Raw genomic sequence first — 57,671 nt, 5'->3', positions numbered from 1 at the left:
CGGCGCGGCGGACGGGTCGAGCTTCCATCGGGCGAACAGGCCATGCTCAACCGCCACGGTGGCGTCGATCTGGTCCCGGAACACCGCGCCCACATAGTCTTGGTCGAGGTTCCGCGCGCCCGCCTGGGCTCTGGTGGCGTCGATGACCTGCTGTTCGCGTCGCACATCTTCGATCGGCCCACCGGTGCGGAACTTGTTGGCCGCCACCGGATCAGCGGTCTGCAGACGTTGCGCGGCGGCGTCGACCAGTGGCTGTAGTGGGCTGGAGCCCTCGGCTCGGGCGGGCACAGCGCACAGCACCGCGACGAGCACGCCGGCGGCTGCCATCCGCGCCGTCGTCACAGCCGGGCGAAGCATTCGTCGGACTCGTCGTCGGGAATGGAGGCGTTCTGACTGGAGAACTTGCCGACCACCCCGGCGTCGGTCACCGCGACGCTGTCCGCGCGGATACCCAGCGGGTAAGCGTCGTTCAGCTTAGTCGTCAGCCCGGTCAGCGCTGTCTGCACGGTGTCCTTCGCGAAGGGGCCACTGACGTCGGTGACCTCGAGCTCCAGGTTGCCGTCGTCGACCACCGGTTTGGCGGTCACGTTGGTGTCCCCCACCGCCTGCAAGGTGATGGTGCCCGCGGCGGGATCTGTACTGACATCGGTGACCAATGCCCCCACGCCCGGCAGGTTCTCCGCCACCGTGTCCTTGATCCCGGCGGTCGTCCAGCTCAAGGTGGCGGTCAACGAGCCGATGGTGCCTTTCGAGTGGTCGGACTTCTGCAGCCGGATGTCCGACAGGGCGACGTCGGCGGTCATGCCCTGGGCCGCCTGCACCCGCTTACCCCCGGTCTCGACCGAGATGTTGGTGTAGTGCCCGGTCATGTGCTGCCACAGGAACGGCGGCTTGACCCCGAAGGACACTGACGCGGTGTCCTCGACGACGCATTCGGCCACCGCGACGAGCACTGACCCGGCCTTGTGTCGTGCGTACAGTTCGGCACCCGTCAGGCCGATGACCCCGAGCGCGACGGCGATGACGGCGATCAGGACCATCGCCTGCGGGCTGCGCCATCGCGAAGAAGGCTTCGCCGGCTTTTCCGGCGTGGCCGGTGCAGCCGCCGCCACCGGACGGGGCTTCGACATCTTCTCGGTCGGGGCCTCAGGCGGCTGGTAACGCGCCCTGATCTGTTCGGTCGCGGGCTCGGGCGGTTGACGACGCGCCCGAATCTGTTCGGTGGGTGCGTCACCCCGTCCTGGACGGGGCAACCGTCGGGTGGCCGGGTCGGGCGGCGGCATGGGACCCCGGCCCTGCCTGGATTGCCGTCCGGGTTCGCCGGGGCGTTGCGGCGGTGTCGGCATCTGGGTCATTCTGCCGCAATTGCGCCCCGCTCAGCGGGCGGCCACGCCTGTGGGTTCGCTCCTCATTCCGGCGTGGCCGCGAGGCCCGGTGCCGCGGTGTCGGGCTGTTGTTGTAGGCCGGCCGGATTCGCGGTGGCCGCCGCGGCGATCGACAGCCCCGCGATCACCAGGCACAGCACCGTGTAGACCAGGCTGCCGATGGGATCGCCGTCGGCGGTGACGCCGTCGACGGCGCCGAAGTAGGCCGGCAGTGCCGTCACCCACAAGACCGTCATGACCGCCAGGTACACCGCGGCATAACGCAGGATCAACGGGTTGGCGTAGCGCACGGTAGCCGGATCGCGGTCCTTGCGCAGGGTCGACCATTGGCGCAGCAGCACCGGGATCGCCACGACGCTGAGCACGACGAGTTCAGCCGCATAGATGACGCCGCCGACGGTTGTGCTGCCCGAGATCGTGGCACCGAGCGTGGCCGGCAGGGGCAGCACCGCGGTGCCGATCGAGGCCAGCACGCCGACGACGATGGTGCGGCCCACGATCTGCATCCCGCTGAACGTCTTGCCGTCCTGAACGTGGCGGCCGACGAACAATTGCACGCAGAACGCCAGCGACATCGGCCACAGCGCGGCGAACACCACCACGCTGGGCAGCGGCACCGAGTCGAAGAAGGGCTGGTTCATCGGATGATCCAGCGTCCACTCCCACCACCGCAGTTGGGGGCCGAGGTGGTCGAAGATCTCGTAGAACGCGTGATGGACGAATCCGACGCAGATGGCGCCGACGAACACCCCGTGGCGGCGGAAGACCCCGAGAGTCCGGACGATCTCGTAGGCGACCGTGGCCATCATCGGGTAGATGGCCACGATGTACAGCGGCAGCCGGCCCCACAGAAAGTCCACGGTGAACACGTTGTGGGCGAACATCGTGTCGACGTGTTCGGCGATCCCGAAGGCACCCGGGAAATACAGGGGCGGTTCGATGATCAGCAGGTAGGCGATGGCGCCGAACCACAGCACCAGGTTGGTCGGATCGTTGTGCCGGCGCAACCGCATGATCGCGTACACCAGGGCCAGCACCGCACCGACGATCACGGTGATCTCCAGCACCGGGAGCGTCCAGTTCTCCAGCCCGAACGGGTTGCGGAACTCGGCCACGCCTCCGGCGGTGTCACACGAAAACCCCAGGCGCTCAGCCAAACCCGAGAAAGTCGGGGTGCACAGGTCAGACACCGGCGGCACTCGCCTTCTCCTCGGCAGCGTCACCGGCGGTGTACCACTGCGTCACGTCGTAGCCCTCCTCGTAACGCTGGAACCATTCGTCGGCCAACACCGGCAGGTTCTCGTGTGCCGGGTTGTGACCCGGGATCTGGCTGCGCACGACACCGACCAGAGCAGTCAGCATCTCGCGTACCGGCAGGTGGGAGAACGCGTTCTCCACCGGTCCGTCGTAAGGGGTCTTGGTGAACGGAAGTTTCTGCAGCAGAGCCTTTTTCCGGGCCTGCATGCCGAACATCGACATCGCGTCGATCTGGCGTTCCTCCAACGGCACGTGCTTGTTGAAGCCTTCGGTGGCGATCTTGAGGACCGCCCACACGTGCTTGAACACCGACGGGGCGACGCGCATGCGGTACCAGGGATCGTCGACCACCGCGTCGTAGATGATCAGCGCCGAGCTGCGGTGCTCGACCTCTTCGACGAAGTGCCACAGGAACAGTGAGGCCACCCGGTCGTCCCCCGGAGCGAACAGGGTGTCGTCGTGGTCGAGCATCAACTTGAAGACCGGCGTGAAGGTGGCCTCCAGATCGGCGGTGTAGGCCAGGCGGTACTTCAGCGGCGTGGTGGCGGTCAGGTCGTCGAATGCCTTGACCACCTCGTCGAGGGTTCCCTTGAGCGCCGGGTAGGTCTTGAGCAACCCCTTGGCGTGCTGGCGGTGGGCCATCGAATGCTGGCCTTCCTGCCGGGTGAAGGCCTGGGCCTCCTCGGCCACCGCCGGATCGGTGATGAACGGCATGGCCTCGGTGATCATCTGGCCGATCATCTTCTCGAAGGCGATGGCCAGGAAGGACACCGCGTTGGCCATCGACGAGAACGCCGGGTTGGTCTCGTTCCACAGGAACGGGACGCGGTGGTCCGCGAACGCGAACCTCATTTTCCGCACGATCAGATCCGTCATCGCCTGCCACCTCGCTTGTCTCGATTACATGCACAGCGACTGCCTGCCGATCAGAGACCAATCATACAAACAACGCTTCGTTTGTATGATTACTACACGGCAACGTGGCCCGTCAATGGCGGGGTGGCGATATCCTGCAGGGGTGTTGCCGGCCAGAATCTCCGACCGTGGCGCGTAGGCGCGGGTGGGACGGGCGGCCGCCCGGCAGCGACGAGGAAGCCTCCGAACGGATCGTGGCCGCCGCGGTGCAGTTGATCTCCGAGACCGGCACCGGGATCAGCATCGCCGACGTCGCGGCCTCCCTCGGCGTCATCCGCCAGACCGTGTATCGCTACTTCCCCACCGCCGAGTCCCTGATGCACGCCGCCGCGATCGCCACGGTCGACGGATTTCTCGACCGGCTCGCCGACAGCGTTCGTGGCATCAGCGACCCGGCCGAGGCGATGACCGAAGGCGTCATGTTCACCTTGGAGGAGGTCGCCCGCGTACCGCATCTGCGCATCATGCTGTCGGGGCCGCAGGCCGCAACCAGTTCGGTCAACGTCGCCTCGGATGAGGGCCAGGCTTTCGGTATGCGGATGATCACCCGCTTCGACGTCGACTGGGAGAAGTACGGCTACGACGAATCCTCACTGCGCGAGCTCGTCGAGTTCACGCTGCGCACCATGCTGTCCTTCTTCGTCGCGCCCAACGAACCCGGCCGAAGCCGGGACGACCTGCGGCGCTTCCTCAGACGCTGGCTGGGTGGGGCGATTCTGGCTCAGCCGACCGATGAGTCGCGATGACGTCACCGAACACCGCGGGGATCAGCCGATTGAAGATGTCGGCGCGCTCCCATTGCAGGAAGTGACCCGCCCCCGGAACCACCAGCGGCCCAATGCGATTGGGAAATGCCCGCTCACATTTCGGCACGAAATCCTCACCGACGACGTGATCGTCGGGGCCGTAGAGCACCAGGGTGGGCACCTCGACCGCCCCCATCAACGGAATGTCGGACATCGCACGGCCATAAGCCAGCTGATATGACGCCCAACCGGCCCGCAACCGTGCCTCGTCGGCATACGGCTCGGTCATGAAATCCACGTCGGCCTGACTGAATGCGTAGGGCGAACCCCACAACCGGTTGCTGTACATCGCCGCCACCCACTGCCGACGCGCCTCGGCCGTCGGCAGCATCGCGGCGAGATCGTCGGGGAACGCGCCCTGCATCCAGCGGTAGTCACCGGTCGGGTCGGCCGCGCCACCCACCGTGGCCGGGTGCTGCGAGCGGATACCCGAATAATCCACGGCCATCGGCGGAACCGTGTTGAACACGCAGAAACGCGTGACGAATCCGGGAAACCGGTGGATCAGATCGGTGCTGACCACCGCGCCGACGTCACTGGCCGCGATCAGACACGTCTCGTGCCCGAGCTGGTCATGAACCAGGGCATGGAGGTCGCGCGAATAGGTGACGATGTCGTGCTGATCATCGGCCGGGATCGAGCTGTCCCCCATGCCGCGCAGGTCCGGCACGATGACCTCAAACCCGGCTGCGGCCAGCGCCTCGATGTTGCGCCACCAGATCCGCTTGGTCTCCGGATATCCGTGGACCAGTACCAGGGGTACGCCGCCGACACCTTCACGAACGAACGCCAGTGACACATCGTCGGCGACCGGGGCAGTGTGGATGGTGAACGCGTCAGCGGGCGGCGCGGGAGGCTGGGCCGGGCGCTGACGCGGATCGTAACGGAAATCCGCCATGGCGAAATACCCTACCGGTCAACGTGTCCCGCGAACGAGACGGCCCGGACGCGCACCGGTGTCGACGCCGCCGCGCCGGGTCACGGTGCCGCTGACGATCGTGGCGTCGTAGCCACTGGCGCCCTGCACCAATCGGTTTCCGCCGGCCGGCAGGTCGTAGGCCATCTTCGGCGCATGCAACGTCAGGGCGTCCATGTCGATCACGTTGAGATCGGCTTTCTTGCCCTCGGCGATCACGCCGCGGTCGGTCATGCCGAACAGTTGCGCGGTGTCGTTGGCCTGCTTGCGGATCACGTATTCCAACGACAGCTTCTCCCCGCGGTACCGATCGCGGGCCCAGTGGGTCAACAGGAATGTCGGATACGAGGCGTCACAGATCATGCTGCAGTGCGCACCGCCGTCGGACAGGCCCAGCACGCCGGCCGGGTGGGTCAGCATCTCCCGGATCGCGTCGTGGTTACCGTTGGCGTAGTTGAACATCGGATACATCAGCATCGCGCCGGCATCCGCCTCGAGCATCAGGTCGTACATCGCGGCCAGCGGATCCACGCCTCGCTGCTTGGCGATCGCGGCCACCGTGCGCTCCTCGGTCGGTTCGTAATCCGGTGGCTCCCCAAGGTGATACAGCCGGTCGGCGACGTTCTGCGCCAGCATGAACATGCCGTCGAACAACTTGTCCGGGTCGATCGGCAGATCGTCCTCGGACAGGATCGCGGCCCGCACCGCCGGATCGGCGAGTCGCTCGGCCAGCTCCGCACGGCTGCATTCGGCCTTCAGCCGCCGGAAGGTCGGCCGATGCGTGAAGGCGTGGTGGCCCGGGAATCCCAGCAGCATGCCGAACGGCCGCGCCGCGACCTGCGGGAAAAGCCGACTGCCGGCCTGATGCGCGGCCGCTGACAGCTCCAGCTGCTCGCGCCACAGGTTCGGGTCGGCGTCGACCTGGATCAACGCGAAGCTCAGAGCGCAGTCGATTTCCTCACCGAGCCGGCGCATCCACTCCAGCTCGGTCTTTGGCGCGACGATGTCCTCGCCCGCCGCACCCTGTGGGGCCAACTCGAAGACCGCGGCCCCACCGGCCGCAGCGGCCCGCCCCAGCGCGAAGAGCTCGTCTTCGGCCGCAAAGGTGCCCGGGACGGGCTCCCCGTCCATTGCGCGGTGCGCCAGCGTCCGGGAAGACGAAAATCCCAGTGCCCCAGCCTCGATCGCTTCCTGCACCAGGGCGGCCATGGCCTTGATGTCGTCCGGTTTCGCCGGCTCGTTGCGGGCACCACGCTCCCCCATGGCGTACGCGCGGACTGCGCCGTGGGCGATCTGGGTTCCCATGTCGACGGAGAGCTCACGTTTGCCGATCACGTCCAGGTACTCACCGAAGGTCTCCCAACCCCAGGTGATGCCCTCGGTCAACGCGGTGCCGGGGATGTCCTCGACACCCTCCATCAGCGAGATCAGCCATTCTTCGCGACCGGGGCGCACCGGCGCGAAGCCGACGCCGCAGTTGCCGGCCACCACCGTGGTGACGCCGTGGTTGCTGGACGGTTCCAACACGTCGTCCCAGCTGACCTGACCGTCGTAGTGGGTGTGGATGTCGACGAACCCCGGTGCGACGATTTTTCCGGCGGCGTCGATGGTTTCGGCTGCCTCGCCGGACAACCCGGGATCGTTCGGTCCGCGCCGATGCACCGCGACGATCCTGCCGTCCTTGATCCCGACGTCGGCGGTGAATCGGTCTGCACCGGTGCCGTCGACGACCGTGCCACCGGTGATCTTGAGATCGAACACGTTTTGCTCCCTTGAGAACGTCCGGGCCGCTACGGTGGCAATGTAACACCGTTACAGAACCCCGTGCCGGGTTTTCGATCTTTCCGCGGGAGGCACTCCATGACGCTGAGTTCCACACATCCCGGCAACGCACGAAAGGCGGATGCCATCGGTGAGCCGCCCGCGCGGCCGACCCTGGTCCCGGCCGAGCGCTACTACTCCCCGGCCTTCGCCCGACTCGAAGTCGAGCGCATGTGGCCGCGGGTGTGGCAGGCTGCGTGCACGCTCGATCATGTGGCCGAGCCGGGCGACTACTTCGAATACCGTTGCGGCCCCTACTCGGTGCTGATCATCCATGGTGACGACGGGGTACTGCGCGCATTCCAGAACGCCTGCCGGCACCGCGGCAACACCCTGTGTACGGGCAGCGGTTCCGCCCTGCGGGAACTGAAATGTGGCTACCACGGCTGGACCTGGGACCTGACCGGCGCCCTGCGACGCATCCCGAACCGCAAGGGTTTCGGGTCGGTGCACATGTCCGAGTTCCCGCTGGTGCCGGTACAGGTGGACACCTGGGAGCGGTTGGTCTTCGTCAATCTCGATACCGCGACGATGCCGCTCGCGGACTACCTGGAGGCTGTTCCCGAGGACATCGCCTGGTGCGGCCTCGGCGACTTCCGTTGCTACGCAACCATGACCATCGATGTCGAGGCGAACTGGAAGACGATCGCCGACGGATACAGCGAGACCTACCACGTCCAAACCCTGCACCCCGAACTGCACCGGTGCATGGACGACGTCTATGCGCCCCAGACCATCTGGGGCCACACCGGTAAATCGGAGTCGCTCTACGGGGTGCCGAGCCCGCGGCTGGCGGGTGCACTGAGCGATCAGGACGTCTGGGATGCCTATGTGGCCACCCAGGGTCCACTCATGGGCGTGGCCGAAGGCACCCCGTTCCCACACGACGAACAGGCCTCGGGCCAATCGGTGGCCGACGTGATCGCCGCCAAGATCAGGCAATTCGCGGCAAGCCGCGGCGTCGACATCGGTTGGGCCGACACCGACCAGGTCATGCGGCTCCACCAGTACAACGTGTTCCCCAACATGACCCTGCTCGCCAGCGCCGACCACCTCACCGTGATGACCGCACTGCCCGGAACCGATCCCGACCGTGGACACCTCGTGATGACGCTGATGGCCCGCATGCCACCGGATTCACCGCGGACCAAGCCCACCGATGTCCGGATGAGCGCCGAGCAGGCACACCCCGGCCTGGTGATGAGTCAGGACATCGCCGTGCTGACCGGATTGCAACGCGGCATGCACCAACCCGGGTTCACCCATCTGGTGCTCTCCGGCGAGGAGCGTCGAATCATCAACATGCACCGCAATCTCGAGCGCTACCTCGATCTGCCCGCCACCGAGCACATCACCGACGCTGCGACACCCTCGTGAACGGTAAGCCGCGGTCAATCGATGCCGACGTCGTCCTCGACGCGGCCGCCCGCCTCATCGAATCCGATGGCGTCGAGGCGTTCTCGATGCGTGCTCTCGCCGAACGCATCGGTGTGGCCGTCACCTCGATCTACTGGCATGTCGGCGGTCGGGATGCGCTGTTCGACAGCCTGGTGGACAGCCTGCTGACCGAAATGGCCGGCCTGCCGATGGACGGCGCCACCCCCTCGGATCGGATTGCCGCCCTGGCGCGCAACCAACGCAGCCTGCTGATCCAGCGTCAACATCTGCTGGCGATCGCCCACGAGCGGGACCGCACCCCGATGTTGTTCCTGCCGGTCCAGCAGCGGCTTGCGGCCGAACTCGCCGAGGCCGGTGTCACCGGCACCCAGGCGGCGCTGGTCTTGCGGGCCGTGCAGGTGCACGTGATTTCCTCTGCGGTGATGCAGTTCTCGGCCGTGCGCGGGCCGCTGCACCAGGAGGAGGACCCGTCGTTGTGGACGGCCGCCTGGCCCGACCAGGAACTGGTCGCGGCCTTACAGTCGCCCACCGATTACGACGCAGTGTTCGAGTACGGACTCGACGCGTTGTTGGCGCCGCTGGCGCAGTCCGATGCCGGGCCTCGTCGGGTCAGGGCAGCACGGTCTTCATCAACATGACGTTGTAGGCCGACCACAGCGACAGGTTGTAATAGAGCTCCCGGCCCGTGGACCACGGATGCAGATACGGCGCATAGATGCCGCCGGGGATCTGCGACGAGGGCACGACCAGTTGCTCCGGGCCCCACGGGCCCTGGGGAGCCGGCGCCGTCCGCATCACCACGTCGTTGGCCCCGTTGCCGTACAGCACCAGGTACTGCTTGAGATACGTGTTGTATTGGGCCGACATTTCGCTGACCGGCCCGGGAATCACCGGTGTGGCGGCCGCTGGATTGCCGGGCACCCAGGCGTTGTTGGTGGCATTGAAGTACTCGTACTTGGTCAGGTCGGGGATGAACGCCGGCGACACTCGCGCGATGTAGGCCGAGCCGCCGCGGCCGTTGGGAGTACCGAACGTGTATATGTACGGATCGCCCGGGCCCGGCTTGAGGAACGCGCCCATCTGGAAGTTCTCGTTGCCGCCCGCGGGCGTACGGATGGTCCCGGGGTACACACCCCAGTTCTCACCGTTGTCCGGCGACATCGCGATCGCCGAGAAATTGGTGGACCACGCGCCCGGGCTGTCCCAGTTCCGGATCGACATGAAATTCAGATACTGGTTGCGGCCCACGGCAATACCTGCCGTGGGGATGACACCGGTCTCCTCCGGGGCGCGGCCGATGCTGTTGATGATCTGCTTGGAGATGCCCTGTCGCCACACCGGTGAACCCGAATACTTGTTGGCCACCTGACCATCCGGCACCGCGATCGTCCGCGCCAGTGACCCGTCCTGGCTGCGGAACAACACGTTGTACCGCCACTGCTTGCCGGGGATGCCGCAGTAGCCGTTGGTGTCGCCGAAGGCCATCAACACCTGCCGGTTCACCGGATCCCCGTTGTCCCACATGATTCCGAGATCCGTCCCGGTGATGGCGAAACGCTTGATCGTCTCGTTGGGACTGTCGGGTCCGGTGACCCACCCGACGATGGAGGTGCCCGGCGGCGGCCCGGGTGTCGGTACGGCCGCCGCGGGGGCCGGTGCCGGCTGTGGTGCCGCCGGCACCGGGGCCGGCTGGGCTGCGTTGGGGACCGGTTGTGTGCCACCGGGATTCGGCCTGGGCACGACGGCCGCTTTCTGCCTGACCTGTCCGGAGTTCGGGATCAGCGCCTTGAGGATCGCCAGCGGCAGCTGTCCGAGCTTGGGCGTCGGCGCCTGGTCATTGGCCCCGACCGGCTTGTGACCGATCGGCCGGTTGAAGGGCGCGATCCGCGAGGGCTTGGGAATCTGGAACGCCTGGTTCGGAAGCGGTTGCGCCGCAGCGGCAGCGCCTTCGCACGGTTCGGCCGATGCGCTCGGCGCTACGCCGACCGCGACCACGAGTCCGATTGCGGCCGCCGCTGCCATCGTCGAAGCACCTCGAGGACGTCGCGACATGTCACACCTTCCCAATACAGGGACGTCGACATGACGTCACAGTTGGCTGAAGTGACGTTAGTGATCAATGTTGTCGATGTGACCAGTGATGCATTGATAGGTACCGTCCCGTGACCGTGTCGCAACCGAGCTCGGCGTGTTGGCTGTTGTCCTATTTGTTGAACGTAGTCACTGCGCGGACGGACGTTCGTCGCTACGGTGGGTTGTGGTGGAACTATCGAAACGAACGAGAGGGATCACCATGGCCGGAACATATGATCCGAAAAAGGGCGGCAAGTTCGAGCCGACCACCAAGGCCAAACCGCCGCCACCGCCTCGCCCCGGCGGCAACAAGAAGTAGTTTTTCAGCCACTGCCCACGTAGGAGCCCAGCGCTCACGCGTGGGCAGTGGTGTTTCCGAGCGCGGCCAGCCGCCGCTTCGATGCCGCCGACTGGATCACCTGTGGCCACCAGAACCACCGGCCCAGCAACGCCGCGATCGCCGGCGTCATGAACGACCGCACGATCAACGTGTCGAACAGCAGACCGAGTGCGATGGTGGTGCCGACCTGGGCCATCACCTTGAGATCACTGAAGGCGAACGAGGCCATGGTGAAGGCGAACACCAGACCCGCCGAGGTCACCACCGAGCCGGTGCCCGCCATCGCTCGGATGATCCCGGTCTTCAGCCCACCGGGCAGCTCTTCTTTGAACCGGGAGACCAGCAGCAGGTTGTAGTCGGAACCGACGGCCAGCAGCAGGATGACCGACATGGCCAGCACCATCCAGTGCAGTTCCAAGCCGAGCAGGTGCTGCCACAGCAGCACCGACAAGCCGAACGACGCGCCCAGGGACAGCAGCACCGTGCCGACGATCACCGCGGCCGCCACCACACTCCGGGTGATCAGCAGCATGATGATGAAAATGAGTGACACCGCCGCGATTCCGGCGATCACCAGATCGTAGAACGATCCGTCTTTCATGTCCTTGTAGGTGGCCGCGGTGCCGGCCAGGTAGATCTTCGAGCCTTCCAACGGTGTGCCCTTGAGCGCCTCCTTGGCGGCCAGCTTGATCGGGTCCACGTGGGCGACGCCCTCGGGTGTCGCGGGATCGCCCTCGTGACTGATGATGAACCGCACCGACTTTCCGTCCGGTGAGATGAAATTCTTCATCCCCCGCTTGAAGTCCTTGTTCTCGAAGGCTTCCGGTGGAAGATAGAACGAATCGTCATTGCGGGCCTCATCGAAGGCCTTGCCCATGGCCGTCGAATTCTCCTGCATCGCGGCCATCTGATCCTGCTGCCCGGCCTGGGTGGCCCGCTGCGTGAGCATCAACGTCTTCATCGTGCGCATGGTCTCGATCTGCTGCGGCATGAGCGTGACCAGCTGCGGCATCAGAGTATCGAGCCGCTCCAGCTCGGGCACCAACTGCTGGACGTCGTCGGTCAACGCGTCGATGCCGTCGAGGGTGTCGAAGATGGAACGGAGCGACCAGCACAGTGGAATGTCGGCGCAGTGCGGCTCCCAGTAGAAGTAGTTGCGCAGCGGCCGTAGGAAATCGTCGAAATTACCGATGTTCTCCCGCAGTTCGGCGATGTCGAGCGTCATCGTCTTGGTCTTGGTCACCATGGAGTGCGTGATGTCGGCCATCTGCTGCGTCAGCCGCGACATCTCCTCCATGGTGTCGATGGTCTTCTGCATCTCGTCGGCCTGAACCAGCATGTCGGCCATCCGGTCCTGCATGTACTTGCGGTTCATGGTGTTGGTCGTGCCCTGCCGGCTCAACAGGAACGGGATCGACGTGTGCTCGATCGGGCGCCCGTTGGGGCGGGTGATCGCCTGCACCCGAGACACTCCGGGCACCCGCACGATGCCCTTGGCGATCTTGTCGATGACCAGGAAGTCCGCCGGGTTGCGCAGATCGTGGTCGGTCTCGACCATCAGCAGTTCGGGATTCATCCGCGCAGCGCTGAAATGACGTTCGGCGGCGACGTATCCGACGTTGGCCGGCAGGTCCGAGGGTAGATACTTGCGGGCGTCGTAATTGGTCTTGTACCCCGGCAGGGTGAGCAGACCGACGAGCGCCAGACCCAACGTCGCGACCAGGATCGGTCCCGGCCAGCGGACCACGGCGATCCCGACGCGGCGCCAACCCCGCGATCGGATACTGCGTTTCGGTTCGAACCGTCCGAACCGGCTGCCGATCACGATCACCGCCGGGCCCATCGTCAGGGCAGCGACGACGGCGACGAACGTGCCGACCGCGCACGGCACGCCCATGGTCTGGAAGTACGGCAACCGGGTGAAGCTGAGGCACAGCATCGCGCCGGCGATCGTCATGCCCGAGCCGAGCACCACATGGGAGGTACCGCTGAACATGGTGTAGTAGGCGGTTTCTCGATCTTCACCGGCACCGCGGGCCTCTTGATACCGGCCGATCACGAAGATGGCGTAGTCGGTTCCGGCGGCGATCACCATCAGGGTCAGAAGGTTCACCGCAAAGGTCGACAACCCGATGATCCCGTTGTGCGCCAAGAATGCCACGATCCCGCGGGCGGCACCGAGCTCGAGGAACACCATCAGCAGGATCAGGATCATGGTGGCGATCGACCGGTAGACGATCAGCAGCATCACCGCGATCACCACGAGCGTGATGGCGGTGACCCGCGCGACGCTCTTGTCGCCGGCATGGTGTTGATCCGATACCAGCGGCGCCCCACCGGTGACGAACACGCTGACACCCGGTGGAGGCGAGGACTGTGCGACGATGTCGCGAACCGCGGCCACCGATTCATTGGCCAGCGTTTCGCCCTGATTGCCCCGCAGGTGCACCTGGACGTAGGCCGACTTGCCGTCGTTGCTCTGCGCCCCCGACGCGGTCAGCGGATCGCCCCAGAAGTCGGCGACGTGCTGGACATGGGCGGTGTCAGCCTCGAGCTTGTCGACGATGCCGTCGTAATAGTGGTGGGCGTCGTCGCCGAGGGGTTGTTCGCCCTCCAGGACCACCATCGCGCTGCTGTCGGAATCGAACTCCTGGAAGTCGCTGCCGATCTTGCGCATCGCGATCATGGCCGGCGCGTCTTGGGCGCTCAGGCCGACGGTGTTCTCCTCGCCGACCTTCTCCAGCGGCGGCACCAGGACGTTGGTCAGGACGGTCAGGACCACCCAGCCGAGCAGGATGGGCACGGCCAGCATGCGGACGGCCCGGGCGATGCCCGAGCCCGTCGTGCCCTTGCCGTGGGCGCTCATCGTCCGCTCGCCGCGGCCAGACGTCCGGCGTCTGGATTCGGTGCCGTGGTCCGCACAACCGCCCCTTCGATCAGGCCACTGTCGCCCTCTGGGACAGGTCGCAGACGATACAAAAACACCGTCGCGCGTAATATACGTAGCCCGTCAAAATGTCGCTGTCAATCATCGATTCCGGCGCCGATTGACAGCATCTTCACAGCTAGACCGCGATCGCTCCCATGGCCAGGTCATCAGCGCCCACACCGCCATCACGACCGCGATCTCGGCCAACAGGTACACCGGCCAGGGGCCGAACACGTCCAGCACCGAGGCGGTGGGCGGCTTGTGGTTGAGATAGCCGTAGTTGGTGCCGGCGATCGCGTTGAAGGTGAACGTGAACGCCATCCACCCGAGGGTCAGCGCGACGGCGAAGCGGTAGTCACGCCAGCGCGGGCATCTGCCGCGCCCCCAGGTGAGGTAGATCGCCGCCCACACCACGAGCACATGCAGCGTGAAGAACGTGACGAAGAGGTGGTGCGGAAAGTCCGGGGCGCCTTCGCGCGGTGTGCCGATGTCCGGGGTGAGCAAGGCTTGCGAGCTCAGCACGAGACCCCAGTAGTAGGTGAGCACGAATGCCCAATGCCGCTGCGACCACAAGGCATAGGCGGCGGCGAGCTCGGCGAGGTCGCACAACTGCAGCGGAATCGAGGTGTCGATATCGGGCACGATCAGCTTGTAGGCCAACGCCACTGCGAACGCCGCGACGAGCAGTCCGGCCAGTACACGGCTGAAAACCCGGGCCTGCGCCTCGTTCTGACGCCGGCCGATCATGACCAGAAGCACTGCCCCGAGGACGAACACCGCCAGCACGACCAGATGCGACGGGCCGTAGGCCGTGAACTCACGCTGTGCGGTCAACAGTCGATCACCTCCCCGGTTTCGCACCCGCGGGACCCGTCATCCATGATGGCAGGTGGCGTTCAGGCGGGCCGGTCAGGCGCGCAAACTTCGTCAACCTGGCTCTGGACCTGCTCGGACCGCCCTATACTCCTGCCGGACCTTGCGGTTGGCGGGAGTCGAAAATGGTCAGGCGCGCGGCGGCAACGGCTTTGGAGCAACGCTGGAAGGGCGCAGCTTTTCGCGGGCTGCTGCTGCAGTTGGCCCTGCGGATCCTGTTGGCGGCGTTCATCTTCTTCGCGTTGTTCCTGCAACCGCCCGAAACCTACCGCTGGCCCTACGCACTGCTGTGGATCGGCTACCTGGTGGCGATCGCCGGTTGGGGCTTCTGGGCGCTGCAGCGGAGCAGTCGCGCGGGCGCCGAAGCCCGGCGCTGGGTGGCACTGCTCATGCTGTGCGCGGATGTCGCTGTGGTGTCGGCACTTTCGGTGGAATCCGGGCTCAGCTCCCCCAATACCTGGACCTCCGACGTGCTTCACTACGGGTTGTTTCTGATCCCGCTGATCGCGGCGGCACAACTCGATCCGTTCGTCAGCGCGGTGATCGCCGTCCCCACCGTGGCCGCCTACGTCGTGGTGCTCTGGGTGAACCAGGAGGCCAACGGAGACGAGCCCTGGGGATCTATTCTCACCACCACCGCCCTGTTGTTCGGGTTGGCCGCCGGGTCGGTCACGCTGTCGTGGATCCAACAGTCGAAAGAGCAGACGATCGCCCGGTTGGCCCAGGAGCGTAGCCACCTGCTCGAAGAGATCGTCACGCTGGAAAAGCGTGAGAGACAAACGCTCTCGGAGCGACTGCACGACGGAGCCCTGCAGTATGTGCTGGCGTCCCGCCGGGAGATGGAAGAGGTGCGCGAAGGATCCGCCGAATCGATGGACCGCGTGGACATGGCGCTCGGTGAGTGCTCGCGACTGCTTCGCGACGTGGTCCGTGAACTGCACCCCGAGGTGCTTGCCCGCGCCGGTCTGCGGGCGGCCATCACCTCACTGGCCGATGGCATTGCCGCACGCACCAACCTCGCTGTCCACCTGGACTTCGACAACTGGCCCGAGGATCTGCGGACTGACGCCGATCACCTGCTCTACAGCGCGGCGCGCGAGTTTTCGACCAATGCGATCAAGCACGCCAAGGCCGACAACCTGCGGTTCACCCTGGCCCGGTCCGACGCGCGCGCCACATTATGCGTCGCCGACGACGGCGTGGGCATCCAACCCGAGCGCCTCGCGCTGAGCCTCGAAACCGGTCACATCGGATTCGCGTCGATCCGCGCCAAGGTGTTGGCGCTCGGTGGTGTGCTCGACGTGCACGATGCCCGCGGCACCGAGATCGCGATCACGCTTCCGTCGCCGGCAGCGGTGTGAAACCGCTCAGACCAAGCCGACTTCCGAGGCCGGCGAGCTGGGAACCGACGTCGACGGAGCAAGTCCGGGTGGCTGCTGACCGTAGCCCGGCGTCGCGGGACTGTAGCCCGGCTGCGGGCCGTGCAGGGATGTGCTGGGGTCATAGCCCGGGGTGGGGCCGTATCCCGGCGTCGGACCATAGCCCGGAAGCGTCGGACCGTACCCGTAATCCGGAAGCGCCGGCCCGTATCCGGGCACCGACTGACCCGAACCGGCCAGCAGCTTGGCTGCCGCGAACGCCGCCGCCTGCGTGGTGTACACGGGGACGTAACCCTCGGTGTGTCCGCTCCATTCGTTGCCCTGGCCCTCGTGACAGATCGGGTCCATGGGGTTGCACAGGTCGATCGCCTTGGAACCGAACAGGGCGCTCTGGGTTGCTATCGACTGCTTGGTGCGGGTGCCGACGTCGCCGAAGGTGGTGATCGCCGCGACGTTGTCCGCGTATTCCGCCGGTAGCCCGTCGCCCCATTTGATTCCGCCGAGCGGGTTGCCGGCCACGATGTTGATCACGCTCGCGCCCTGCGAATAGCCGCCGAGCACGATCTGGGTGTCGGGGCACGACGACAGCGTGGACTTGATGTGGGAAATCGCGTCCTTGGCGCCATCACCGCCGTGCAGCTGCAGCTTGGAGGCCTTGTAGTTCACCCCGTAGGTGTTGATGGTCATGCCCGCGGTCTGCTTGCGGAGCGAATCGACGAAGGCATCGCCGACGCGGCCCATACCGGGCGGCTCATCGGTGCCGCGAGCGAAGACCACCTCGGCGTCGGCACAGTCGGCGGCAGACGCCACCGGCGGTGCGGTGAGAGCGACGAGCGGAACGCCCGCGGTGAGAAGTGCAGCAGCGCCAAGCCCGACCCAGCGACCACCTGACCGCGCACTGCCCCGGGGGCTAGCGATGCGGCGAGAAAACATTCCTCAATCTAACCTGTGCCCAGGGCAGATGGTTCCGGTGTGCCCGATTGGTCCACCCGGGCACCGGCCACCGACCACCGCTGACTGACGTAGTCGACTACGCTACCGGCCCCTCCCGCGGCAAACCCACCATGAGAATCCGAGGCAATCACCGAGGAGGACATCGTGGCTCACGACAGTATTCGCGAATTGGTACAGCCCCTGTCGCGTGCGGCAAAGGAAGCTCACCTGTGTTCCGTGCAAACGGAATCGCGGGTCGGGGCCATGGATTTCACCGGCAGCGGTGATGCGCCTGCGCTGTTTCGTGAGAACGAACTGCTGATCGGTGCCGAACACGTCGACGCAATCAACGAATTGACGGCCAAGTTCGGCGCAACGGCGATCCGGCCGCGACCGTTGCCGCGCCGTCCGCGCGAACTAGGTCGAACCGCGCGTAACCACGGGCTGGTCGAACCACCGCCGGACAGCGTTCGAGTGGTGTTCTCGGAGCCACCGCGAATCCGCGACGCGGCGGCGATATTCGAGCGGGCGGTGAGTCGATCCACCGATGCACCGCTGCCGCACTTCTCGTCGGAGATGGCCGCGTCGGTGGCGGCGCTTGTCGCGAGCATCGACGTACCCAGAGAATCCGTCGGACTCAACCATCTGGTGAAGCCCGCCCGACTGAACATGTTCTCCACGACGGAAGCTTCCGTCACCGAGTGGGGGCAGAGCGACCCGCAACTATGGCCGGCGTTCAGTGGCCGCGCGCGGATCGTAGACGCGTGGCAACTCGTCGACTCCTACCGTGCCGGCAACGGAGGCACGGCCTTGACGACGCTGGCCGTCATGGACCAAGGCTTCTGGTTCGACGCCGCAGGTCAGCCGCTGCGGCATCCCGGGCAGACCGGCTCCGATTTCGACCGCGGAGTCTTCACGTACAACATCGACCGGGACGACCGCGACATCAGCGAAAGCAGCACCAATCACGACTGGCACGGCAACGGCGCGGCCAGCCTCGCCGCGGCGACTGTCAACAACCAGCAGGGCGCGGCAGGAGCCGGCGGCACAGTCGCATTCCCGGTCTTGATGAGGCACGGCGGAGACATTTTCTCGATAATGCGCGGCATCAAGATCTGCGGATATTGGGGTATCGATGTGGTGAACATGAGCTTCGGTACACCACCGCAGACCATCTGGGATACCTTCCCGGATGCCGACTGGGTCAACGCCTTCCAATACGCCGTCGACCGCGACGTCGTGATCGTCGTCGCAGCCGGCAACAGTGGATATCGCCTTCCGGACAAGTGGGTCCGTCCGGCGACCCGCACACCTGGCGTCATCACGGTCGGCGCCCTCGGCCCGGACAACGTCACGCCCAGGGCGGACTCCAATTACGGCCCGTCGGTGACAATCTGGGCTCCCGGCACCCAGCTTCCGGTGATGCCGGATGCCGACAACGCATTCGGCCGTCGCATGTCCGGGACCTCGGCCGCGGCGCCCCTGGTCGCCGGCACCGCGGCGATGCTGCGCGCCATCGACCCGTTGATCTCCAACGCGGACGTCGAACCACTACTGCAACGGACCAGTTGGGCAGGCGAACCCGGCTTTCTCGGAATGACCAGTAGAGGACTCGACGCGTTCGCCGCGGTGAACGAGGTACTTCAAGGCGTACTCCCCGATCCGGTCGACGCCGGCGACAGCATCGCCACCGCTCGACCGCTGCAGACCGACATCATGGGCGGCGTGCGGATCCCACGTCCGGACCGGCTCGCCATCAGCAAGCAGAACGGCGACGCCGACTACTGGTCGTTCAAGACCTCCGACTACTCGGAGCTGAGGATTCAAGTGATCTGGTATCACAAGATCGCAAACCTCTATGTCGAGGTTCTCGATACATCAGGGCGCGAGATCGAAGGCCTGACAACGGTTTATCCGCAGGACGGGGTTTTCTTCGCGGCGGGCAACGTTCCCCAGGGCGATTACATCATCAAGGTGAAGAGCTACGGGGGCGTCACCGCGTATTCACTGATCGCCGGACCGTGGCTGACGCCGCTGCAGCCCGACAAGTTCGAGCCCAACAACTCGTTCGACTCGGCGACCGAACTCCGCTTCCGCAAGCCGCCACTGGACATCGGGCAGGAACACGGACCCGGCACGTTCCATCTGACACTGCACCGGTACGAGTCACTGGCAGCTGTCTTCCCGTATGGGAGCAAGTGGAAGATCGACACCGATTTCTTCAAGTTCTGGGCTCCGGCACACGAGGGTAAGGCAATCCCGTTCATCTTCATGAACTCCGACAAGCCCGTGACCCTCACGCTGTTCGACGAACAGCGCAACATACTCCATCAGTGGAGTCCGGACACCTACCACGACATCCGGCCGCCCGAACAGGCGACGAGCTTCCTCAAGGTATCCGGCGACGAGCAGACCCGGTACAGCTTGACGGTGGCCATGATGGCCGACCCGCGATTCCGGCCCGCCGATTTCCCGTCGTACGAGGTGATGCCGGAGTGGTGGCTGAACCCGGACGCGATCAAGTTCGTGAATCCGGAGGTGCGGTACGCGGTGGAGCTGACCACTCAGCCGGCCGAAGCCGGTGTCGCCGTTGGCGAATCCATCGCCATCGCGAACCCGTCGCTCGAAGAGCTACCGGTGACCGCGGAACTGCTCGACCTCAGCGGAAACGTCGTCGCCAAGGGCGAGCACACGACTGGCCGCGTGGAAATCGACACGCGCGGAGTTGCACCCGGGTTGTACGCGCTGCGGCTGACCCGGCCTGAGGAAACACCGGTCACCGGACTGCGGTTCGTCGCACCCTCACGGTGAGCTGCCCGAGACAGAAAACAGGCCAGGGACAGAGTCCCTGGCCTGTTTTCTACTGGTGGAGCTGCCGGGAATTGAACCCGGGTCCTACGGCATGTCCTCGAGGCTTCTCCGTGCGCAGTTCGCTGTGCCTCTACTCGAATCTCTCAGTCACGCGAACAAGCTGAGATGACGATCCCAGTCGCTGTTTGATGTCCCCACGGATTCCGCGACCGAACCCGTGGGTGGGTCCCTCTAGCTGATGCCAGGGTCCGGGCCGAGGGCGCTCCCGGTCTGACAGACACGCAGTCGCTTAGGCAGCGAGTGCGTAGTCGCGCTGATTGGAATCGGCGCTTAATTGGTTGCAACGACGCTTACGGTGGTCTCTTGCCTGCACCGGCACGCTTCCCTTGATTCGATGCGCGAAGTCGAAACCGATCAGCCCCTCGCATCCCCACCGACTTTCGGCAGGACAGTCAATAGTACCGGATCCTTCAACCCCGCCCAACGTTGGAATATTCCGCGTCCTGACGCACCGCATCTGCCCACCGCACGCTGATATCGCTCAGCGGGGTCGCACGTCCGAACAGGTGCCCCTGCGCCAGCTGACAGCCTGCGGCCAGGATGGTGCCGGCTTGCAGGGTCGACTCGATGCCCTCGGCAATGACGCTGAAGCCCAGATCGCTACACAAGCCGATGACGGACCGGTACAGCGTCAAATCCCGCTCGGGCTCGGCATCCACGGCCAGGCTGCGGTCCAGTTTGACGATCTGCACCGGCAGGGCGTGCAGATAGGTCAGCGAGTTGTATCCCGCGCCAAAATCGTCGAGGGCGACCTTCACCCCGATGGCGTTGAGCCGTTCGATCTGCGCTGCGGCGGCGGTCAGGTCGAGAATCGGTAGCGTTTCGGTGATTTCGACGACCAGGCGGTGCCCCGGCAATCGATGACGCTCCAGGACGCGTCGTACCTGCTCGTCGAAACCGGTGTTGCCCAACCGCGCAGCCCCGATGTTGACGTGAAGGTCGACCTGCAGGCCCGAGGCGACCACCTCCTGACATGCCAGGTCCAGCACCATGGCGTCGAACGTCGCGCCCAGCCCCGCGCCCTCGGCCATGGCCACGAAGGTCTCCGGCGAAATCTGCAAGCCGTTTGGAGCAGTCCAGCGCGCCAGCGCCTCGACGGCGACGAGCGTCCCGTCGGTGAGGTCGACCACGGGTTGATAGGCGAGGCTGAAACCGTCGGGGACGCCGGCGGCCGCCCGCAACACGGTCGGGAAGTCGACCTGTGTATCCGATTCGGGTTGGTAGACGACGGCAGTGTTCTTACCGAGGCGTTTGCCCGCATACATCGAAATGTCGGCCTGACGCAACACGTCGTCCGAGGTTTGCTCGGGCCCACCGGCTCCCGAGGGCACGAGACCCATACTCGCCTTGACCCGTACCGACGACCCGTGCACCGGGAACGGGTCACGCAACGCCACCCGCAGGCGGTCTGCCGCCACCTCAGGGTTGCCGCTCTCCCCCTCGATGAGGACCGCGAACTCGTCGCCTCCGATCCTGGCCAGTGTGTCGGCATCGCTGATGCAGCGCTTGAGACGGTCCCCGACGGTGCACAACAACTCGTCGCCGGCCGCGTGGCCGAACCGGTCGTTGACCTCCTTGAAGTCGTCGAGGTCGATGAAGATCAGCACGAACTGCCCGCGCTTCATCGCCTCATCGAGTCGCTCCCGGAACAGCAGACGATTGGGCAGACCCGTCAAGGCATCGTGATACACCTGGTGGCCGAGGCGGCGCTGCGCCCGGTAGAGCTGTTGGGTCAGCAGGTGCTGCGAGCGCATGGCCAGGATCTGTCGAACGGTGACCAGCAGCACCATCGCCACGGTCGCCCACACCACAAACGGATCCAGCGGTTGACCGATCATGACGTGATAGGCGAACAGCACCGCGATGCCGAGAAATCCGATGTAGGGCAAAACCAGCCTGGCCCAGTCGATTCCGCGGTCCGTGTCGTCGCCCACCTCCGGCGGCGTCTGCTCCAGCATCGCGAACGCGATGATCACCGGACCGACGACCAATCCGATCCCGCCCCACAGGTCACCGCCGGCGGCGCCCACGGACCGGAAATACGCGACGATTCGGTCTGAGGCCGCCATCGTGATGAGGCCGCCGGCCAGCAGCAGATAGTTCGTCCGGTAAGGCCGGCCGGGCTCATAGACCATCGCGACCACGACGGCCGCGGCCACCAGCAGCACTTCGGCGACCGCAAAGATGACATCGAGTGTGGGAACGCCGGACCGCGGCAGCGAGGCGGTCGAATGTGTCCCGAAATCGCCCATGGCCGCCAGGATCAGAAAGGATGCCCCGGCGACGGTGCCGTCGAGCAGATTCGTGGCGAATGTGCGTCGCAGCGGATCCTCCCGAGGTGTGGGCAGGCCGCCGCTGGAATACACCAGCAGTCCCAACGACGCGGTGATCAACGCGGGGAGAACCAGGTAACTGACCTTCATCGCGGAGGGCACCGGCCCAGCGCCATGGGTCCACCACAGAACCTGGCCGACGAGCCACATCAGCACCGCGGCGACGTAGAGCAACCGCCACCAGCGGGCCGCGCCCGACATCCGCGCCGCGACCACGACACCGCAGACCACCGCCACGAGCCCGGTGCACAGTTGCAGGACCGCCTCGCCGCGGTACGCCATCCCGGGCCCCCACAACGCCAACGCGTTGACCCCGGCGGCGACCAGGACTCCGACAACGAGTACCGGACGCCATGTCGGCAGGTGTGATGCCACCCGCCACCTCCCTGTGCGCCCATACGACCAAACCCGTCAGGCAGGTATAGCCCCTCGATGACGGGCGCTAACCAGCCGCAGCCATTTCAGCAGCTGCGAACCGGACTCACATGCCTTTGGCGCGGCGGCCGAGCTCGCGGATGATCTCCCGATCGGCGTCACGTTTGGCCAGATCCTGGCGTTTGTCGTGGGCCTGTTTACCGCGGGCCAGCGCCAGCTCCACCTTGACCCGGCCGTCGGAGAAATACATCGACAGCGGCACCAGGGTCAGGTTGCCGTCGCGGATCTTGCCGATCAGATTGTCGATCTCGCGGCGGTGCAACAGCAGTTTGCGGTTGCGTCGCGGGGCGTGGTTGGTCCAGGTGCCGTGGTGATACTCCGCGATGTGGACGTTGCGCAGCCAGATCTCGCCGTCATCGACGGTGGCGAACGCGTCGGCCAGGGAGGCCTGGCCTTCGCGCAGGCTCTTGACCTCGGTGCCCATCAGCGCGATGCCGGCCTCATAGGTGTCGAGAATGGTGTAGTTGTGCCGCGCCTTGCGGTTGCTGGCCACAATCTGCTTGTTGCCGGCGGGGCTGGACTTCTTGGTCGCCACTAGCTCACGACTACCTTCGTATGTAGAGCCGCAGTGTCACGTACGCAGTGATACCGGACATCGCCAAGCCGAGGAACAACATCCACGGCGCACTGAAGTAGAGCACGTCGGCATAGTCCACCCGGGCGATCAAGTTCGATTGATAGAACTGGTCGAGCGCTTTGTCCAGGAACACCGCGCGCACCACGATCAGTCCCACGATCGCGATCACCACACCGATCAGCGCCGCGATCATCGCCTCGACCAGGAACGGCAGCTGCGTGTACCAGCGGGTCGCACCGACGAGACGCATGATGCCAATTTCTGTGCGCCGCGTATACGCGGCCACTTGAACCATGTTCGCGATCAACAGGACCGCGCCGATCGCCTGCACCAGCGCCACCGCGAACGCGACGCTACTGAGCCCGTCGAGCACGGCGAACAACCGGTCGATCAGATCCTTCTGATTGAGCACGTTGAGCACACCGGGTTGGCCGATCATCGCCTTGTCGAACGCCTCGTGCTGTTCGGGGTCGTTGAGCTTGACGATGAACGACGCCGGGAAGGCGTCCTTGCCCGCGACATCCTTGTACTGCGGGAACTTCTTGATCGCGTCGTCGTAGGCCTGCTCGCGGTTGAGGAAGCGCAGTGACCGCACATCGTCGCGGTCGTCGATCTTGCGGTACAGCGCCTTACAGGCATCGCCGTCACACGTCGGATCGTTGGCCGAGATGTCGTCGGTCAGGAACACCTGGCTCTCGACGCGATCGAGATAAATGTCCCGGGACTGATCGGCCAACCGAACGACCAGCAGACCGCCACCGAACAACCCGATCGAGATCGCGGTAGTCAGGATCATCGCCACCGTCATCGTGACGTTGCGGCGAAGCCCGGTCAGAACTTCATTGACAAGAAAGCCGAAGCGCACTTAGCGATCCATTCCGTAGACGCCGCGCTGCTCATCACGGATCAGCCGGCCGAGTTCGAGTTCGACGACCCGCTGACGCATGGAGTCGACGATGTGATGGTCGTGGGTGGCCATCAGCACCGTGGTTCCGGTGCGGTTGATCCGTTCCAGCAGATCCATGATGTCCTTGCTGGTTTCGGGATCGAGGTTTCCGGTGGGCTCGTCGGCGATCAGGACGAGGGGCCGGTTGACGAAGGCCCGCGCGATGGCGACGCGCTGCTGCTCACCGCCGGACAGCTCGCTGGGCAATCGGTTGGCCTTGCCGGACAACCCGACCATCTCCAGCACGTCGGGGACCACGCGGTTGATCACCTCGCCGCGCTTGCCGATCACCTCAAGGGCGAACGCCACGTTCTCGAACACCGTCTTCTGCTGCAGCAGCCGGAAATCCTGGAAGACGCAGCCGATGACCTGGCGCAGGCTCGGGACGTGACGACCGGCGAGCTTGTTGACGTGGAACTTGGACACCCGGATATCGCCCGACGTGGGCGTCTCGGCGGCCAGCAACAGCCGCATGAACGTCGACTTACCCGAACCCGACGGGCCGATCAGGAAGACGAACTCACCCTTGTCGATTTTCAACGAGACGTCGTCGAGCGCGGGGCGCGCCGAAGACTTGTAGTGCTTCGTCACGTGGTCGAGGGTGATCATCACGGCACGCCAGTGTAGCGGGGCGAAAACATCCGGCAGGTCACGCTATCGCGGCAATGTCGGCGCCATCGGTTCCTGGCCCGGTTGCAGCTGATCGGTCGGCGGGGCCGGCGCAGGCTCCGGCGCGATCGGCAACGTGATCGGCGGAAGCAGTCCGGGGCCGTCCGGGTCGAACACCGTTGACCGGGGCGCTCCCGGCGACGGTGTCGTCGTCGTGGGACTCGTCGGTGTCGTGGCCTCGGTCTCCGGGGTCTCGGTCGGCGTCGTGGTCGTCGGGGTGGTCGAGGTGGTGGTCTCGGTCGTCTCCGGCGTTTCGGTCTGCATCGTCGTGCGCGGCGGCTGCACCTTGGTGCGCGGCACCCAGGTGTATTCCGGGTCGGGTACGAACCCGGGCGGGACCACCTGCTCTGCCGGATTCTGGGGAGCGGTCTGTTGCGGGCGATACTCCTGCTGCACCCAGGACAGCGCGACGAACACCACGATCAGCACCACCGTCGAGGTGCGAAGCCGGCCCACCCGGCTGCGCCACAGTTTGGTGACGGCATCGGTCACCCGGTCGAGATCGAATTTCACTTCTTCGGCTCCTGCGCCGCCGCCGGTGGCGTCGCCTGTACTTCCGAGACGGCAGCCGGATGTATGACGTCACCCGCCGCGGCGATCGACGCGTCCGAGGACGTCACCACCCCGGCGCGGCGCAGCGCCCGCACCACCCGCACCCGCAGCCGCCGGCCCACATCGAACTGTTTGCCAGGCAGGGTACGTGCCACCATCCGCAGGTTCACGGTGTCCAGCGCGATACTCTCCACACCCATCAGCTGCGGCTTGTCGAGCAGGAGCTTGGACAGTTCGCGATCTTCGGCGGCCTTCTCGGCGACCTCGTTGAGCACGTCGTTGACCAGGTTGAGGTCGGCGCTCACCGGCACCGGGATGTCGACCACCGCACGTGCCCAGTCCTTGGACAGGTTCAGAGCCTTGACGATCTGCCCGTTGGGCACGGTGTACATCTCGCCTTCGGACGACCGCAGCTTGGTGACCCGCAGCGTGACGTCCTCGACCGTGCCTTCGGCTTCGTTGCTGGCGCCGATGGTCAGCCGGACCAGGTCGCCGAAGCCGTATTGCTTCTCGGTGATGATGAAGAAACCGGCGAGCAGGTCCTGCACGATGCGTTGCGCGCCGAAACCGAGGGCCGCACCGAGCACGGCGGCCGGGGCGACCAGGGAGGCGATCGGCACCGCCAGCGCATCGGTGATCTCGACCAGCACGATGATGAACAGAACCGCCACCGAGACCCAGGAGATCACCGAGGCGACGGCCTGGCGGTGCTTGGCGCTCTCCGAGCGCACCAGCTGGTCGCTCTCCTGATACTCGGCGTCGATGCGACGCACCACCCGCTGGGCGGCCCAGTTGATGAAGCGCGCCGCGAGCAGACCGCCGATGATGAGCAGCGCGATCCGCAGACCGGTGGTCAGAATCCAGACGCCGATCTCGCCTTGCCAGAAACTGTGCCAGCGTTCGGCGAGAGGGAAGGCCAGCACGGTATCAGTCGTCGTCATCTCTTCTGTTGCGCCATCTGATGCCCGCTTCCAGGAATCCGTCGATGTCCCCGTCCAGCACCGTCGCCGGATTTCCGACCTCGAACTCGGTGCGCAGATCCTTCACCATCTGGTAGGGGTGCAGAACATAGGACCGCATCTGGTTGCCCCACGAGCTGCCCCCGTCACCCTTGAGCGCGTCCATCTCGGCACGCTCTTCTAACCGCTTGCGCTCCAAGAGCTTTGCCTGCAGAACACGCATGGCCGAAACCTTGTTCTGCAATTGAGATTTCTCGTTCTGACAGGTCACCACGATACCGGTGGGGATGTGGGTCAGCCGGACCGCGGAGTCGGTGGTGTTCACCGACTGTCCGCCCGGGCCGCTGGAGCGGTACACGTCGACGCGCAGGTCCCCTTCGGGAATGTCGATGTGATCGGTGGTCTCGACCACGGGAAGGACCTCGACGTCGGCGAACGACGTCTGACGCCGGCTCTGGTTGTCGAACGGGCTGATGCGCACCAATCGGTGGGTGCCCTGCTCCACCGAGAGCGTGCCGTAGGCGAAGGGCGCGTGCACCGCAAACGTGGCGCTCTTGATGCCGGCTTCCTCGGCGTAGGAGGTGTCGAACACCTCGACCGGATAGTCGTGCTTCTCGGCCCAACGGATGTACATCCGCATCAGCATCTCGGCCCAGTCCGCGGCGTCGACGCCACCGGCGCCGGATCGGATGGTCACGACGGCCTCACGCTCGTCGTACTCACCCGAGAGCAGCGTCCGGACCTCCAGGGCCTCGATGTCCTCACGCAACTTGGCGAGTTCGGTGTCGGCCTCGACGACCGCATCGTCGCCTTCTGCACCGGCCTCTTCAAAAGCGAGCTCGAACAGGACCGGCAGGTCTTCCACCCGCTGACGCAACTCCTGCACGCGGCGCAGTTCGTTCTGCGCATGGGAGAGCTCGCTGGTGACTTTCTGCGCCCGCGTCTGGTCGTCCCAGAGCTTCGGATCGGAGGCCTGCTGCTCGAGCATGTCGATCCGCTGGCGCAGCCCATCGATGTCGAGCACCCGCTCCACGGTGGTCAGGGTGGTGTCGAGGGCGGCTACGGCGGCTTGGCGGTCGGGATCCACGGATGTCCAGGGTACCTGCCTGCATTTCCGCAACAGTTCTTCCCGACTCTCGGCAGCACGGACGAAGTGTGTTTAAAGTCGGTTGGTACCCGCCCCGACAAGCCCTGGGACGGGAAATGACGGCTTTACAGGCTCGTAAGAAGGCACCGTATGCGCCCATATCACGTAGCGATCGTCGGTTCTGGCCCCTCTGGATTCTTTGCTGCCGCATCGCTACTGAAGTTCGCCGATTCGCCCGACTCAGAGCGCGACGTCCGCGTCGACATGCTTGAGATGCTGCCGACGCCCTGGGGGTTGGTGCGCTCCGGAGTCGCGCCCGACCATCCGAAGATCAAGTCGATCAGCGCCCAGTTCGACAAGACCGCGGCCGATCCGCGGTTCCGGTTCTTCGGCAACATCAAAGTCGGTGAACATGTCAGCGCGGCCGAGCTGGCGCAGCGCTATGACGCGGTGGTCTACGCGATCGGGGCGCAGTCCGACCGGTCGCTGCGCATCCCAGGGGAAGAGTTGCCGGGCAGTGTGGCGGCCGTGGATTTCGTCGGCTGGTACAACGCCCACCCTCATTTCGACGGCATGGCACCGAACTTGTCGGGTGGGCGCGCGGTCGTGGTGGGCAATGGCAACGTCGCCCTCGACGTGGCCCGCATCCTGGTCAGCGACCCCGAGGCGCTGGCCAACACCGACATCGCCGACCATGCGCTGGCCTCACTGGACACCCGCGGGGTGGAAGAGGTGGTGGTGATCGGGCGCCGCGGCCCGCTGCAGGCCACATTCACCACACTGGAACTGCGTGAACTCGGTGATCTGGAAGCGATGGCCGATGTCGACGTCATCCTGGACCCGGCCGATTTCGCCGACATCACCGACGAGGATCTGGAAGCAGCCGGCAAGACCGTCAAACAGAACATCAAGGTGCTACGTAAGTACGCCGATCAACAGCCACGTGAAGCCAAGCGGCGCATCGTTTTCCGATTCTGCACCTCCCCCATCGAGCTACACGGCGAAGACCGGGTGGAGTCGATTGTGTTGGGCCGCAACGAACTTGCCCGTGACGACGACGGGCGCGTGGTGGCCAAGGACACCGGTGTGCGCGAGGAGCTGCCCGCCCAGTTGGTGGTGCGAGCGGTGGGCTACCGAGGAGTGGCAACCCCCGGCCTGCCGTTCGACGAACGCTCGGGCACCATTCCGCACACCGACGGCCGGATCGACGGCAGCCGCAACGAATACGTGGTGGGCTGGATCAAACGTGGCCCCTCGGGGGTGATCGGCAGCAACAAAAAGGATTCACAGGACACCGTCGACACGCTGCTCGCCGATCTGCAGGCCGGTGACATCGACGATCGGGCCCCCGATTACGGCGAAGAACTGGCCGGATGGCTTCTGGAGCACCAGCCCAAGCTCGTCACCGGCGAACACTGGCAGCTGATCGACGCACATGAGCGTGCGGCGGGCGAGCCGACCGGCCGGCCCCGGGTGAAGTTGGCGAGTGTGGCGGAGTTGCTCCGCATCGGGCACGCCTGATGACGATGCGACGCGAGGAACGAGCGCCGAGGAGGAATCAGGCCATCGGGCACGCTTGAACGGTCAGACCGGCGGCGGTTCTGGCGGGGCGAAAGCCCACTTGTCGGGGTTGCCGGGCGAATAGACCACCGGGATGAGCGCTCCCATAGACGGCCAGTTGTCGACGTCGACGGCCATCCGCTGATACACGACGTGCTCGCTCACCGTCGGACCGGTGATGACGCCGGTGATGGTGACGAACTGCTCCCCCGTCGCATCCGGACGCGGACTCACCCCCGTCACCAGCAAAGTGCCGTGCGCCAGTTCACCGCGAATCCCCCGGCGCCGCATGATCCGTGGCGCCAGCAGCAGCACGAGTGCTCCCACGAGCAAGAGGAGTATGCCGAATTCCCACACCAGGCCATGGTAGGACTTTCGGCATGAGTACCGTCGCAGATGACCTGGCACTGGCTCTCGAATTGGCCGATCAGGCCGACGCATTGACCATGGATCGCTTCGGCGCCCTCGATCTGCACGTCGAGACCAAACCTGATCTGACCCCGGTCACCGATGCCGACCGGGGGGCCGAGGAAGCACTGCGCGCCTCGCTGGCCGCGGCCCGGCCGAACGACACCGTGTTCGGCGAAGAGTTCGGCGGCACAACAACTTTGACCGGACGCCAATGGGTCATCGATCCGATTGACGGGACCAAGAACTTCGTTCGCGGTGTCCCAGTGTGGTGCACGTTGATCGCGTTGCTCGACGACGGCGTGCCAGTGGTCGGCGTGGTCAGTGCGCCGGCGCTGGCCCGACGCTGGTGGGCCGGCCAAGGCCAGGGTGCGTTCGGCTCGTTCGCCGGGGCCACCCGCAAACTCTCGGTATCCGGCGTCGGCGATCTGGGCTCGGCCAGCCTGTCGTACTCGGATCTGACCACCGGATGGGAGGACCGCCGAGAGCGCTTCGTCGCGCTGACCGACGAGGTGTGGCGGGTACGCGCCTACGGCGACTTCTGGTCGTACTGCATGGTCGCCGAGGGTGCCGTCGACATCGCCTGCGAGCCCGAGGTGAAGCTCTGGGACATCGCCCCGCTGGACATCCTGATCCGCGAGGCCGGCGGCACGTTCACCGGGGTCGACGGCTCGCCAGGCCCGCACGGCGGCAGTGCGCTGGCCACCAATGGATTGCTGCACGAAGCGGTGTTGACCAGGCTTTCTGTCGACTGAGGGGCCGCGGGGCGCGGTGTGAGGTTGGTAACAGATGCCGTACCTTACTCCGGAGTAAGATACGGTCAGATGCGTCGCCACGACCAGTCGCCACGACCAACAGAGGCAGCCAATGACCAACACCCTGCCGTCCAAAAACGGCACCACACCCCGTCCCTCACGCTCCGGCCAGCAAAGTGCGGTCGGCTTGCACAAGCACAAGCGGACAGCGACCGACATCGGGTTGGCGCTGATCACACCCATCGTCGGCCAGGAGTTCCTGGACCGTTACGGATTGCGGGACCCGCTTAACCGCGGCCTGAAATACGGTGTGAAGCAAGTATTTTCGACCGCGGGCGCGGCCACCCGCCAATTCCAGCGGATCCAGGGCCTCGGCAAAGCCCCGACCCGGCTCAAGGCCAGCGGCGCGGACTACTTCGATCTGACCCCCGACGAAGACCAGCAGATGATCGTCGAGACGGTCAAGGAATTCGCCGAGGAGATCCTGCGTCCGGCCGCGCACGACGCCGACGCGGCCGCCGCCTACCCCGCCGACTTGATCGCCAAGGCCGCTGAGCTGGGCATCACCGCGGTCAACGTGCCCGAGGACTTCGACGGCATCGCCGAGCACCGCAGCACCGTCACGAATGCGCTGGTCGCCGAGGCCCTGGCCTACGGGGACATGGGCCTGGCCCTGCCGATCCTGGCCCCCGGCAGCTTCGCGTCGGCGCTGACCCACTGGGGCAGCGCCGATCAGCAGGCCACGTACCTGAAGGAATTCGCGGGCGAGAACGTGCCGCAGGCCTGCGTGGCCATCGCCGAACCGCACGCCCTGTTCGACCCGACCGCACTCAAGACCACCGCTGTCCGCACCCCCAGCGGCTACCGGCTCTCCGGCGTCAAGTCCCTGGTGCCGGCGGCCGCCAAGGCCGAATTGTTCATCGTCGCAGCCCAACTCGACGGCAAGCCGGCGCTGTTCATCGTCGAGGCGTCCTCGACGGGCCTGACGGTCAAGGCCGATCCGAGCATGGGCATCCGGGCGGCAGCGTTGGGTCAGGTCGAGCTCGACAACGTGGCCGTGCCGCTGAGCAACCGTCTCGGTGAGGATGGCGCCACCGATCAGGACTACTCCGAGGCGATCGCGTTGTCCCGACTGGGCTGGGCCGCCCTGGCCGTGGGCACCTCGCATGCGGTGCTCGACTACGTCATCCCCTACATCAAGGAACGCCAGGCCTTCGGAGAGCCGATCGCCCACCGCCAGTCGGTGGCGTTCATGACCGCCAACATCGCCATCGAACTCGACGGCCTGCGGCTGATCACCTGGCGCGGCGCCGCCCGCGCCGAGCAGGGCCTGCCGTTCGCCCGCGAGGCAGCACTGGCCCGCAAGCTCGGCACCGACAAGGGCATGCAGATCGGCCTGGACGGTGTGCAGCTGCTGGGTGGTCACGGCTACACCAAGGAACACCCGGTCGAACGCTGGTACCGCGACCTGCGGGCCATCGGCGTCGCCGAGGGTGTCGTGGTGATTTAGTCCAGCTATCGTTCCGCGTATTTGAACCGAAAGACTAATCATGGCAATCAATCTGGAAATGCCCCGCAAGCTCCAGGCGGTCATCGAGAAGGGCCACCAGGGCGCCGCGGAGATGCTCCGACCGATCTCCCGCAAGTACGACCTGGCCGAACACGCCTACCCTGTCGAGCTGGACACCCTGGCCACGCTCTTCGAAGGCATCTCGAGCGCCAAGACCATCTCCTTCGCGGGCGCCGAGGCGTTCCGCGACGACGCCAACACCAAGGGCGAGAAGGTCACCGTCAACGGGGCCAACATGTCCGCGCTGCTCAATGCGCTGGAGATCAGCTGGGGCGATGTCGCGCTGCTGCTCTCGGTGCCGCGGCAGGGCCTGGGCAACGCCGCGATCTCCTCGGTGGCCACGCCCGAGCAGCTCGAGCGTCTGGGCAAGGATGTGTGGGCCGCGATGGCCATCACCGAGCCCGGCTTCGGCTCGGACTCCGCGGCCGTGACCACCACCGCGGTGCTCGACGGCGACGAGTACGTGATCAACGGCGAGAAGATCTTCGTCACCGCCGGTTCGCGGGCCACCCACATCGTGGTCTGGGCGACGCTGGACAAGTCGTTGGGCCGCGCGGCGATCAAGTCGTTCATCGTGCCCCGCGAGCACCCCGGCGTCACCGTCGAGCGCCTGGAGCACAAGCTCGGAATCAAGGCATCCGACACCGCGGTGATCCGCTTCGAGAACGCCCGCATCCCGAAGGACAACCTGCTCGGCGATCCGGAAATCCACGTGGAGAAGGGTTTTGCCGGGGTCATGGAGACCTTCGATAACACCCGCCCGATCGTGGCGGCCATGGCCGTCGGTATCGCCCGCGCCGCCCTGGAGGACCTGCGCGCCATCCTCACCGACGCCGGCATCGAGATCTCCTACGACAAGCCCGCGCATGCCCAGAGCGCCGCCGCGGCGGAGTTCCTGCGCATGGAGGCCGACTGGGAGGCCGGGTACCTGTTGACGGTGCGGTCGGCATGGCAGGCCGACAACAGCATTCCGAACTCCAAGGAAGCCTCGATGGGTAAGGCCAAGGCCGCCCGGGTGGCCAGCGACATCACGCTCAAGGCCGTCGAAATGGCCGGCACCACAGGCTATTCCGAGCAGACGCTGCTGGAGAAATGGGCCCGCGACTCCAAGATCCTCGACATCTTCGAGGGCACGCAGCAGATCCAGCAGCTGGTGGTCGCCCGCCGACTGCTGGGTTTATCCTCGGCCGAACTGAAGTAGTCCTTTCTTCTGCGCGAGCAGACGCGAGCACCCCCGAAATCGACACGTTTCGGGGGTGTTCGCGTCTGTTGGGCCAATAGGGTGAGCGTCATGGACACGTTTCAAGCGCTTGTGGCACGCACCGACGGGGACCGCATCGACGCGGCGGTCGAGACACTGCAGGAATCCGATCTGCCTCCCGGTGAGGTCACCATCCGGGTGCACTACTCCAGCGTCAACTTCAAGGACGCGCTGGCACTGACACCCAAAGGCGGTGTGGTGCGCGACTATCCGATTGTCCCCGGCATCGACCTGACCGGTGAAGTGGTGGCCTCGGACTCCGCGGATTTCGCCCCGGGCGATCTCGTGCTGGCCCATGGCTATCAGATCGGCACCGGGCATCACGGCGGCTACGCCGAATACGCCCGGTTGCCCGCGGCTCAGGTCGTGGCGCTCGGACCGCTGACCCCGCGCGAGGGCGCGGCGATCGGCACGGCCGGCTTCACCGCGGCACTGAGCGTACTGGCCCTGGTCGTTCGCGGCATCCGGCCGCCAGACGGTCCCATCGTGGTCACCGGCGCGACCGGCGGAGTAGGCGCAGTGAGCGTCGATCTCCTCGCCGGCGCCGGCTACCACGTGGTGGCCTCCACCGGAAAATCTGACCGGGTCGACCAGCTACGTGCACTGGGTGCTGCCGAGGTGATCGGACGCCTGCCGGCCGACCCCGAGGCCAAACCACGTCCGCTGGGCAAATCCCGATGGGCAGCCGCGGTGGACTGTGTCGGCGGGGCGACGCTGGCCGACGTGCTCAGCACCATGGATTACGGCGGCGTGGTGGCCGCCAGCGGGCTCACCGGCGGTTCGGCGCTGAACACCACCGTGATGCCGTTCATCCTGCGCGGAGTATCGCTGGTGGGCATCGACTCGGTGCAATTGCCGATCGGACCGCGGCGGGAAGTCTGGCGCCAGCTGGGCGAGCAGCTCAAACCGCGCCACCTCGCCGATGTCTCCACCGAGGTTGACGTCAAAGATGTCGTCGGTGTGATCGACGAAGTGCGCGCCGGGCGCCATTCCGGGCGCGCGGTGGTGCGAGTGGCCGGCGGGTTCTAGCCGGCTTCGACCTGCAGACGCAAAACTGCCCCAAATCCGTGGACCACTTCGGTCCGTGGATTTGGGGCAGTTTTTACTGGCGGTACCTCCCGCTTTCGCGGGACCGTTCACGGGAAGGCGTCAGCCCAGTACCCGCTGCAGGTCCGGAACCATGGCCTGCAGCTCCCGGCCCCAGTAGGCCCAGTTGTGCGTGCCGTTATCCGGGAAGTTGAACACACCGTTGGTGCCACCGGCAGCGATGTAGTTGTCCTGGAACGTCTTGTTGGTGCGGATGGTCAGACCTTCGAGGAAGGTGGCAGGCAGGTCGCCGCCGCCCAGCTCGTTGGGCTGGCCGTTGCCGCAGTAGATCCACAGGCGGGTGTTGTTGGCAACCAGCGTGGGGATCTGCACCATCGGGTCGTTGCGCTTCCAGGCGCTGTTCGGGTCTTCGGTCGGACCCCACATGTCGTTGGCCTTGTAGCCGCCGGCGTCACCCATGGAGATGTTGATCAGGAACGGCCACCAGCCCTCGGAGGGGTTCAGGAAGCCCGACATCGAACCGGCGTAGATGAACTCCTGCGGGTGGTAGGTCGCCAGGATCAGCGCGGCCGAGCCGGCCATCGACAGACCGATGGCGGCGTTGCCGGTGGCTGCCACGTCACGGTTGGCGGCCAGCCACTGCGGCAGCTCACTGGTCAGGAACGTCTCCCACTTGTAGGTGACGCAGCCGGACTTGCCACATGCCGGGGAGTACCAGTCGCTGTAGAAGCTGGACTGGCCACCGACGGGCATGACGACCGACAGACCACTGTCGAGGAACATCTCGAACGCGTTGGTGTTGATGTCCCAGCCGTTGTAGTCGTCCTGAGCGCGCAGGCCGTCGAGCAGGTACACCGCGTGTGAACCCGGGCCACCGCTCTGGAACTGAATTTTGATGTCGCGGCCCATCGACGGCGACGGGACCATCAGGTACTCAACCGGCAGACCTGGGCGGGAGAAGGCTCCCGCGGTCGCCGATCCGCCGACGACGCCGATCAAGCCAGGCAGCAGAAGTGCTGCCACAGCTGCCACCGTCATCCGGCGGGCCCAACGGCCACGAATCTTGTCAATGAAGGTCATACTGCGAATCCATCCGTCTTCCGGTCAATGACGCGCTGCGCGCGATCAGCGATGAGTGTCGCCAAGCGACACCGCAGCGTTCATCCGCTGCGCTGTCGCGCCCGCTCTCCGTCGCCGAACGCCTGTCGAAGGCGCAGCGGAGCGGACCGAAGAATTCAGTTGTTGCGCCTTGAGTAAATCACGGTGCCCGGACAGGGGAAAACTCACCGCACGTCGGCGAGCTGCGGATCTTCAGGTTTCGAAAAGTGAATTCGACTTTATTTCTTCGCCGTGTACACGTCGTCTACCTGGACAAACACCGAAATGGGCCCGTTTTCGCCGACAACCCCTGACGACTGCCGATGTCTATCCGTTCACAACCGGTGTCCGGAGAGTTATCCGATCGTCGCCAACCAGTTCTCAAAATGCCGGGTCGGCTCCGACAGGCGCGGTCCACGGCATCGACCATACAAAAAAGTATGGTAACTTTCCGGCCATGGCCTCACCCCCTCTCGCCGACTGCGTGATCACCCCGGAATTCGTCGCACGACTCGCCGATCGTGCCGCTGACGCCGAGGAGTTACGCCGCCTTCCCGACGCCACCGTCACCGATCTCGTCGACTCCGGATTCACCGAACTGCTGGTGCCCGCCCGCTACGGCGGACGCCAGGCCGATTTCCCGGCGATCCTGGATCCGGTGCGGCAGATGGCGCACGGGTGCACGTCGAGCGCCTGGACCATCGGCTTTCTGGCCCTACACAACTGGATGCTGGCTCTGTTCGGCGAGCAGGCCCAGCAGGAGGCCTTCGCCGATCGCCCCTTCTTGGCCCCGGCTCCCCTGGCCCCCACCGGACGAGGCCTGCCGGTCGAGGGCGGCATCCGGCTGACCGGACGATGGTCGTGGGCCACCGGTGTCATGCACGGGAACTGGATCATCGTGGCTGCGCTCTGCGGCCCCGACGATGCGCTGTACCCGGCGTTGGCGTTGCTGCCGATCGGTGACGTGACCGTCGCCGACGTGTGGCACACCGACGGCATGCGCGCCACCGGATCCAACGACGCCATCGCCTCCGACGTCTTCGTGCCCGAGCACCGGCTGGTGAAAGTGCTCGACATCTATTCCGGTACCGCTCCGGGCGCGGGGTTGCACGACAGCGCTACCTACCGCTGGCCGATGGTGCCCGCGCTGGCCCAGCTGGCGGCGATGCCCGCGCTGGGCAGCGCCGAGCGGGTCACCGAGATCTACGCGCAGCGGTTGGGCGAACGCGTGCTGCCGTACGAAGGCGTCATGCAGAAGGACAAGCCGATCGCCCAGGCCCATCTGGCCGGAGCCCAGGTCCGGTTGCGCGCTGTGCGGGCCCTGCTGGCCGATACGGTCGGCGAAATCGAGAGCATCGTGGCGTCCGGTGATTCCGTCGAGAGACCGGTACGCGCGCAGGCCCGGCTGGCCGCGGCGCACATCGTCAGCGAATCGCGATCGGTGATTTCCGAGCTGGTGGGGGCCGGCGGCGCCAGCATCCATTTTCTGTCCAGCCCGTTGCAGCGCTTCAAGCGCGACGTCGACGTGCTCGCCGGCCATGTGGTGTTCGATTACGACACCAGCCGCGAGCTGGCCGGGGCACTGGCGCTGGGGATGAAGATTCCCCGGACCTCCATGATCTGACGGGGCTGATCTGACGCGGACTCTGTGCGGTCAGGTCTGCGCCGGACTACTCGACAATGCCTCGGTGACGGCTTCACAGAAGGCGGGCAGATCGTCCGGCGAGCGGCTGGTGATCAGATTGCCGTCGACACAGACCTCCTGGTCGACCACGGTCGCGCCGGCGTTGCGCAGATCGGTACGGATACTCGGATAGCTCGTCAGCCTGCGGTCGCCGACGACGCCGGCCTCCGCCAGGGTCCACGGGCCGTGGCAGATGGCCGCGACCGGCTTGCCGGACCGCACGAAGTCGCCGACGAAGGCCACCGCCTTCTCGTCGAGCCTCAGCTTGTCCGGGTTCACCGTGCCGCCCGGCAGGATCAGCGCGTCGAATTCGTCGACCCGCACGTCGCCGACCTTGCGGTCCACCGGGAAGGTGCCCGCCGGCTCGAGATCGTGATCGCGGGCCTGGATTTCGCCGTCCGCCAGGGACAGCAACTCGACGCGACCGCCCGCGTTCTCCACCGCGGTGCGTGGTTGTTCGAGTTCGACGCGCTCCACCCCGTCTGCAGCGAGGATCGCGACCCGACGGCCTTCTAATTCCTTGAGCATCTTGAAGATCCTTTCGTTCACACCCGTCCAACGGCGGCCAGATGACCTGTGCGCCGCGGGGATTCGCCGTGCCGGCGCGGGGAATTCGTGCCCGGTGGCTACCCCGGCGAGCCGAACCCGAAACAGCGAGATCGGTGGCTGCAGACCCTTGCCAACCGGCCTGAACAAAAAGTAAAGTCACTTTCAGTTTTGTTGGAGACCTTCCGGGGAGTTGAGCATGGAATCCTTCGTTCACCTGCGTAAAGGCAAAACCCCCAAGCGGGTGCACGCCGATCTCGACGGACTCAAAGACGATGAACTCGGCCGCGGCGGCTTCGTCGGGCGCACCGCCAACATGTACCGGCGCAACGACCCCACCGCCTACCGCACCGTCGGCCCCCTGCGCCCCACCGACGTACTTTCCAGCGAGCTCAAGCCCAGCGATGCCACCGATGCGCACGGCGGCCCGTTGTTGATGTTCTCCAATGCCGACTGCCAGGTGCTGCTGAGCCGGCGCACCGAGGAGATGCCGTTCTTCGTCCGCTACGTCGACGGCGACCTGTTGATCTTCGTGCACAAGGGCGCGGGCCTGCTGGAGACCGAGTTCGGCCCGTTGCGCTATCGCGAGGGCGACTGGGTGTACATCCCCAAGGCCTGCACGTTCCGTCAGGTGCCCGACGAGGAATCGACCTGGCTGATGATCCAGGCCACCGACGACTTCCGGGTCCCTCCGGCCGGCACCCTGGGCCGCCATTTCCCGTTCGACCCGGCGCAGGTGACCATTCCGGAACCGGCTCCCATCGACGATGACGGGCGGGACGAGTACGAGGTCCGGCTCATTCATGACGAGGGTCCGACTTCGCTGTTCTACCAACACAATCCCCTTGACGTGGAAGGCTGGCGGGGCGACAACTTCCCGTTCACCTTCAACATCGAGGACTACACGGTCATCACCTCCGAGAGCGTGCATCTGCCACCGACGGTGCACCTCTTCATGCAGGCCACCGGCGTGTACGTGATGAACTTCCTGCCCAAGCCCGCCGAGAGCGTGCCAGGCACCGAGCGCACCCCGTGGTATCACCGCAACGTCGACTACGACGAGATCGCGTTCTTCCACGGCGGAACCCTCTACGGCATCCCCATGCCACCCGGGCTGGTTTCCCATGCACCGCAAGGTGTTCACCACGGCGCACCCGAGAAGGCCCGGGAACGCGCCCGCCGCAAGTTCGACGACTACGACCGGGTGGACTGGTCGGTGATCGCCATCGACACCCGTCGTCGTCTCATCCCGTCCGCCGAAATCCTCGCCAACGATCTGGGGCAGCACTAGTGAGCACTGTTACCGAAGCACCTGTGAAACACGAGTACGACCGCATCCCGTATCTGGTTGCCTACCAGAACAACTCGTCGGTGCGCGACGTGTACGGCGGGGTGGCCGAGCTGGTGGTGTTGGAAAGCTACCTGCTGCGCCCCAAATCCAAGCCGTCAGACACCGTGCTGGTCTTCATGCATCCGATCGGCGGCGGCGCCTACCTGCCGATGATCAACGCGCTGGCCCGGGCCGGCCACCACGTCATCTACTGCAACAGCCGGTTCCGCGGCACCGACTCGGCGCTGCTGATGGAAAAAGTGGTCGAGGATCTCGGCGAGTGCATCAAGGACGCGAAAAACCGACTGGGCTACGACAAGGTGGTGCTGGCCGGCTGGAGCGGAGGCGGCTCACTGTCGGTGTTCTACCAACAGCAGGCGCAGAATCCGACCGTCACGGCCAGCCCGTCCGGGGACGGTCCCGATCTGACCAAACTCGGCTTGATTCCGGCCGACGGCATCATGCTGCTGGCCGCACACATCAGCCGGCACGGCACCATGACGGAGTGGATGGACGCTTCCATCCTCGACGAGAACGACCCCACCAAGCGGGACCCGGAATTGGACCTCTACAACCCGGACAACCCCAACCAGCCGCCGTACACGCCGGAGTTCCTGGAGCGATATCACGCCGCGCAGATCGCCCGCAACCGGCGAATCACCAAGTGGGTCAAGGAAAAGCTGGCCGAGCTGAAGGCAGCGGGACGGCCTGATGACGAGTTCGCCTTCGTGGTGCACGGCACCATGGCCGATCCGCGCTGGCTGGATCCCACCGTCGACCCCAACGACCGCAAGCCCGGCACCTGCTACCTGGGCGACCCGCAGGTGGTCAACATGAGCCCGGTCGGCCTGGCCCGGTTCTGCACCCTGCGCAGCTGGTTGTCGCAGTGGAGTTACGACGACGCCAACGGCGACGCCGTGAAGGCCGGCCCGGACATCGCGGTGCCCACCCTGGTGATCGGCAACCTGGCCGACGATGCCTGTACGCCCAGCCACACCCGCCGGCTGTACGAGGCGATCGGCCACGAGGACAAGGAGATTCACGAGATCCCCGGCGCCAACCACTACTACTCGGGTCCAGACCAGCGGGGCACGCTGCGCCAGGCGGTCGGCATCTGTACGGATTGGCTGCATCGACACGGGTTTTCAGCATGACGACTGGGGCGCTGGACGGCATCCGGGTGATCGAGCTCGGCACCCTGATCTCGGGGCCGTTCGCCGGCCGGCTGCTCGGCGACATGGGCGCCGAGGTCATCAAGATCGAGCTGCCCACCACTCCGGACCCGCTGCGCACGTGGGGGCAGGCCGAGCTCGACGGGCACCACTTCTTCTGGACTGTGCACGCCCGCAACAAGAAGGCCGTCACCCTGGACCTGCGCACCACCAAGGGTCGGGAGCTGTTTCTCGAGCTGGTCGCCCAGTCCGACATCATCGTGGAGAACTTCCGGCCCGGCACCTTGGAGAAGTGGGATCTGGGTTACGACGTTCTGCGCGATCGCAATAAGGGCATCATCCTCGTGCGGGTCTCCGGCTACGGCCAAACTGGGCCCGACGCCGGCAAGGCCGGGTATGCCTCGGTGGCCGAGGCCTCCAGCGGACTGCGCCACATGAACGGGTTTCCCGGCGGTCCCCCACCACGGCTCGCCCTTTCGTTGGGTGACAGCCTGGCCGGCATGTTCGCCGCTCAGGGCGCACTGGCCGCACTGTACCGGCGGACCGTCACCGGCGAGGGCCAGATCGTGGACACTGCCCTGACCGAAAGTTGTCTGGCCATCCAGGAATCCACGATCCCCGACTACGACGTCGGTGGTGTGGTGCGCGGCCCGTCGGGCACCCGGCTGGAGGGCATCGCACCGTCGAACATCTACCAGAGCGCCAACGGCAGCTGGGTGGTGATCGCGGCCAACCAGGACACGGTGTTCCGGCGGCTGTGTGCGGCGATGGGGCGACCCGAGCTCGCCACCGACGACCGGTTTGTCAATCACATTGCCCGAGGCCGTAATCAAGACGAGCTGGACAAGATCATCGGAGATTGGGCAGCCGAGCGCCCGCCGGCCGAGATCATCGAAACGCTGTCGCAGGCCGGGGTGATCAGCGGTCCGATCAACACCGTGGCCGAGGTCGTGGAGGATCCACAACTGCAGGCCCGCGGCATGATCGCCGACCACTGGGACGAACGCGTGCAGCGCAACGTCAAAGGCCCCGGCATCGTGCCGGTGCTGTCGGAGTCCCCCGGCACCATCCGCAATGCCGGTTCCGCCCGACCCGGCCAGCACAACGACGAGGTGTTCGCCGGACTACTGGGCCACAGTGCCGAGGAACTGGAATCGCTTCGCACCGAGGGGGTCCTGTGAGCTTGCCCGCCAAGGTCGACATCCGCGAGGTATGCCTGCGCGACGGCCTGCAGATCGAAGACCCGATTCCGTTGTCGGCGAAGGTCGCGATCCTGGAAGCCATCGTCGCCACCGGGGTACGTGAGGTCGAGGCGACGGCGTTCGTCTCACCCTCGAAAGTGCCGGCGCTGGCCGACGCGGCCGAACTCGCCGAAGAACTGCACCGGTTTCCCGACGTGGAGTTCTCCGCACTCGTAGCCAGCCCCAACGGCGCCAAACGCGCCATCGCCGCCGGCCTGCGCTCGATCGAATACGTGGTGTCGGCCTCGGATGCCCACTCCCAGGCCAACGTCGGACGCAGCTCCGCCGAGGCAACCGCACAGATCGCCGACATCGTGGCCATCGCCCGCGACAGCCGCACGTCGGTCGAGGTGATCATCGCCACCGCGTGGGACTGTCCCTTCGACGGGCCGACCGATCCGCAGCGAGTGCTCGACATCGTCACCGCGGCAGTCGGATTCGAGGTCAACCGGATCGCGATCGCCGACACCATCGGCACCACCACGCCGCGCCGGGTCAGCACCCTGATCGACAAAGTGAGGCCGCTGATCGCGGACATCCCGCTGGGAGCGCACTTTCACAACACCCGCGGCGCGGGTCTGGCCAGTGCGTACGCAGCAGTGCAGGCCGGCGTCACCCGCCTGGACGCGTCGGTGGGCGGGTTGGGCGGCTGCCCGTTCGCCCCGGGAGCCAGCGGCAACATCGCCACGGAGGACCTGGTCTACATGCTGCGCGACAGCGACATCGCCGTCGATGTCGACCTACCGGCCGCCATCGAGGCCGCCCGCGTCGCACAGGAAGCCGTCGGCCACGAGCTGCCCAGCGCGTTGCTGCGGGCCGGCGACCGGATCTTGGTCTGAGGCCTGGAATGACCGCCGCCGAGTTGAGCACCAAGGGCCGCCAGACCCGGTCGGCCATCGAGCTCGCCGCCCGGAAATTGTTCGCCGAACGCGGCTTTCACGGCACCACACTGGCCGACATCACCTCTGCCGCAGGCAAGAGCCCGGCGGTGTTCTATCGCTATTTCAGCGACAAGGAGGATCTGCTGGCCGCGCTGGCCGAATCCTTTCTGCACGACGTCGTCGAACCGTCCGGCCTGAACCTGCACCTGCCCGATTCACCCGAGGACACCGAGTTCTTCACCACGGTCGTCACCGGCTACTGGAACATCTTCAAACAGAACATCGGCATCATGATCGCCGTGGCCCAGCTGGCCGCCACCCAGCAGCGTTTCGCCGATGTGCAGAACAAATTCCGCCGGTTCGGCATCGACATCGTCATCGCGTCGGTGCGCCGCGCCCAGGAGCAGGGACACGCCCAGGGACTGCATCCCGAACATGTGGCGGCGGCCATCGCCCTGCTGTTCGAGAACTTCACCTCGGTGTTCGTCGGCAATTCCGGGCTGGGCATCGAGATCGACGACGCCGACGCCATCGCCACCCTGTCCACCATCTGGAAGAAAACGTTGTACGGCTTCTGACCCGAGAAAGAGGAGTCATCGTGGATTTCGCTTTACCCGAACACCTCACCGATGTCCTCGCCGAGATGGACGAGTTCATCGAGGCCGAGATCAAACCCCTTGAGCGCGAGCACATCCAGTACTTCGACCAACGCCGGGAATATGCCCGGACCGATTGGGACAACGGCGGGGTGCCCGCCCGCGCCTGGGAAGATCTCCTCGACGAGATGCGTCGTCGTGCCGATGCCGCCGGTTGGTTGCGGTACGGGCTGCCCGCCCGCTTCGGCGGCCGCGACGGCAGCAACCTGGACATGGCGGTGATCCGAGAGCACCTCGCGCACAAGGGTCTCGGGCTGCACAACGACCTGCAGGACGAGTCCTCGATCGTGGGGAACTTCCCGCAGGTGATCATGATGGACCGGTTCGGCACCGAGGCCCAGAAGAGCGAATGGGTCGAGGCGATGCTGACCGGAAAGAGGTCGATGGCGTTCGGGTTGACCGAACCCGATCACGGCTCGGATGCCACCTGGCTGGAAACCACCGCCGTGCCCGACGGAGACGGATGGATCATCAACGGGCGCAAGCGGTGGAACACCGGGGTGCACCGGGCCACCCACGACCTCATCTTCGCCCGGACGTCCGGTGAGCCCGGACAGGCCCGCGGGATCACCGCCTTTCTGGTGCCCACCGACGCGCCAGGCTTCACCGTCCCGTTCTACTGGTGGACGTTCAACATGCCCACCGATCACGGCGAGGTGGAACTGAAGGATGTGCGGGTGCCGGCCGACGCGGTACTCGGCCAGGTCGATCACGGTCTCGAGGTCGGGCAGACGTTCCTGCACGAGAACCGGATCCGCCAGGCCGCCAGCAGTCTCGGAGCCGCCCAGTTCTGCATCGACCGGGCCGTCGACTACGCCAACCGCCGCATGGTGTTCGGCAAGCCGCTGGCCGTCAACCAGGCGGTGCAGTGGCCATTGGTCGAGTTGCAGACCGAGGCGCAGATGGTGCGTCTGCTCGTTCGTTACGCCGCAACGCAGCTGGATCAGAACCACCACATGGAAGTGTCGGACAAGGTTTCGATGGCCAACTACCGGGCCAACCGGCTGGTGTGTGAGGCCGCGGACCGGGCGATGCAGGTGCACGGCGGTATCGGCTACAGCCGGCACGAACCGTTCGAGCACATCTATCGCCACCACCGGCGCTATCGCATCACCGAAGGTGCCGAAGAGATCCAGATGCGGCGGGTAGCGCAGCGGCTGTTCGGATTCGGCAAGGGCAAGCGGTGACCGATACCGGCACGCTGGCCGTCCGGTTGGCCGATGTCCTCACCCCGACCCTCGGCGACGGGGTCGCGGTGGAAAACCTGCGTGAACTGACCGGCGGTGCCAGCCGAACCACCTGGTCGTTCGACGCCGTCACCGAATCAGGCCGGCGGCCGCTGATTCTGCGCACCGGGGCGCCCGACGAGGTCCACGCCGGGATGGAGTTGGAAGCCGGGGCACAGCGAGCCGCAGCCGCCGCCGGGGCGCCGGTCCCCCACGTACTGGTGGCCGACGATTCCGTTGCGGCAGTAGGTGAGCCGTTCCTCATCTGTGACTTCATCGGCGGGGAGACGATCGTGCGGCGCATTCAGCGCAGGCTCGACGGTGCCGCGCGGGCCCGGTTGCTGACGCAGTGCGCACAGGCGTTGGCCGCCATCCACCGGGCCGACCCGCCCGTCCTTCCCGGGCTCACCGAGCAGGACCAGATATCTCAGTGGCGAACCCAGCTCGACGAGATGGGCGACACCACCGCCACTTTCGAGTGGGTGTTCCGTTGGCTGGCCGCCAATAGACCGCCGGCCTCACCGCCACGGTTGGTGCACGGCGACTTCCGGATGGGCAACCTGATCGTCGACGATTCCGGCCTGGCCGCCGTGCTGGACTGGGAACTGGTGCACATCGGTGAGGTCTACGAAGATCTGGCCTGGTTCTGCATCCGAGCCTGGCGATTCGGGGCGCCGGCCGACCGCGGCGCCGGCGGGCTGGGCAGCATCGAGAGCTTTCTGGATGCCTACGAGGAGGCCGGGGGCATCAGCCTGGACCGGTCTGCGATCCGCTGGTGGCTGGTGCTGGCCACGCTGCGGTGGGGCATCATCTGCCGCTATCAGGCCGAGCGGCATCTCAGCGGGCAGACCCGCTCGGTGGAGTTGGCCACGATCGGTCGTCGGGTCTGCGAAACCGAGTGGGACCTGTTGGATCTGCTGGACGGGAGCACGTGGTGAGCAACCTCTACGGACGGCCGAGCGCGGCCGAACTCGTCGCCGCGGTCGCAGACTTCCTCGACACCGAGGTGCGGGACGGTGAGACTGTCGCCGCCCCGGTCAGATTCCAGGCCCGCGTCGCCGCCAACGCCCTCCGCATGGTCGAACGTGAGCTTCTGGCTGTCGACGCGCCCGCGGCCGCCGCGTCGGCATTGGCCGCGCTCGGGTTCACCGACGAGGCCGGGTTGGCCTCCGCCATCCGTGCCGGTGAGCTCGATGAGCAAGCCGGCGAGGTGGCGAGCTGCTTGCGCGTCCTGGTCGGTCAACGACTCGCCGCCGCGCATCCCGGATACGAGGCGCAGTGAGCCCCGCCCGCGCCGATTTCCACCCCATGGTCGTGGTCGACGCGCAGGCACCGCCCTGGTGTAGATCTCGGCGTGTGCCGGGCGTGTGCGGGCGCCTCAACCTGAACGGCGGTCGAGGTCAACCCCTACGGAGGAGCCGATGATGTCCCCTACCGAAGTCGAACTCGTCGACAACGTCGCGCATCGACTGTTCGAGGCGATCGAGCGCGGCGACACCGACGGCGTGGCCCGATTGTGGGCCGACGATGTATCGGTATGGCACTCCGGCGATACCAGGGACAACGACCGGGCTCGCGCGTTGAAGGTGATCGACTGGTTCATCAACGCGACCCGCGAGCGCCGGTACGAGGTGCTGGACCGGCAGTTCTTCGACGGCGGCTTCGTGCAACAGCATGTGTTGCACGCCGCCGGACGCGACGGGGCCTCGATCGCGCTGCGGGTATGCATCGTGATCAAAGTGGGTACCGACGGACTGATCCGGCGAATCGACGAGTACTTCGATCCGAAGGACATCGCACCGCTTCTGACCTGAACTGAATCGACAGATGGAGGTTTCATGCCCACGCTCGGCGACATCGTCACCGCGAGCGCCGGAAGCTGGACGCTGGTGCCCGACCGCTCCCGGGTGACGTTCCGGAACAAGACCCTGTGGGGACTGGCCACGGTCAAGGGCCGCTTCACCGAATTCACCGGTTCGGGTTCGGCCGGCGACGACGTGACCGGCCGGGTGGTGATCACGGCCGCGTCGCTGCGAACCGGGATCGGCAAACGCGACGACCATCTGCGGTCCGCCGATTTCTTCGACGTACAGACCCATCCCGACATCACCGTTCAGGTGACAGGATTGTGCCCGGCCAGCGGCGCGGTCGCGCGTCTGGCGACGGTGCTGACGGTGCGAGGGGTGTCGAAAACCATCGAGCTGCCGGTCGATGTGGAGGTGCTCGACGACGGCGCGCTGCAACTCCGCGGCCAGGTGTCGGTCGAACGCGCCGAGTTCGGTGTGTCGGGCGACCTCCTGGGCATGGTGGGTCCGACCGCCACGGTGTCGGGCGAATTGGTCTTCACACGGGACTGATGCGCCGCAACAGAATTCACCCAAGTTCTGCGGTGTGATGCGTCGTCAGCAGTAGCATCGGCACCATGGCCGGCACCGCGCCGCTGCGCATCCTGGTGTACAGCGACAATCCGCGCACCCGCGAACAGGTACGACTCGCCCTTGGCAAACGTGTACACCCCGACCTCCCCGAGCTGGAATACCTCGACATCGCGACCGCACCCGCAGTGGTCTCGCAGATGGACGCCGGGGGCATCGATCTGGCCATTCTCGACGGCGAGGCTACCCCGGCCGGGGGCATGGGCGTGGCCAAGCAACTCAAGGACGAGGTCGCCGAGTGTCCGCCCATCCTGGTGCTGACCGGCCGGCCCGACGACGCCTGGCTGGCTAGCTGGTCACAGGCCGAGGCCGCGGTGCCGCACCCGATCGACCCGATCCGCCTGGGCGACGCAGTGGTGTCGCTGCTGCGCGCGTCGGTGCGGTGATTTTCAGCGAATTTCCCTGCTGCCGTTGACTGTTCACGGCACAGCTGGGGCCGCAGCGACACGCTGCCTCGATATGAAACGATACTAACCAAAATGAGTGGCGTAGGCCGCAAAGCTCGCTAGGCTGTGGGTTAGCTCACATCGACAAGCAGGCGAGGGAGCGATACGCGGCATGAGTTTGTACACGCCCATCCTGGTTCTCGGGGCGATTGCGGCCGCCTTCGCCCTGGTGTCCGTCGGAATCGCGCTCGTCATCGGCCCACGTCGGTACAACCGGTCCAAGCTCGAGGCCTACGAGTGCGGTATCGAACCGATGCAGCCCGGCGCGGCCGGCGTGACCGGCCAGCGCATGCCGATCAGGTATTACCTGACCGCGATGTTGTTCATCGTCTTCGACATCGAAATCGTCTTCCTCTACCCCTGGGCCGTGGCCTTCGACAGTCTCGGGTTGTTCGCGCTGGTGGAGATGCTGCTGTTCATGCTCACGGTGTTCGTGGCGTACGCCTACGTGTGGCGGCGAGGGGGCCTGAATTGGGACTAGAAGAACGGCTACCCGGAGGGATCCTGTTGTCGACGGTGGAGGCCGTCGCCGGATACGTCCGCAAAGGGTCGCTGTGGCCGGCCACCTTCGGGCTCGCGTGTTGCGCAATCGAGATGATGTCGACGGCCGGGCCGCGCTTCGACATCGCCCGCTTCGGCATGGAGCGGTTCTCGGCCACCCCGCGTCAGGCCGATCTGATGATCGTGGCGGGGCGGGTGAGCCAGAAGATGGCCCCGGTGCTGCGGCAGATCTACGACCAGATGGCCGAGCCGAAATGGGTGCTGGCCATGGGGGTTTGCGCCTCATCCGGGGGAATGTTCAACAACTACGCGGTGGTCCAGGGCGTGGACCATGTGGTTCCGGTAGACATCTACCTGCCCGGCTGCCCACCACGACCGGAAATGCTGCTGCACGCAATCCTCAAGCTGCACGACAAGATTCAGCAGATGCCGCTCGGGGTGAACCGCGCCGAGGCCATCCGCGAGGCCGAACAGGCGGCGCTGGCCGTGCCGCCGACCATCGAACTCAAGGGGTTGTTGCGGTGAACACGCCCGACGGGAACGGCACCGGCACCGATGGCGGGGAGGTGATCGGGACCCGTCGCGGCATGTTCGGAGCGTCGGGCACCGGGGACACGTCGGGCTACGGCCGGCTGGTGCGTCCGGTGGCGTTGCCCGGAAGCTCCCCGCGGCCCTACGGCCACTACTTCGACGAGGTGATCGACCGTCTCGCCGAGGTACTCGGCGAGGAACGCTATGCGGTCTCCATCGAACGCGTCGTGGTCTATCGCGACGAACTCACCTTGGAGGTCAGCCGGGTGCAACTGCCCGCGGTCGCCAGTGTGTTGCGCGACGATCCGCACCTGCGGTTCGAGATGTGCCTCGGTGTGAGCGGTGTGCATTACCCCGGCGACACCGGTCGCGAACTGCATGCCGTGTACCCGCTGATGTCGATCACCCACAACCGCAGGATCCGGTTGGAAGTTGCGGCGCCGGACGCCGATCCGCATATCCCGTCGCTGTATGCGGTGTACCCGACCACCGATTGGCATGAGCGTGAGACCTACGACTTCTTCGGCATCGTCTTCGACGGACATCCCGCACTGACCCGCATCGAGATGCCCGACGACTGGGTGGGTCACCCACAGCGCAAGGACTATCCACTGGGCGGAATTCCGGTCGAGTATCACGGCGCGCAGATCCCGCCGCCCGATCAGCGGAGGTCCTACAACTGATGAGCACCGAATCCCCCGTCGTGGTGGTCGGCGGACAGGACTGGGACGACGTGGTGGCCGCGGCTCGTGAGCACGCGGGTGAACGCATCGTGGTCAACATGGGACCGCAACACCCGTCGACGCACGGGGTGCTCAGGTTGATCCTCGAGATCGAAGGCGAGATCATCACCGAAGCCCGTTGCGGGATCGGTTATCTGCACACCGGTATCGAGAAGAACCTGGAATACCGGAACTGGACGCAGGGCGTCACGTTCGTCACCCGCATGGACTACCTCTCACCGTTCTTCAACGAGACCGCGTACTGCCTGGGCGTCGAGAAGTTGCTCGGCGTCACCGACGATATTCCGCCGCGCGCCAGCGTGATCCGGGTGATGCTCATGGAGCTCAACCGCATATCCTCGCATCTGGTGGCGTTGGCCACCGGCGGGATGGAACTCGGTGCGATGAGCGCGATGTTCTACGGCTTTCGGGAACGCGAGGAGATCCTGCGGGTCTTCGAGTCGATCACCGGGCTGCGGATGAACCACGCCTACATCCGGCCGGGCGGGCTGGCCGCCGATCTTCCCGACGACGCGCTCAGCCAGGTGCGGGCGCTGCTCGATCTGTTGCCGAAACGCTTGGGCGACTTGGAGGATCTGCTCAACGAGAACTACATCTGGAAGGCCCGCACCGTCGGCGTGGGGTACCTCGACCTGACCGGTTGTGTCGCGTTGGGAATCACCGGCCCGGTGTTGCGCTCGACCGGGCTCCCCCACGATCTACGGCGCGCGCAACCGTACTGTGGTTACCAGGACTATGAATTCGACGTGATCACCGATGACCGCTGTGACTCCTACGGCCGCTACATCATCCGCGTCAAGGAGATGCGGGAGTCGCTCAAGATCGTCGAGCAGTGTGTGGACCGGCTCGAGAAGATGGGCGACGGTCCGGTGATGATCAACGACAAGAAGCTGGCCTGGCCTGCCGATCTCAAGGTGGGCCCCGATGGACTGGGCAACTCCCCCGAACACATCGCGAGGATCATGGGCCACTCGATGGAAGGGCTGATCCACCACTTCAAGCTCGTCACCGAGGGGATCCGGGTACCGGCCGGACAGTGCTACGTCGCGGTCGAGTCCCCGCGCGGTGAACTCGGCGTGCACATGGTCTCGGACGGCGGTACCCGGCCCTACCGGGTGCACTATCGCGACCCGTCGTTCACGAATCTGCAAGCGGTGGCGGCGATGTGTGAGGGCGGCATGGTCGCCGATGCGATCGCGGCGGTGGCGTCGATTGATCCGGTGATGGGTGGGGTGGACCGCTAATGAGCGCTTGCGCGAAGAACAAACAGCCTGTGAGCGCTTGCGCGAAGAGGAGACAGCACGGATGACTGACGTCTTCATTCAACTGGGGCAACGCCCCGATGAAGCGGGCCCGCCGATCAACGGGCTCGCCGCGTATCCGGACGACGTGACGGAGCGGTTGTCCGTCGACGCAGGACAGATCATCGGCCGCTATCCTCACGCCCGCTCCGCCCTGTTACCACTGCTGCATCTGGTCCAAGCCGAGGACGGTTGCCTCACGCCGGCCGGAATCCGTTTCTGCGCAATGATGTTGGACCTGACCGATGCCGAGGTCACCGCGGTGGCCACGTTTTACTCGATGTACCGGCGCACCCCGACGGGCGACTACCTCGTCGGGGTGTGCACCAACACGCTGTGCGCAATCATGGGTGGGGACGCGATCCTGGACGCGCTGCAGGATCATCTCTACATCCACGCCGGCGAAACCACCCCCGACGGTCGGGTCACTCTCGAGCACGTCGAGTGCAACGCCGCATGTGATTATGCCCCGGTCGTGATGGTCAACTGGGAGTTCTACGACAACCAGACCCCGTCGTCGGCACGGGATCTCGTCGACGGATTACGCGACGGGACACCGCCGGCACCGACGCGCGGGGCGCCGCTGTGCACCTTTCGAGAAACCGCGCGCACCTTGGCCGGGCTGAACAACCCGCACGTTCCCGGCGGTGCCCCGGGGGTGGCCTCGTTGGCGGGATTACGTGAAGCCCGGCAACGCGGAATGGCCACTCCGGAGGCAGGACCGACCGCATGACGCCACTGACCCCGGTACTGAGCCGATTCTGGGACGAACCAGAACCGTGGACGTTGGACACTTACCGCCGTCACGACGGGTACCGCGGTCTACAGCGGGCCCTGGCAATGGGACCGGATGATGTGATCGCACTGGTGAAGGATTCTGGGCTGCGCGGACGGGGCGGCGCCGGGTTCCCGACCGGGACCAAGTGGTCGTTCATTCCGCAAGGCGAGGAAGGCGCCGGCGCCAAGCCGCATTATCTGGTGGTCAACGCCGACGAGTCCGAACCTGGCACCTGCAAGGACATTCCGCTCCTGCTGACCACGCCGCACTTCCTGGTCGAGGGCGTCGTCATCGCGTCATACGCAATCCGAGCCCGGCACGCGTTCATCTACGTCCGCGGCGAGGTGGTACCGGTGTTGCGTCGATTGCAGGCCGCGGTCGCCGAAGCGTACACGGCCGGATATCTGGGCGCGGACATCCTCGGCTCGGGCTTCGACCTGGACGTCACGGTGCACGCCGGTGCCGGCGCCTACATCTGTGGTGAGGAGACCGCACTCCTCGATTCTCTGGAGGGCCGACGGGGCCAACCACGTTTGCGTCCACCGTTTCCCGCTGTCGCCGGTCTGTATGCCTGCCCCACGGTGGTCAACAACGTCGAGTCGATCGCCAGCGTGCCACCGATCATGGCCAACGGAGTGGACTGGTTCCGCTCGATGGGGTCGGAAAAATCACCGGGCTTCACGTTGTATTCGTTGTCCGGTCACGTCAACCGGCCCGGCCAATACGAGGCGCCGCTCGGCATCACGCTGCGCGAGCTGCTCGACTATGCCGGGGGCGTGCGCGACGGGCACACCCTGAAGTTCTGGACCCCGGGCGGTTCGTCGACCCCGTTGTTGACGGCCGAACACATCGACGTGCCATTGGATTACGAGGGCATGGCTTCCGTCGGGTCCATGCTCGGCACCAAGGCCCTGCAAATCTTCGACGAGACTACCTGCGTGGTGCGGGCGGTGCGGCGCTGGACACAGTTCTACGCCCACGAGTCATGCGGCAAATGCACACCGTGCCGCGAGGGTACGTACTGGCTGGCCCAGATCTATGCGCGGCTGGAAAGCGGGACTGGGACTCAGTCCGACATCGACAAGCTGCTCGACATCTCCGACACCATCTTCGGAAAGTCGTTCTGCGCCTTGGGTGACGGCGCAGCCAGCCCGGTCATGTCCTCGATCAAGCAGTTCCGCGACGAGTATGTGGCGCACCTGGAGGGCGGTTGCCCGTTCGATCCGCACGCCTCGACCGTGATGGCCACCGAAGGGGCGGGGGCCTGAATGTTTTTTGCCGCGAGCAGACGCAAACCCGTACCTTTTTCGCCAAAAAGGTACGGGTATGCGTCTGCTCGCGGAAGGAAAGGGAGGTGTGCATGACGCTGGCCGAGCCGACCAAGGACACCCCACCCGTGGAGATGGTGTCGCTGACGATCGACGGTGAGCAGGTCAGTGTGCCCAAGGGCACGTTGGTGATCCGCGCCGCCGAGCTGATGGGAATCCAGATCCCCCGGTTCTGTGATCACCCGTTGCTCGATCCGGTGGGCGCCTGCCGCCAGTGCCTGGTGGAGGTCGAGGGCCAGCGCAAACCGATGGCCTCGTGCACCACCACGGTCAGCCCGGACATGGTGGTCCACACCCAGTTCAGCTCCGAGGCGGCCGACAAGGCACAGCGCGGGGTGATGGAGCTGCTCCTGATCAACCACCCGCTGGACTGCCCGATCTGCGACAAAGGCGGGGAATGCCCACTGCAGAACCAGGCAATGTCCAACGGGCGTCCGGAGACCCGGTTCGAGGATGTCAAGCGGACGTTCCCCAAACCGATCAGCATCTCCGCTCAGGTGCTGTTGGACCGCGAACGTTGCGTGCTGTGTGCACGGTGCACCCGGTTCTCCGCCCAGATCGCCGGCGATCCGTTCATCGACCTACTGGAACGCGGTGCGCTGCAACAGGTCGGCATCGCCCCAGGCGAACCGTTCCAGTCCTACTTCTCCGGCAACACAGTCCAGATCTGCCCAGTGGGAGCTCTCACCGGGACGGCCTACCGGTTCCGAGCCCGGCCGTTCGACCTGGTGTCCAGCCCCAGCGTCTGTGAACACTGCGCGTCGGGGTGCGCGCAGCGCACCGACCACCGGCGCGGAAAAGTCCTGCGCCGCTTGGCCGGTGACGATCCCGAGGTCAACGAGGAATGGAACTGCGACAAGGGCCGGTGGGCCTTCACCTACGCAACCGTCGGTGACCGGATCACCACACCGTTGGTCCGCGAGGACGGGGTGTTGCGGCCGGCCTCGTGGTCGGAGGCGCTGACCGTGGCCGGGGCCGGCCTGCTGGCCGCTGGGTCGAACACCGGTGTGCTGGTGGGCGGCCGGTGCACCGTGCAGGACGCCTACGCGTATTCGAAGTTCGCGCGAATGGTCCTGAACACCAACGACATCGACTTCCGGGCCCGCCCTCACTCCGGCGAGGAAGCCGAATTCCTGGCGGCCCGGGTCGCCGGACAGCCGATGACGCTGCGGTACGCCGAGCTGGAGAAGGCGCCGACGGTGCTGCTCGTCGGGTTCGAGCCCGAAGAGGAATCGCCGATCGTCTTTCTGCGGCTGCGCAAGGCCGTCCGCAAGAACGGCCTGCAGATCCTCGCGGTTGCTCCGTTCGCCAGCCGGGGGCTGACCAAGCTGACCGGCACGCTGATCCCCACGGTCCCCGGGGCTGAAGCCGTCGCACTAGATGCGCTCGCCGATGACGAGCGGTTGTGCCGCCCCGGCGTGGTCATCCTGATCGGTGAGCGGCTGGCCACCTCTCCGGGAGCGCTGTCGGCCGCGTCGCGGCTGGCCGACGCGACCGGTGCCCGGCTGGCCTGGATTCCGCGGCGGGCCGGTGAGCGCGGGGCGCTGGAGGCCGGTGCGCTGCCCAACCTGCTGCCCGGCGGGCGCCCCGTCGCCGATGCCGAGGCTCGAGCACAGGTTGCGGCGGTGTGGAACACCGATGAGCTACCCGATACCGGAGGCCGCGACACCAACGCCATCGTGGCGGCCGGGGCCGACGGGCGGCTCTCGGCGCTCCTCGTCGGCGGCGTGGAGGTCACCGACCTGCCAGATCCCGCCGCCGCGCTGGCGGCGCTGCGGGCCACCCCGTTCGTGGTGAGCCTGGAATTGCGCGAAAGCGAGGTCACCGCCCTGGCCGATGTGGTGTTCCCGGTGGCTCCGGTGGTCGAAAAAGGCGGCGCATACCTCAACTGGGAAGGCAGGATTCGGCCGTTCATGCCGGCGCTGCAGACCAACGCCATCCCCGATCTACGGGTGTTGCACTATCTCGCCGATGAGATCGGCATCGACCTTGGTCTGACCGGCGCCGAGGCCGCCGACCATGAGCTGGCGCAGCTCGGTGCGTGGACCGCAGCCCGCCCCGCCGCACCGTCGGTCCCAGCTGAGCCACTTGCCACCCCCGGTGCCGGGCAGGCCGTTCTCGCCAGTTGGCGGCTGCTGCTGGACGCCGGACGGCTTCAGGATGGTGAACCGTATCTGGCCGGCACCGCGGTGGGCCCGGTCGCGCGGATCTCGGCGAACACAGCGTGCGAAATCGGTGCATCAACGGATGACTCGGTGCTCGTCAGCACCGATCGCGGATCGATCACCTTGCCGCTGGCGGTGACCGAGATGCCCGACCGCGTGGTATGGCTGCCCACCAACTCCCCCGGGTCGGCGATCCACCGGCAGCTCGGGGTGAGCCCCGGGGCCGTGGTGTCCATTTCGCCGGCGTCCATTTCGCCGGTGTCGATTTCGCGGACCGTCTCATGACCTATCCCGACCCCACGTTGTTCGGACACGACCCGTGGTGGCTGATCCTGGCCAAGGCGCTCGGTGTGTTCGTCTTCCTGCTGCTGACCGTGCTCGCCGCGATCCTGATCGAACGGAAAATCTTGGGCCGCATGCAGATGCGGCCCGGGCCCAACCGCGTCGGCCCCTGGGGTCTGCTGCAATCGTTGGCCGACGGCGTCAAACTCGCCCTCAAAGAAGGCCTCACCCCGGCCGGCATCGACAAACCCATCTATCTGCTGGCCCCGGTGATCGCGGTGATCCCGGCCTTCATGGCGTTCGCCGTGATCCCCATGGGCGGCGAGGTATCGGTGTTCGGGCACCGCACCGCACTGCAATTGACCGACCTTCCGGTTGCGGTCCTCTATATCCTCGCCGTCACCTCGATCGGGGTGTACGGCATCGTGTTGGCCGGCTGGGCGTCCGGATCGACGTATCCACTGTTGGGTGGGCTTCGGTCCAGCGCGCAGGTGATTTCGTACGAGATCGCGATGGCGTTGTCCTTCGCCGCGGTGTTCCTGTATGCGGGCACCATGTCCACCTCGGGCATCGTGGCCGCCCAGGACCGGACCTGGTATGTCTTCCTGCTCCTGCCATCGTTCGCCGTGTATGTGACCTCGATGGTGGGCGAAACCAACCGGGCGCCTTTCGATCTGCCCGAGGCCGAAGGAGAGCTCGTCGGCGGATTCCACACCGAGTACTCGTCGTTGAAATTCGCGATGTTCATGCTCGCCGAGTACGTCAACATGACCACGGTGTCCGCGCTGGCCACCACCATGTTCCTGGGCGGCTGGCACGCCCCCTTCCCGTTCAACCTGATCGACGGCGCCAACAGCGGCTGGTGGCCGCTGCTGTGGTTCGTCGCCAAGGTGTGGACGTTCATGTTCCTGTACTTCTGGCTGCGCGCGACACTGCCGCGGCTGCGCTACGACCAGTTCATGGCCTTGGGCTGGAAGGTGCTCATCCCGGTGTCGCTGGTCTGGATCATGGTCGTCGCCGTCACCCACAGCCTGCGCGAGCACGGCTACCACAACTGGGCCACCGGTCTGGTGACCACCGCAGTCGTGGTGGTGGCGCTGCTGGCTGCCGCGCTGTGGAAAACGCTGCGCGGCACATCCGTGGCGCCGATACCCGAGCAGAGCGCCGGTGCCTACCCGATACCGCCGCTGCCGAATGCTGGAAAGGAGGCCATCGATGTCTAAGAGGCCCAAATTCCTCGACGCCCTGGCCGGATTCGCGGTCACCTTCGGCTCGATGTTCAAAAAGCCGCTCACCGAAGAGTATCCGGAGAAGCCCGGCCCGGTGGCACCGCGCTACCACGGACGACATCAACTCAACCGCTACCCCGACGGCCTGGAGAAGTGCATCGGTTGCGAGTTGTGCGCCTGGGCCTGCCCGGCCGACGCCATCTACGTCGAAGGCGCCGACAACACCGCCGACGAACGCTTCTCGCCGGGCGAACGATACGGCCGCGTGTACCAGATCAACTACCTGCGTTGCATCGGCTGCGGATTGTGCATCGAAGCCTGCCCGACGCGTGCGCTGACCATGACCAATCAGTACGAGATGGCCGACGACAACCGCTCCGACCTGATCTGGGGCAAGGACAAACTGCTGGCGCCGCTGCAACCGGGCATGCAGCCGCCTCCTCACGACATGGCGCCGGGCAGCACCGACGACGATTACTACCTCGGCCGGATCAACCCGCTGCCCCAGGACGCCCAGTGACTCCGGACGTCCTGTTGCTCGCCGCTGAGAACGCGGCGCGGACCTCGACGTCGGAAGCGGTGCTGTTCTGGATCCTGGGCACCGTGGCGGTCCTGGGCGCCATCGGTGTGGTGGCCGCCCCGAAAGCGGTGTACTCCGCGGTGTTTCTGGCCTGCACCATGATCGCCCTGGCGGTCCTCTACATCGCCCAGGACGCCCTGTTCCTCGGAGTGGTCCAGGTGGTCGTCTACACCGGCGCGGTGATGATGCTGTTCTTGTTCGTGCTGATGCTCATCGGCGTCGACCTGACCGAATCGTTCACGGAAACCATACGGGGACAGCGCCTTGCGGCGTTGGCGGTGGGTGTCGGTTTCGGCATCCTGTTGATCGCCGGGATCGGCAACGTGTCGGTCGCCGGTTTCACCGGTCTGGCCGAGGCAAACAGCGGCGGCAACGTGGAAGGTCTGGCCGCGTTGATCTTCACCCGCTACCTATGGGCATTCGAGTTGACGAGCACCCTGCTGATCACCGCGGCGCTGGGCGCGATGGTGCTGGCGCACCGGGAACGTTTCGAGCGTCGTAAGTCCCAGCGGGAACTGGCCGTGGAACGGTTCCAGCACGGTAGGCACCCGACGCCGTTGCCCAATCCCGGTGTGTACGCCCGACATAACGCTGTCGACGTCCCGGCCCGGCTGCCCGACGGCTCCGATGCGGTGTTGTCGGTCAGCGCCATACTTTCGCAGCGCACGATCAGCAGCTCGGGGAACGGGGAGGGGTGATTTAGTGAATCCTGACAATTATCTGTACCTGTCGGCCCTGTTGTTCACGATCGGGGCGGCCGGAGTGCTGTTGCGGCGCAACGCCATCGTCATGTTCATGTGCGTCGAACTCATGCTCAATGCCGCCAACCTGGCCTTCGTGGCGTTCTCCCGCATGCACGGTCAGCTCGACGGCCAGGTGGTGGCTTTTTTCACGATGGTCGTCGCCGCCTGTGAGGTGGTGGTGGGCCTGGCCATCATCATGACCATCTTCCGTACCCGCCGCTCGGCCTCGGTCGACGACGCCAGCCTGCTGAAGCACTAAGGGCACTATGACGCTGACTGATTGGCTCCCGGTGTGGCTCGTTATCGTCCTGCCTGCTGCCGGAGCAGCGGTCCTGCTGCTCACCGGCAGGCGTTCTGACCGGTGGGGGCATCTGCTCGGGTGTGCCACAGCGCTTGCCGCATTCGCGGTGGGCGTCGTGTTGTTCGTCGAGATGTTGGGCCGCGACGGCGAACACCGCGCACTTTCCGAGAATTTGTTCTCCTGGGTCCCTGTCGCCGGCCTCCAGGTGGATTTCGGCCTGCAGCTTGACCAGTTGTCGGTGTGCTTTGTGCTGCTGATCACCGGTGTCGGCTCGCTGATCCACATCTACTCGATCGGCTATATGGCGCACGACGTGGACCGCAGGCGGTTTTTCGCCTACCTCAACCTGTTTCTGGCCGCCATGCTGCTGCTGGTCCTCGCCGACAACTATCTGGGCCTGTACGCCGGGTGGGAAGGGG

53 protein-coding genes, 1 other RNA gene and 1 pseudogene (1 of these 55 running past the window's edge) are annotated in these 57,671 nt (G+C 65.8%); 34 read left to right on the top strand and 21 right to left on the bottom strand.

Features of this window, described 5'->3' with window-relative positions:
• From A5733_RS25775 to A5733_RS25760, 4 genes are all read right to left on the bottom strand, one after another.
• Positions 1-357, bottom strand: partial view of a chorismate mutase gene (locus tag A5733_RS25775; protein ID WP_076242147.1) — the 5' portion only. It extends 213 nt beyond the left edge of the window; the window shows 357 of its 570 coding nt (coding positions 1-357); its start codon is at positions 355-357; the stop codon falls past the left edge of the window.
• Complete coding sequence (locus A5733_RS25770) at positions 339-1,346, bottom strand: DUF2993 domain-containing protein (RefSeq protein ID WP_067769394.1); 1,008 nt, start codon at positions 1,344-1,346, stop codon at positions 339-341. The genes A5733_RS25775 and A5733_RS25770 overlap by 19 nt, the downstream gene beginning before the upstream one ends.
• Before the next feature lie 62 nt (positions 1,347-1,408).
• On the bottom strand, positions 1,409-2,575 hold the full coding sequence (locus A5733_RS25765) for a hypothetical protein (protein WP_076242158.1): 1,167 nt from the start codon (positions 2,573-2,575) through the stop codon (positions 1,409-1,411).
• Positions 2,568-3,518 (bottom strand): metal-dependent hydrolase, encoded by a 951-nt coding sequence (locus A5733_RS25760; RefSeq protein ID WP_067769304.1) that lies wholly within the window; start codon positions 3,516-3,518, stop codon positions 2,568-2,570. The genes A5733_RS25765 and A5733_RS25760 overlap by 8 nt, the downstream gene beginning before the upstream one ends.
• Before the next feature lie 167 nt (positions 3,519-3,685).
• On the opposite strand from A5733_RS25760, the gene A5733_RS25755 reads away from it, so the two are divergent.
• Positions 3,686-4,303: a TetR/AcrR family transcriptional regulator gene (locus A5733_RS25755; RefSeq protein ID WP_076242146.1), complete on the top strand. Its 618-nt coding sequence runs from the start codon at positions 3,686-3,688 to the stop codon at positions 4,301-4,303.
• On the opposite strand, the gene A5733_RS25750 is transcribed toward A5733_RS25755, so the two are convergent.
• Positions 4,248-5,261 (bottom strand): alpha/beta fold hydrolase, encoded by a 1,014-nt coding sequence (locus A5733_RS25750; RefSeq protein WP_076242145.1) that lies wholly within the window; start codon positions 5,259-5,261, stop codon positions 4,248-4,250. The two genes, A5733_RS25755 and A5733_RS25750, sit on opposite strands and share 56 nt — an antisense overlap.
• A gap of 18 nt (positions 5,262-5,279) precedes the next feature.
• Entirely contained in the window at positions 5,280-7,040 is a 1,761-nt protein-coding gene (locus tag A5733_RS25745; RefSeq protein ID WP_076242144.1) for an amidohydrolase family protein, read from the bottom strand.
• Between the two features lie 99 nt (positions 7,041-7,139).
• On the opposite strand from A5733_RS25745, the gene A5733_RS25740 reads away from it, so the two are divergent.
• Positions 7,140-8,477, top strand: a complete 1,338-nt coding sequence (locus tag A5733_RS25740) for an aromatic ring-hydroxylating dioxygenase subunit alpha (protein ID WP_076242143.1) — start codon at positions 7,140-7,142, stop codon at positions 8,475-8,477.
• A complete protein-coding gene (locus tag A5733_RS25735; RefSeq protein ID WP_076242142.1) occupies positions 8,474-9,136 on the top strand; it encodes a TetR/AcrR family transcriptional regulator in 663 nt (220 codons plus the stop codon). The genes A5733_RS25740 and A5733_RS25735 overlap by 4 nt, the downstream gene beginning before the upstream one ends.
• Here the strand turns inward: A5733_RS25735 and A5733_RS25730 are convergent.
• The 3 genes from A5733_RS25730 to A5733_RS25720 form a co-directional block, all read right to left on the bottom strand.
• Positions 9,108-10,520, bottom strand: coding sequence for a DUF4185 domain-containing protein (locus tag A5733_RS25730; RefSeq protein ID WP_076242141.1), 1,413 nt, complete (start codon positions 10,518-10,520; stop codon positions 9,108-9,110). The two genes, A5733_RS25735 and A5733_RS25730, sit on opposite strands and share 29 nt — an antisense overlap.
• Positions 10,521-10,924: 404 nt before the next feature.
• Complete coding sequence (locus A5733_RS25725) at positions 10,925-13,777, bottom strand: RND family transporter (protein WP_076242140.1); 2,853 nt, start codon at positions 13,775-13,777, stop codon at positions 10,925-10,927.
• A gap of 162 nt (positions 13,778-13,939) precedes the next feature.
• Positions 13,940-14,677 (bottom strand): TIGR02206 family membrane protein, encoded by a 738-nt coding sequence (locus A5733_RS25720; RefSeq protein WP_076242157.1) that lies wholly within the window; start codon positions 14,675-14,677, stop codon positions 13,940-13,942.
• 161 nt (positions 14,678-14,838) lie between these two features.
• On the opposite strand from A5733_RS25720, the gene A5733_RS25715 reads away from it, so the two are divergent.
• The gene (locus A5733_RS25715) at positions 14,839-16,074 is read left to right on the top strand and encodes a sensor histidine kinase (RefSeq protein WP_076242139.1); all 1,236 of its coding nucleotides are present in this window, start codon (positions 14,839-14,841) and stop codon (positions 16,072-16,074) included.
• A 6-nt stretch (positions 16,075-16,080) separates the two neighbouring features.
• Here A5733_RS25715 and A5733_RS25710 read toward each other — a convergent pair whose 3' ends face one another.
• Entirely contained in the window at positions 16,081-17,025 is a 945-nt protein-coding gene (locus tag A5733_RS25710) for a cutinase family protein (protein ID WP_076242138.1), read from the bottom strand.
• 165 nt (positions 17,026-17,190) lie between these two features.
• Between A5733_RS25710 and A5733_RS25705 the strand changes: the two genes are divergently transcribed.
• Positions 17,191-19,836, top strand: a complete 2,646-nt coding sequence (locus A5733_RS25705) for a S8/S53 family peptidase (RefSeq protein WP_142254213.1) — start codon at positions 17,191-17,193, stop codon at positions 19,834-19,836.
• A gap of 53 nt (positions 19,837-19,889) precedes the next feature.
• Here the strand turns inward: A5733_RS25705 and ssrA are convergent.
• From ssrA to prfB, 8 genes are all read right to left on the bottom strand, one after another.
• Positions 19,890-20,258: a transfer-messenger RNA gene (ssrA, locus tag A5733_RS25700) on the bottom strand.
• Positions 20,259-20,306: 48 nt separating this feature from the next.
• On the bottom strand, positions 20,307-22,430 hold the full coding sequence (locus tag A5733_RS25695; protein WP_233152793.1) for a bifunctional diguanylate cyclase/phosphodiesterase: 2,124 nt from the start codon (positions 22,428-22,430) through the stop codon (positions 20,307-20,309).
• Positions 22,431-22,710: 280 nt separating this feature from the next.
• A complete protein-coding gene (gene smpB / locus A5733_RS25690) occupies positions 22,711-23,199 on the bottom strand; it encodes an SsrA-binding protein SmpB (RefSeq protein ID WP_003881401.1) in 489 nt (162 codons plus the stop codon).
• A 10-nt stretch (positions 23,200-23,209) separates the two neighbouring features.
• The gene (gene ftsX, locus A5733_RS25685; RefSeq protein WP_067769328.1) at positions 23,210-24,106 is read right to left on the bottom strand and encodes a permease-like cell division protein FtsX; all 897 of its coding nucleotides are present in this window, start codon (positions 24,104-24,106) and stop codon (positions 23,210-23,212) included.
• Positions 24,107-24,796 (bottom strand): cell division ATP-binding protein FtsE, encoded by a 690-nt coding sequence (gene ftsE, locus A5733_RS25680; RefSeq protein WP_064896558.1) that lies wholly within the window; start codon positions 24,794-24,796, stop codon positions 24,107-24,109.
• A 45-nt stretch (positions 24,797-24,841) separates the two neighbouring features.
• Positions 24,842-25,369, bottom strand: coding sequence for a hypothetical protein (locus A5733_RS25675; protein WP_076242135.1), 528 nt, complete (start codon positions 25,367-25,369; stop codon positions 24,842-24,844).
• Positions 25,366-26,349 carry a mechanosensitive ion channel family protein gene (locus tag A5733_RS25670; protein WP_067769332.1) on the bottom strand — a complete coding sequence of 328 codons (984 nt, stop codon included), beginning with the start codon at positions 26,347-26,349 and terminating at the stop codon, positions 25,366-25,368. The genes A5733_RS25675 and A5733_RS25670 overlap by 4 nt, the downstream gene beginning before the upstream one ends.
• A complete protein-coding gene (gene prfB / locus A5733_RS25665) occupies positions 26,336-27,454 on the bottom strand; it encodes a peptide chain release factor 2 (RefSeq protein ID WP_076242134.1) in 1,119 nt (372 codons plus the stop codon). The genes A5733_RS25670 and prfB overlap by 14 nt, the downstream gene beginning before the upstream one ends.
• A gap of 150 nt (positions 27,455-27,604) precedes the next feature.
• On the opposite strand from prfB, the gene A5733_RS25660 reads away from it, so the two are divergent.
• Entirely contained in the window at positions 27,605-28,975 is a 1,371-nt protein-coding gene (locus tag A5733_RS25660) for an FAD-dependent oxidoreductase (RefSeq protein WP_076242133.1), read from the top strand.
• A gap of 63 nt (positions 28,976-29,038) precedes the next feature.
• Here A5733_RS25660 and A5733_RS25655 read toward each other — a convergent pair whose 3' ends face one another.
• On the bottom strand, positions 29,039-29,371 hold the full coding sequence (locus tag A5733_RS25655; RefSeq protein ID WP_067769337.1) for a hypothetical protein: 333 nt from the start codon (positions 29,369-29,371) through the stop codon (positions 29,039-29,041).
• A gap of 23 nt (positions 29,372-29,394) precedes the next feature.
• On the opposite strand from A5733_RS25655, the gene hisN reads away from it, so the two are divergent.
• From hisN to A5733_RS25635, 4 genes are all read left to right on the top strand, one after another.
• Positions 29,395-30,177 carry a histidinol-phosphatase gene (gene hisN / locus A5733_RS25650; protein WP_076242132.1) on the top strand — a complete coding sequence of 261 codons (783 nt, stop codon included), beginning with the start codon at positions 29,395-29,397 and terminating at the stop codon, positions 30,175-30,177.
• Positions 30,178-30,289: 112 nt separating this feature from the next.
• Positions 30,290-31,687 (top strand): acyl-CoA dehydrogenase family protein, encoded by a 1,398-nt coding sequence (locus A5733_RS25645; RefSeq protein WP_076242131.1) that lies wholly within the window; start codon positions 30,290-30,292, stop codon positions 31,685-31,687.
• A gap of 40 nt (positions 31,688-31,727) precedes the next feature.
• Positions 31,728-32,948, top strand: coding sequence for an acyl-CoA dehydrogenase family protein (locus tag A5733_RS25640; protein ID WP_076190869.1), 1,221 nt, complete (start codon positions 31,728-31,730; stop codon positions 32,946-32,948).
• 90 nt (positions 32,949-33,038) lie between these two features.
• The gene (locus tag A5733_RS25635; protein WP_076242130.1) at positions 33,039-34,037 is read left to right on the top strand and encodes an oxidoreductase; all 999 of its coding nucleotides are present in this window, start codon (positions 33,039-33,041) and stop codon (positions 34,035-34,037) included.
• 120 nt (positions 34,038-34,157) lie between these two features.
• Here the strand turns inward: A5733_RS25635 and A5733_RS25630 are convergent, their stop codons facing one another.
• Entirely contained in the window at positions 34,158-35,135 is a 978-nt protein-coding gene (locus A5733_RS25630) for an esterase family protein (RefSeq protein ID WP_067769348.1), read from the bottom strand.
• Between the two features lie 475 nt (positions 35,136-35,610).
• On the opposite strand from A5733_RS25630, the gene A5733_RS25625 reads away from it, so the two are divergent.
• On the top strand, positions 35,611-36,777 hold the full coding sequence (locus A5733_RS25625) for an acyl-CoA dehydrogenase family protein (RefSeq protein WP_076242129.1): 1,167 nt from the start codon (positions 35,611-35,613) through the stop codon (positions 36,775-36,777).
• Positions 36,778-36,807: 30 nt separating this feature from the next.
• Here A5733_RS25625 and A5733_RS25620 read toward each other — a convergent pair whose 3' ends face one another.
• A complete protein-coding gene (locus A5733_RS25620; RefSeq protein ID WP_076242156.1) occupies positions 36,808-37,365 on the bottom strand; it encodes a type 1 glutamine amidotransferase domain-containing protein in 558 nt (185 codons plus the stop codon).
• 217 nt (positions 37,366-37,582) lie between these two features.
• On the opposite strand from A5733_RS25620, the gene A5733_RS25615 reads away from it, so the two are divergent.
• The 23 genes and pseudogenes from A5733_RS25615 to A5733_RS25505 form a co-directional block, all read left to right on the top strand.
• The gene (locus A5733_RS25615) at positions 37,583-38,674 is read left to right on the top strand and encodes a homogentisate 1,2-dioxygenase (protein WP_067769402.1); all 1,092 of its coding nucleotides are present in this window, start codon (positions 37,583-37,585) and stop codon (positions 38,672-38,674) included.
• Entirely contained in the window at positions 38,674-39,867 is a 1,194-nt protein-coding gene (locus tag A5733_RS25610; protein ID WP_076242128.1) for a S9 family peptidase, read from the top strand. The genes A5733_RS25615 and A5733_RS25610 overlap by 1 nt, the downstream gene beginning before the upstream one ends.
• Positions 39,864-41,066: a CaiB/BaiF CoA-transferase family protein gene (locus A5733_RS25605; RefSeq protein ID WP_067769355.1), complete on the top strand. Its 1,203-nt coding sequence runs from the start codon at positions 39,864-39,866 to the stop codon at positions 41,064-41,066. The genes A5733_RS25610 and A5733_RS25605 overlap by 4 nt, the downstream gene beginning before the upstream one ends.
• Entirely contained in the window at positions 41,063-41,965 is a 903-nt protein-coding gene (locus tag A5733_RS25600) for a hydroxymethylglutaryl-CoA lyase (RefSeq protein WP_076242127.1), read from the top strand. Before A5733_RS25605 ends, A5733_RS25600 begins: the two co-directional genes overlap by 4 nt.
• Positions 41,966-41,973: 8 nt before the next feature.
• A complete protein-coding gene (locus tag A5733_RS25595; RefSeq protein ID WP_067769359.1) occupies positions 41,974-42,585 on the top strand; it encodes a TetR/AcrR family transcriptional regulator in 612 nt (203 codons plus the stop codon).
• A 20-nt stretch (positions 42,586-42,605) separates the two neighbouring features.
• Positions 42,606-43,850, top strand: a complete 1,245-nt coding sequence (locus A5733_RS25590) for an acyl-CoA dehydrogenase family protein (protein ID WP_076242126.1) — start codon at positions 42,606-42,608, stop codon at positions 43,848-43,850.
• The gene (locus A5733_RS25585; protein ID WP_076242125.1) at positions 43,847-44,827 is read left to right on the top strand and encodes a phosphotransferase family protein; all 981 of its coding nucleotides are present in this window, start codon (positions 43,847-43,849) and stop codon (positions 44,825-44,827) included. The genes A5733_RS25590 and A5733_RS25585 overlap by 4 nt, the downstream gene beginning before the upstream one ends.
• A complete protein-coding gene (locus tag A5733_RS25580) occupies positions 44,824-45,171 on the top strand; it encodes a DUF6285 domain-containing protein (RefSeq protein WP_082957670.1) in 348 nt (115 codons plus the stop codon). The genes A5733_RS25585 and A5733_RS25580 overlap by 4 nt, the downstream gene beginning before the upstream one ends.
• Positions 45,172-45,310: 139 nt before the next feature.
• A complete protein-coding gene (locus tag A5733_RS25575; RefSeq protein WP_369830976.1) occupies positions 45,311-45,703 on the top strand; it encodes a nuclear transport factor 2 family protein in 393 nt (130 codons plus the stop codon).
• A 24-nt stretch (positions 45,704-45,727) separates the two neighbouring features.
• Entirely contained in the window at positions 45,728-46,246 is a 519-nt protein-coding gene (locus A5733_RS25570) for a YceI family protein (RefSeq protein ID WP_076242123.1), read from the top strand.
• A 65-nt stretch (positions 46,247-46,311) separates the two neighbouring features.
• On the top strand, positions 46,312-46,710 hold the full coding sequence (locus tag A5733_RS25565) for a response regulator transcription factor (RefSeq protein WP_067769367.1): 399 nt from the start codon (positions 46,312-46,314) through the stop codon (positions 46,708-46,710).
• Between the two features lie 172 nt (positions 46,711-46,882).
• Positions 46,883-47,251, top strand: coding sequence for an NADH-quinone oxidoreductase subunit A (locus tag A5733_RS25560; protein ID WP_076242122.1), 369 nt, complete (start codon positions 46,883-46,885; stop codon positions 47,249-47,251).
• On the top strand, positions 47,242-47,796 hold the full coding sequence (locus A5733_RS25555) for an NADH-quinone oxidoreductase subunit B family protein (protein ID WP_067769371.1): 555 nt from the start codon (positions 47,242-47,244) through the stop codon (positions 47,794-47,796). The genes A5733_RS25560 and A5733_RS25555 overlap by 10 nt, the downstream gene beginning before the upstream one ends.
• Positions 47,793-48,485, top strand: coding sequence for an NADH-quinone oxidoreductase subunit C (locus tag A5733_RS25550; RefSeq protein ID WP_076242121.1), 693 nt, complete (start codon positions 47,793-47,795; stop codon positions 48,483-48,485). Before A5733_RS25555 ends, A5733_RS25550 begins: the two co-directional genes overlap by 4 nt.
• Complete coding sequence (nuoD, locus tag A5733_RS25545) at positions 48,485-49,789, top strand: NADH dehydrogenase (quinone) subunit D (RefSeq protein ID WP_076242120.1); 1,305 nt, start codon at positions 48,485-48,487, stop codon at positions 49,787-49,789. Before A5733_RS25550 ends, nuoD begins: the two co-directional genes overlap by 1 nt.
• A gap of 61 nt (positions 49,790-49,850) precedes the next feature.
• The gene (nuoE, locus tag A5733_RS25540) at positions 49,851-50,579 is read left to right on the top strand and encodes an NADH-quinone oxidoreductase subunit NuoE (protein WP_076242119.1); all 729 of its coding nucleotides are present in this window, start codon (positions 49,851-49,853) and stop codon (positions 50,577-50,579) included.
• A complete protein-coding gene (gene nuoF / locus A5733_RS25535) occupies positions 50,576-51,892 on the top strand; it encodes an NADH-quinone oxidoreductase subunit NuoF (RefSeq protein ID WP_076242118.1) in 1,317 nt (438 codons plus the stop codon). Before nuoE ends, nuoF begins: the two co-directional genes overlap by 4 nt.
• 92 nt (positions 51,893-51,984) lie before the next feature.
• On the top strand, positions 51,985-54,402 hold the full coding sequence (locus A5733_RS25530; protein WP_076242117.1) for an NADH-quinone oxidoreductase subunit G: 2,418 nt from the start codon (positions 51,985-51,987) through the stop codon (positions 54,400-54,402).
• Positions 54,399-55,622 carry an NADH-quinone oxidoreductase subunit NuoH gene (nuoH, locus tag A5733_RS25525; RefSeq protein WP_067769381.1) on the top strand — a complete coding sequence of 408 codons (1,224 nt, stop codon included), beginning with the start codon at positions 54,399-54,401 and terminating at the stop codon, positions 55,620-55,622. Before A5733_RS25530 ends, nuoH begins: the two co-directional genes overlap by 4 nt.
• Positions 55,615-56,148, top strand: coding sequence for an NADH-quinone oxidoreductase subunit NuoI (gene nuoI / locus A5733_RS25520; protein ID WP_067769383.1), 534 nt, complete (start codon positions 55,615-55,617; stop codon positions 56,146-56,148). The genes nuoH and nuoI overlap by 8 nt, the downstream gene beginning before the upstream one ends.
• 11 nt (positions 56,149-56,159) lie before the next feature.
• Positions 56,160-56,906 carry an NADH-quinone oxidoreductase subunit J gene (locus A5733_RS25515; protein WP_369830977.1) on the top strand — a complete coding sequence of 249 codons (747 nt, stop codon included), beginning with the start codon at positions 56,160-56,162 and terminating at the stop codon, positions 56,904-56,906.
• A 4-nt stretch (positions 56,907-56,910) separates the two neighbouring features.
• Positions 56,911-57,210 (top strand): NADH-quinone oxidoreductase subunit NuoK, encoded by a 300-nt coding sequence (gene nuoK, locus A5733_RS25510; RefSeq protein ID WP_067769387.1) that lies wholly within the window; start codon positions 56,911-56,913, stop codon positions 57,208-57,210.
• A gap of 7 nt (positions 57,211-57,217) precedes the next feature.
• A pseudogene (locus A5733_RS25505) lies at positions 57,218-57,671 on the top strand (NADH-quinone oxidoreductase subunit L); the annotation flags it as partial.

The sequence above is a fragment of the Mycobacterium sp. NS-7484 genome (genome assembly GCF_001953975.1).
Taxonomy (GTDB): Bacteria; Actinomycetota; Actinomycetes; order Mycobacteriales; family Mycobacteriaceae; genus Mycobacterium.
Note: the sequence above shows the minus strand (reverse complement) of the source record. Positions and strands in the feature narration are given on the sequence as shown.

Coding starts and splice junctions, on each gene's coding strand:
- A5733_RS25770 (WP_067769394.1), bottom strand. CDS start 1,346: ATGCCGACACCGCCGCAACGCCCCGGCGAACCCGGACGGCAATCCAGG.
- A5733_RS25760 (WP_067769304.1), bottom strand. CDS start 3,518: ATGACGGATCTGATCGTGCGGAAAATGAGGTTCGCGTTCGCGGACCAC.
- A5733_RS25750 (WP_076242145.1), bottom strand. CDS start 5,261: ATGGCGGATTTCCGTTACGATCCGCGTCAGCGCCCGGCCCAGCCTCCC.
- A5733_RS25740 (WP_076242143.1), top strand. CDS start 7,140: ATGACGCTGAGTTCCACACATCCCGGCAACGCACGAAAGGCGGATGCC.
- A5733_RS25730 (WP_076242141.1), bottom strand. CDS start 10,520: ATGGCAGCGGCGGCCGCAATCGGACTCGTGGTCGCGGTCGGCGTAGCG.
- A5733_RS25725 (WP_076242140.1), bottom strand. CDS start 13,777: ATGAGCGCCCACGGCAAGGGCACGACGGGCTCGGGCATCGCCCGGGCC.
- A5733_RS25715 (WP_076242139.1), top strand. CDS start 14,839: ATGGTCAGGCGCGCGGCGGCAACGGCTTTGGAGCAACGCTGGAAGGGC.
- A5733_RS25710 (WP_076242138.1), bottom strand. CDS start 17,025: ATGTTTTCTCGCCGCATCGCTAGCCCCCGGGGCAGTGCGCGGTCAGGT.
- A5733_RS25695 (WP_233152793.1), bottom strand. CDS start 22,430: ATGTCGGGCGCGGCCCGCTGGTGGCGGTTGCTCTACGTCGCCGCGGTG.
- ftsE (WP_064896558.1), bottom strand. CDS start 24,796: ATGATCACCCTCGACCACGTGACGAAGCACTACAAGTCTTCGGCGCGC.
- A5733_RS25670 (WP_067769332.1), bottom strand. CDS start 26,349: ATGACGACGACTGATACCGTGCTGGCCTTCCCTCTCGCCGAACGCTGG.
- A5733_RS25660 (WP_076242133.1), top strand. CDS start 27,605: ATGCGCCCATATCACGTAGCGATCGTCGGTTCTGGCCCCTCTGGATTC.
- hisN (WP_076242132.1), top strand. CDS start 29,395: ATGAGTACCGTCGCAGATGACCTGGCACTGGCTCTCGAATTGGCCGAT.
- A5733_RS25645 (WP_076242131.1), top strand. CDS start 30,290: ATGACCAACACCCTGCCGTCCAAAAACGGCACCACACCCCGTCCCTCA.
- A5733_RS25640 (WP_076190869.1), top strand. CDS start 31,728: ATGGCAATCAATCTGGAAATGCCCCGCAAGCTCCAGGCGGTCATCGAG.
- A5733_RS25635 (WP_076242130.1), top strand. CDS start 33,039: ATGGACACGTTTCAAGCGCTTGTGGCACGCACCGACGGGGACCGCATC.
- A5733_RS25630 (WP_067769348.1), bottom strand. CDS start 35,135: ATGACCTTCATTGACAAGATTCGTGGCCGTTGGGCCCGCCGGATGACG.
- A5733_RS25625 (WP_076242129.1), top strand. CDS start 35,611: ATGGCCTCACCCCCTCTCGCCGACTGCGTGATCACCCCGGAATTCGTC.
- A5733_RS25620 (WP_076242156.1), bottom strand. CDS start 37,365: ATGCTCAAGGAATTAGAAGGCCGTCGGGTCGCGATCCTCGCTGCAGAC.
- A5733_RS25615 (WP_067769402.1), top strand. CDS start 37,583: ATGGAATCCTTCGTTCACCTGCGTAAAGGCAAAACCCCCAAGCGGGTG.
- A5733_RS25605 (WP_067769355.1), top strand. CDS start 39,864: ATGACGACTGGGGCGCTGGACGGCATCCGGGTGATCGAGCTCGGCACC.
- A5733_RS25595 (WP_067769359.1), top strand. CDS start 41,974: ATGACCGCCGCCGAGTTGAGCACCAAGGGCCGCCAGACCCGGTCGGCC.
- A5733_RS25575 (WP_369830976.1), top strand. CDS start 45,311: ATGATGTCCCCTACCGAAGTCGAACTCGTCGACAACGTCGCGCATCGA.
- A5733_RS25570 (WP_076242123.1), top strand. CDS start 45,728: ATGCCCACGCTCGGCGACATCGTCACCGCGAGCGCCGGAAGCTGGACG.
- A5733_RS25565 (WP_067769367.1), top strand. CDS start 46,312: ATGGCCGGCACCGCGCCGCTGCGCATCCTGGTGTACAGCGACAATCCG.
- A5733_RS25560 (WP_076242122.1), top strand. CDS start 46,883: ATGAGTTTGTACACGCCCATCCTGGTTCTCGGGGCGATTGCGGCCGCC.
- nuoD (WP_076242120.1), top strand. CDS start 48,485: ATGAGCACCGAATCCCCCGTCGTGGTGGTCGGCGGACAGGACTGGGAC.
- nuoE (WP_076242119.1), top strand. CDS start 49,851: ATGACTGACGTCTTCATTCAACTGGGGCAACGCCCCGATGAAGCGGGC.
- nuoF (WP_076242118.1), top strand. CDS start 50,576: ATGACGCCACTGACCCCGGTACTGAGCCGATTCTGGGACGAACCAGAA.
- A5733_RS25530 (WP_076242117.1), top strand. CDS start 51,985: ATGACGCTGGCCGAGCCGACCAAGGACACCCCACCCGTGGAGATGGTG.
- nuoH (WP_067769381.1), top strand. CDS start 54,399: ATGACCTATCCCGACCCCACGTTGTTCGGACACGACCCGTGGTGGCTG.
- nuoI (WP_067769383.1), top strand. CDS start 55,615: ATGTCTAAGAGGCCCAAATTCCTCGACGCCCTGGCCGGATTCGCGGTC.